This is a genomic window from Streptomyces sp. NPDC100445 (genome assembly GCF_044759735.1).
Lineage (GTDB): Bacteria > Actinomycetota > Actinomycetes > Streptomycetales > Streptomycetaceae > Streptomyces.
Genome location: NZ_JBIVZV010000005.1, coordinates 54562 through 110187, shown reverse-complemented (window position 1 = coordinate 110187; position 55626 = coordinate 54562). Strand labels below are relative to the sequence as shown.

At 70.1% G+C, this 55626-nt stretch carries 59 protein-coding genes (2 of these 59 cut by a window edge); 30 read left to right on the top strand and 29 right to left on the bottom strand.

The genetic code is table 11. From position 1 onward, the window contains the following. Together ispD and ACIQVT_RS14605 are read right to left on the bottom strand one after the other, a co-directional pair. Positions 1-613, bottom strand: partial view of a 2-C-methyl-D-erythritol 4-phosphate cytidylyltransferase gene (gene ispD / locus ACIQVT_RS14610; RefSeq protein ID WP_403752050.1) — the 5' portion only. Its footprint begins 140 nt before the window's first position; only the first 613 of its 753 coding nucleotides appear in the window; the start codon lies at positions 611-613; its stop codon lies off the left edge, out of view. Positions 614-909: 296 nt separating this feature from the next. Further along, a complete protein-coding gene (locus ACIQVT_RS14605; RefSeq protein WP_003953493.1) occupies positions 910-1392 on the bottom strand; it encodes a CarD family transcriptional regulator in 483 nt (160 codons plus the stop codon). A gap of 660 nt (positions 1393-2052) precedes the next feature. Here ACIQVT_RS14605 and ACIQVT_RS14600 point away from each other — a divergent pair. Beyond that, positions 2053-2751 (top strand): DUF461 domain-containing protein, encoded by a 699-nt coding sequence (locus ACIQVT_RS14600; protein ID WP_403752047.1) that lies wholly within the window; start codon positions 2053-2055, stop codon positions 2749-2751. A gap of 74 nt (positions 2752-2825) precedes the next feature. On the opposite strand, the gene ACIQVT_RS14595 is transcribed toward ACIQVT_RS14600, so the two are convergent. Both ACIQVT_RS14595 and ACIQVT_RS14590 read right to left on the bottom strand, forming a co-directional pair. Beyond that, on the bottom strand, positions 2826-3506 hold the full coding sequence (locus tag ACIQVT_RS14595) for a response regulator transcription factor (protein ID WP_037653407.1): 681 nt from the start codon (positions 3504-3506) through the stop codon (positions 2826-2828). Then, a complete protein-coding gene (locus tag ACIQVT_RS14590; RefSeq protein WP_403752044.1) occupies positions 3503-4750 on the bottom strand; it encodes a sensor histidine kinase in 1248 nt (415 codons plus the stop codon). The genes ACIQVT_RS14595 and ACIQVT_RS14590 overlap by 4 nt, the downstream gene beginning before the upstream one ends. 236 nt (positions 4751-4986) lie before the next feature. Here ACIQVT_RS14590 and phoU point away from each other — a divergent pair, with 236 nt between their 5' ends. Further along, complete coding sequence (phoU, locus tag ACIQVT_RS14585) at positions 4987-5676, top strand: phosphate signaling complex protein PhoU (protein WP_403752041.1); 690 nt, start codon at positions 4987-4989, stop codon at positions 5674-5676. 223 nt (positions 5677-5899) lie between these two features. Next, positions 5900-6055: a hypothetical protein gene (locus ACIQVT_RS14580; protein ID WP_403752038.1), complete on the top strand. Its 156-nt coding sequence runs from the start codon at positions 5900-5902 to the stop codon at positions 6053-6055. A 61-nt stretch (positions 6056-6116) separates the two neighbouring features. Here ACIQVT_RS14580 and ACIQVT_RS14575 read toward each other — a convergent pair whose 3' ends face one another. From ACIQVT_RS14575 to ACIQVT_RS14555, 5 genes are all read right to left on the bottom strand, one after another. Then, on the bottom strand, positions 6117-6455 hold the full coding sequence (locus tag ACIQVT_RS14575) for a type II toxin-antitoxin system PemK/MazF family toxin (RefSeq protein ID WP_403752035.1): 339 nt from the start codon (positions 6453-6455) through the stop codon (positions 6117-6119). Continuing rightward, positions 6449-6814 carry a hypothetical protein gene (locus ACIQVT_RS14570; protein WP_403752032.1) on the bottom strand — a complete coding sequence of 122 codons (366 nt, stop codon included), beginning with the start codon at positions 6812-6814 and terminating at the stop codon, positions 6449-6451. Before ACIQVT_RS14570 ends, ACIQVT_RS14575 begins: the two co-directional genes overlap by 7 nt. An 89-nt stretch (positions 6815-6903) precedes the next feature. Next, the gene (locus tag ACIQVT_RS14565) at positions 6904-7782 is read right to left on the bottom strand and encodes a hypothetical protein (RefSeq protein ID WP_403752029.1); all 879 of its coding nucleotides are present in this window, start codon (positions 7780-7782) and stop codon (positions 6904-6906) included. A 281-nt stretch (positions 7783-8063) separates the two neighbouring features. Then, positions 8064-8195, bottom strand: a complete 132-nt coding sequence (locus ACIQVT_RS14560) for a DUF397 domain-containing protein (RefSeq protein WP_403752026.1) — start codon at positions 8193-8195, stop codon at positions 8064-8066. Beyond that, positions 8158-9072 (bottom strand): helix-turn-helix domain-containing protein, encoded by a 915-nt coding sequence (locus ACIQVT_RS14555; RefSeq protein ID WP_403752971.1) that lies wholly within the window; start codon positions 9070-9072, stop codon positions 8158-8160. The genes ACIQVT_RS14560 and ACIQVT_RS14555 overlap by 38 nt, the downstream gene beginning before the upstream one ends. A 176-nt stretch (positions 9073-9248) precedes the next feature. Here ACIQVT_RS14555 and ACIQVT_RS14550 point away from each other — a divergent pair, with 176 nt between their 5' ends. Further along, complete coding sequence (locus ACIQVT_RS14550) at positions 9249-9728, top strand: ATP-binding protein (protein ID WP_403752024.1); 480 nt, start codon at positions 9249-9251, stop codon at positions 9726-9728. A 20-nt stretch (positions 9729-9748) separates the two neighbouring features. Here the strand turns inward: ACIQVT_RS14550 and ACIQVT_RS14545 are convergent, their stop codons facing one another. Next, positions 9749-10588: a hypothetical protein gene (locus tag ACIQVT_RS14545; RefSeq protein WP_403752021.1), complete on the bottom strand. Its 840-nt coding sequence runs from the start codon at positions 10586-10588 to the stop codon at positions 9749-9751. A 45-nt stretch (positions 10589-10633) separates the two neighbouring features. Next, complete coding sequence (locus ACIQVT_RS14540; protein ID WP_403752018.1) at positions 10634-11155, bottom strand: GNAT family N-acetyltransferase; 522 nt, start codon at positions 11153-11155, stop codon at positions 10634-10636. Positions 11156-11227: 72 nt separating this feature from the next. Between ACIQVT_RS14540 and ACIQVT_RS14535 the strand changes: the two genes are divergently transcribed. From ACIQVT_RS14535 to ACIQVT_RS14525, 3 genes are all read left to right on the top strand, one after another. Then, positions 11228-11494 carry a CopG family transcriptional regulator gene (locus tag ACIQVT_RS14535; protein WP_403752016.1) on the top strand — a complete coding sequence of 89 codons (267 nt, stop codon included), beginning with the start codon at positions 11228-11230 and terminating at the stop codon, positions 11492-11494. Further along, on the top strand, positions 11491-11934 hold the full coding sequence (locus ACIQVT_RS14530) for a PIN domain-containing protein (protein WP_403752013.1): 444 nt from the start codon (positions 11491-11493) through the stop codon (positions 11932-11934). Before ACIQVT_RS14535 ends, ACIQVT_RS14530 begins: the two co-directional genes overlap by 4 nt. Positions 11935-12860: 926 nt before the next feature. Then, a complete protein-coding gene (locus ACIQVT_RS14525) occupies positions 12861-13154 on the top strand; it encodes a hypothetical protein (RefSeq protein WP_403752010.1) in 294 nt (97 codons plus the stop codon). A 734-nt stretch (positions 13155-13888) separates the two neighbouring features. Here the strand turns inward: ACIQVT_RS14525 and ACIQVT_RS14520 are convergent. Beyond that, on the bottom strand, positions 13889-14635 hold the full coding sequence (locus ACIQVT_RS14520) for a DUF3761 domain-containing protein (protein WP_403752007.1): 747 nt from the start codon (positions 14633-14635) through the stop codon (positions 13889-13891). Between the two features lie 790 nt (positions 14636-15425). Between ACIQVT_RS14520 and ACIQVT_RS14515 the strand changes: the two genes are divergently transcribed. Further along, positions 15426-15944, top strand: coding sequence for an HAD domain-containing protein (locus tag ACIQVT_RS14515; protein ID WP_403752004.1), 519 nt, complete (start codon positions 15426-15428; stop codon positions 15942-15944). A gap of 142 nt (positions 15945-16086) precedes the next feature. Here ACIQVT_RS14515 and ACIQVT_RS14510 read toward each other — a convergent pair whose 3' ends face one another. The 3 genes from ACIQVT_RS14510 to ACIQVT_RS14500 form a co-directional block, all read right to left on the bottom strand. Then, positions 16087-16488: a GIY-YIG nuclease family protein gene (locus tag ACIQVT_RS14510; RefSeq protein ID WP_403752001.1), complete on the bottom strand. Its 402-nt coding sequence runs from the start codon at positions 16486-16488 to the stop codon at positions 16087-16089. 181 nt (positions 16489-16669) lie between these two features. After that, positions 16670-17122: a hypothetical protein gene (locus ACIQVT_RS14505; RefSeq protein ID WP_403751998.1), complete on the bottom strand. Its 453-nt coding sequence runs from the start codon at positions 17120-17122 to the stop codon at positions 16670-16672. Next, positions 17107-18129: a hypothetical protein gene (locus ACIQVT_RS14500; protein ID WP_403751995.1), complete on the bottom strand. Its 1023-nt coding sequence runs from the start codon at positions 18127-18129 to the stop codon at positions 17107-17109. Before ACIQVT_RS14500 ends, ACIQVT_RS14505 begins: the two co-directional genes overlap by 16 nt. A 1189-nt stretch (positions 18130-19318) precedes the next feature. Between ACIQVT_RS14500 and ACIQVT_RS14495 the strand changes: the two genes are divergently transcribed. Further along, positions 19319-21058: a hypothetical protein gene (locus tag ACIQVT_RS14495; protein WP_403751992.1), complete on the top strand. Its 1740-nt coding sequence runs from the start codon at positions 19319-19321 to the stop codon at positions 21056-21058. Positions 21059-21187: 129 nt separating this feature from the next. Here ACIQVT_RS14495 and ACIQVT_RS14490 read toward each other — a convergent pair whose 3' ends face one another. From ACIQVT_RS14490 to ACIQVT_RS14475, 4 genes are all read right to left on the bottom strand, one after another. Next, a complete protein-coding gene (locus ACIQVT_RS14490; RefSeq protein ID WP_403751989.1) occupies positions 21188-21985 on the bottom strand; it encodes a hypothetical protein in 798 nt (265 codons plus the stop codon). Between the two features lie 576 nt (positions 21986-22561). Continuing rightward, entirely contained in the window at positions 22562-22939 is a 378-nt protein-coding gene (locus tag ACIQVT_RS14485; protein WP_403751987.1) for a hypothetical protein, read from the bottom strand. Between the two features lie 337 nt (positions 22940-23276). Beyond that, on the bottom strand, positions 23277-23708 hold the full coding sequence (locus tag ACIQVT_RS14480) for an ATP-binding protein (RefSeq protein ID WP_403751985.1): 432 nt from the start codon (positions 23706-23708) through the stop codon (positions 23277-23279). Between the two features lie 46 nt (positions 23709-23754). Beyond that, positions 23755-24162, bottom strand: coding sequence for an NUDIX hydrolase (locus ACIQVT_RS14475; protein WP_403752968.1), 408 nt, complete (start codon positions 24160-24162; stop codon positions 23755-23757). A gap of 106 nt (positions 24163-24268) precedes the next feature. On the opposite strand from ACIQVT_RS14475, the gene ACIQVT_RS14470 reads away from it, so the two are divergent. The 11 genes from ACIQVT_RS14470 (at position 24269) to ACIQVT_RS14420 (ending at position 31515) form a co-directional block, all read left to right on the top strand. After that, positions 24269-25054: a GntR family transcriptional regulator gene (locus ACIQVT_RS14470; RefSeq protein ID WP_403751983.1), complete on the top strand. Its 786-nt coding sequence runs from the start codon at positions 24269-24271 to the stop codon at positions 25052-25054. Between the two features lie 156 nt (positions 25055-25210). Continuing rightward, a complete protein-coding gene (locus ACIQVT_RS14465) occupies positions 25211-25567 on the top strand; it encodes a hypothetical protein (RefSeq protein WP_403751981.1) in 357 nt (118 codons plus the stop codon). Beyond that, complete coding sequence (locus ACIQVT_RS14460) at positions 25567-26946, top strand: FtsK/SpoIIIE domain-containing protein (RefSeq protein ID WP_403751979.1); 1380 nt, start codon at positions 25567-25569, stop codon at positions 26944-26946. Before ACIQVT_RS14465 ends, ACIQVT_RS14460 begins: the two co-directional genes overlap by 1 nt. Positions 26947-27034: 88 nt before the next feature. After that, on the top strand, positions 27035-27709 hold the full coding sequence (locus ACIQVT_RS14455) for a DUF2637 domain-containing protein (protein WP_403751977.1): 675 nt from the start codon (positions 27035-27037) through the stop codon (positions 27707-27709). Positions 27710-27727: 18 nt separating this feature from the next. Next, on the top strand, positions 27728-27910 hold the full coding sequence (locus ACIQVT_RS14450) for a hypothetical protein (protein ID WP_403751975.1): 183 nt from the start codon (positions 27728-27730) through the stop codon (positions 27908-27910). Between the two features lie 2 nt (positions 27911-27912). Further along, positions 27913-28104 carry a mobile element transfer protein gene (locus tag ACIQVT_RS14445; protein WP_403751973.1) on the top strand — a complete coding sequence of 64 codons (192 nt, stop codon included), beginning with the start codon at positions 27913-27915 and terminating at the stop codon, positions 28102-28104. A 15-nt stretch (positions 28105-28119) separates the two neighbouring features. Continuing rightward, a complete protein-coding gene (locus ACIQVT_RS14440) occupies positions 28120-28314 on the top strand; it encodes a hypothetical protein (protein WP_403751971.1) in 195 nt (64 codons plus the stop codon). Between the two features lie 25 nt (positions 28315-28339). Continuing rightward, positions 28340-28585, top strand: coding sequence for a SpdD protein (locus tag ACIQVT_RS14435; RefSeq protein ID WP_403751969.1), 246 nt, complete (start codon positions 28340-28342; stop codon positions 28583-28585). Between the two features lie 155 nt (positions 28586-28740). Next, entirely contained in the window at positions 28741-30036 is a 1296-nt protein-coding gene (locus tag ACIQVT_RS14430; protein ID WP_403751967.1) for a replication initiator, read from the top strand. Beyond that, on the top strand, positions 30029-30268 hold the full coding sequence (locus ACIQVT_RS14425; protein ID WP_403751965.1) for a helix-turn-helix transcriptional regulator: 240 nt from the start codon (positions 30029-30031) through the stop codon (positions 30266-30268). Before ACIQVT_RS14430 ends, ACIQVT_RS14425 begins: the two co-directional genes overlap by 8 nt. Next, complete coding sequence (locus ACIQVT_RS14420) at positions 30268-31515, top strand: tyrosine-type recombinase/integrase (protein WP_403751963.1); 1248 nt, start codon at positions 30268-30270, stop codon at positions 31513-31515. The genes ACIQVT_RS14425 and ACIQVT_RS14420 overlap by 1 nt, the downstream gene beginning before the upstream one ends. A gap of 80 nt (positions 31516-31595) precedes the next feature. Here the strand turns inward: ACIQVT_RS14420 and ACIQVT_RS14415 are convergent, their stop codons facing one another. Beyond that, positions 31596-32357 carry a phosphoglyceromutase gene (locus tag ACIQVT_RS14415; protein ID WP_403751961.1) on the bottom strand — a complete coding sequence of 254 codons (762 nt, stop codon included), beginning with the start codon at positions 32355-32357 and terminating at the stop codon, positions 31596-31598. 192 nt (positions 32358-32549) lie between these two features. Between ACIQVT_RS14415 and ACIQVT_RS14410 the strand changes: the two genes are divergently transcribed. The 4 genes from ACIQVT_RS14410 (at position 32550) to ACIQVT_RS14395 (ending at position 38204) form a co-directional block, all read left to right on the top strand. Continuing rightward, positions 32550-34337: a stealth family protein gene (locus ACIQVT_RS14410; protein ID WP_403751960.1), complete on the top strand. Its 1788-nt coding sequence runs from the start codon at positions 32550-32552 to the stop codon at positions 34335-34337. A gap of 12 nt (positions 34338-34349) precedes the next feature. After that, complete coding sequence (locus ACIQVT_RS14405; protein WP_403751958.1) at positions 34350-36284, top strand: stealth conserved region 3 domain-containing protein; 1935 nt, start codon at positions 34350-34352, stop codon at positions 36282-36284. Between the two features lie 96 nt (positions 36285-36380). Beyond that, the gene (locus ACIQVT_RS14400; RefSeq protein WP_403751957.1) at positions 36381-37634 is read left to right on the top strand and encodes an MDR family MFS transporter; all 1254 of its coding nucleotides are present in this window, start codon (positions 36381-36383) and stop codon (positions 37632-37634) included. 96 nt (positions 37635-37730) lie between these two features. Further along, entirely contained in the window at positions 37731-38204 is a 474-nt protein-coding gene (locus ACIQVT_RS14395) for a carboxymuconolactone decarboxylase family protein (protein ID WP_403752965.1), read from the top strand. A 15-nt stretch (positions 38205-38219) separates the two neighbouring features. On the opposite strand, the gene ACIQVT_RS14390 is transcribed toward ACIQVT_RS14395, so the two are convergent. Continuing rightward, complete coding sequence (locus ACIQVT_RS14390; protein WP_403751955.1) at positions 38220-38645, bottom strand: DUF2000 family protein; 426 nt, start codon at positions 38643-38645, stop codon at positions 38220-38222. Between the two features lie 49 nt (positions 38646-38694). On the opposite strand from ACIQVT_RS14390, the gene ACIQVT_RS14385 reads away from it, so the two are divergent. Further along, a complete protein-coding gene (locus ACIQVT_RS14385; RefSeq protein ID WP_403751953.1) occupies positions 38695-39489 on the top strand; it encodes an AraC family transcriptional regulator in 795 nt (264 codons plus the stop codon). On the opposite strand, the gene ACIQVT_RS14380 is transcribed toward ACIQVT_RS14385, so the two are convergent. Beyond that, a complete protein-coding gene (locus tag ACIQVT_RS14380; RefSeq protein WP_403751951.1) occupies positions 39471-41117 on the bottom strand; it encodes a glycosyl hydrolase family 28-related protein in 1647 nt (548 codons plus the stop codon). The two genes, ACIQVT_RS14385 and ACIQVT_RS14380, sit on opposite strands and share 19 nt — an antisense overlap. Before the next feature lie 162 nt (positions 41118-41279). Here ACIQVT_RS14380 and ACIQVT_RS14375 point away from each other — a divergent pair, with 162 nt between their 5' ends. After that, a complete protein-coding gene (locus ACIQVT_RS14375; RefSeq protein ID WP_403751949.1) occupies positions 41280-41852 on the top strand; it encodes a hypothetical protein in 573 nt (190 codons plus the stop codon). Between the two features lie 18 nt (positions 41853-41870). Here the strand turns inward: ACIQVT_RS14375 and ACIQVT_RS14370 are convergent, their stop codons facing one another. Together ACIQVT_RS14370 and mshA are read right to left on the bottom strand one after the other, a co-directional pair. Then, on the bottom strand, positions 41871-42371 hold the full coding sequence (locus tag ACIQVT_RS14370; RefSeq protein WP_403751947.1) for a YbjN domain-containing protein: 501 nt from the start codon (positions 42369-42371) through the stop codon (positions 41871-41873). Continuing rightward, positions 42364-43701 (bottom strand): D-inositol-3-phosphate glycosyltransferase, encoded by a 1338-nt coding sequence (mshA, locus tag ACIQVT_RS14365; RefSeq protein WP_403751945.1) that lies wholly within the window; start codon positions 43699-43701, stop codon positions 42364-42366. The genes ACIQVT_RS14370 and mshA overlap by 8 nt, the downstream gene beginning before the upstream one ends. A gap of 221 nt (positions 43702-43922) precedes the next feature. Here mshA and ACIQVT_RS14360 point away from each other — a divergent pair, with 221 nt between their 5' ends. From ACIQVT_RS14360 to ACIQVT_RS14350, 3 genes are all read left to right on the top strand, one after another. Next, positions 43923-44765, top strand: coding sequence for a class I SAM-dependent methyltransferase (locus ACIQVT_RS14360; RefSeq protein WP_403751943.1), 843 nt, complete (start codon positions 43923-43925; stop codon positions 44763-44765). 210 nt (positions 44766-44975) lie between these two features. Beyond that, positions 44976-46112: an NlpC/P60 family protein gene (locus ACIQVT_RS14355; RefSeq protein WP_403751941.1), complete on the top strand. Its 1137-nt coding sequence runs from the start codon at positions 44976-44978 to the stop codon at positions 46110-46112. Between the two features lie 251 nt (positions 46113-46363). Further along, positions 46364-47665 carry a PP2C family protein-serine/threonine phosphatase gene (locus ACIQVT_RS14350; protein WP_403751939.1) on the top strand — a complete coding sequence of 434 codons (1302 nt, stop codon included), beginning with the start codon at positions 46364-46366 and terminating at the stop codon, positions 47663-47665. Between the two features lie 397 nt (positions 47666-48062). Here the strand turns inward: ACIQVT_RS14350 and ACIQVT_RS14345 are convergent, their stop codons facing one another. The 3 genes from ACIQVT_RS14345 to ACIQVT_RS14335 all read right to left on the bottom strand — a co-directional run bounded on the left by ACIQVT_RS14345 (position 48063) and on the right by ACIQVT_RS14335 (position 49732). Next, positions 48063-48410 (bottom strand): DUF2516 family protein, encoded by a 348-nt coding sequence (locus ACIQVT_RS14345; RefSeq protein ID WP_403751937.1) that lies wholly within the window; start codon positions 48408-48410, stop codon positions 48063-48065. 107 nt (positions 48411-48517) lie between these two features. Beyond that, entirely contained in the window at positions 48518-49177 is a 660-nt protein-coding gene (locus ACIQVT_RS14340) for a hypothetical protein (protein WP_403751935.1), read from the bottom strand. Between the two features lie 81 nt (positions 49178-49258). Next, positions 49259-49732: a helix-turn-helix domain-containing protein gene (locus ACIQVT_RS14335; RefSeq protein ID WP_403751934.1), complete on the bottom strand. Its 474-nt coding sequence runs from the start codon at positions 49730-49732 to the stop codon at positions 49259-49261. A gap of 159 nt (positions 49733-49891) precedes the next feature. Here ACIQVT_RS14335 and ACIQVT_RS14330 point away from each other — a divergent pair, with 159 nt between their 5' ends. Next, positions 49892-52282, top strand: a complete 2391-nt coding sequence (locus tag ACIQVT_RS14330; protein WP_403751932.1) for an ATP-binding cassette domain-containing protein — start codon at positions 49892-49894, stop codon at positions 52280-52282. 55 nt (positions 52283-52337) lie between these two features. Here ACIQVT_RS14330 and ACIQVT_RS14325 read toward each other — a convergent pair whose 3' ends face one another. Further along, positions 52338-54578, bottom strand: a complete 2241-nt coding sequence (locus tag ACIQVT_RS14325; RefSeq protein WP_403751930.1) for a phosphotransferase — start codon at positions 54576-54578, stop codon at positions 52338-52340. A 318-nt stretch (positions 54579-54896) separates the two neighbouring features. Further along, positions 54897-55626: the 3' portion of an HAD family hydrolase gene (locus ACIQVT_RS14320; protein WP_403751927.1), read on the bottom strand. It continues 14 nt past the right edge of the window; the window shows 730 of its 744 coding nt (coding positions 15-744); its start codon lies beyond the right edge, outside the window; it ends in the stop codon at positions 54897-54899.

Genomic DNA, 55626 nt, shown 5'->3' with positions numbered 1-55626 from the left:
CGTCGGTGACGTCGCCGGTGACCTCCTCGTGGGCGCGGACCAGGGTGGCCCGGTCGAAGCCCTGGGGTGTCTGGACGGCGCGCAGCCGGTCGCGCCGGGGCGTGGCCACGACCGGTTCCGGGTCGCCGGCGACGGCCGCGGGCTCGACCTCCTTGACGGTGTCGGCCAGCGGGAGCGCGGGGACCACGGCGGGGGCTCCGCCGCGCACGGCCTCGATGACCCCGTCGACCGTGTCGGCGGGGACGAGGGGACGGGCCGCGTCGTGGACGAGGACGACGCCGTACTCGGGCGGCAGGGCGTCCAGGCCGAGCCGGACCGACTCCTGCCGGGACCGGCCGCCGGTGACGACGAGGAAGTCGGTCCGCTCGGGCAGCGCGTGCGCGTCGAGCAGGGACTTGACCTCGGCGGTGCCGTCCGGCGGGGCCACGACGACGACGAGCGAGACGTGGCGGGACGCGGCGAGGGCGCGGACCGCGTGGATCAGCATCGGCGTGCCGTTCAGCGCGCGGAGTGCCTTGGGGGCGCCCGGGCCGAGGCGGACGCCCCGGCCGGCGGCGGGAATCACGGCGGCGACGGGGCTCTGCGCGGGCGTGGGGCGCGATTCGTCAGACATCGGTTCCTGTCAGGTTTGTGTGCTCGACCTACGTGGGTATGGCCTGGAGGAGTGCCGGGCGCGGCGCCTTGACCGGACCCTTTCCGTGACCCTGGTCGAGCCGCTGACCCGGGCCCGGCACGACGTGTACGGGGGTGTTCTTCCCGGGGTGGTGCCGACGTGTTCACCGGCGGTTCACCGTGCTGTTCCGGGGGACGAACATGCCGCAGCGCCCGGCGACAGGGTAAGTGTCATCGGGCACCGCGGCATTTACTGTGCTGTGCGTGCCGGAAGCGAGGGTTCGCTGCCGCTGCGCGTCAGGAGGCGAGCACCTCGTCGAGCAGGGCCTCCGCCTTGTCCTCGTTCGTGTTCTCCGCGAGGGCCAGCTCGCTCACCAGGATCTGGCGGGCCTTGGCGAGCATGCGCTTCTCACCGGCGGAGAGTCCGCGCTCGCGCTCGCGACGCCACAGGTCACGCACGACTTCCGCGACCTTGATGACATCGCCGGAGGCGAGCTTCTCCAGGTTTGCCTTGTAGCGGCGCGACCAGTTCGTGGGCTCCTCGGCATACGGGGCGCGCAGCACCTCGAAGACCCGGTCCAGTCCGTCCTGACCGACCACATCCCGCACGCCGACGAACTCCGCATTGTCCGCTGGCACACGTACCGTCAGGTCACCCTGCGCGACCTTCAGCACCAAGTAGGTCTTGTCCACGCCTTTGATCTGGCGAGTTTCGATAGCCTCGATCAGCGCGGCCCCGTGATGGGGATAGACCACGGTGTCGCCAACCTTGAACGTCATGTGACAGGTACCCCTTCCGTGGCTATCCAGGGTAACACGGATACGGCGTCTTCTGAATGGCGTTTTCGCAGGTCAGGGCATATCTCGGGGCTTGACAACAGCAACCGGAACGTGCTGCGGAGCGCCTGCGGAAGCGGGTATTCGCAGGTCGGAGGGGCTCTGCGGGCAGGCCGAAACGCGTACGTCACACACCCGGGCAGGTCCCCCCGAGTGGCCGAACGTCCTGATATGTCCGGTTCCAAGCGTACGACTTCCGCTACTCCGTTCGGTGACCACCGGCGGATGTGAGCCGAATCCGGAATTGATCAACGCCCGCCGGAGCGGCGCCCCGTGATCAATATCGTGGGCGCCGCGGAATCCTTCACGGAAATCTCGCAAGTGCCGCCGCGAGCGTGTTGCGCGCCTTGTCACGGCCCTCTCCGCGTTTGTCGCGAGCCGTCCACCGGCGCGTTATGTGAATGACGCACGAGCCGCTCCGCAATGCGCCGGGCGCGCTGCTCACCGACCCGCGGGGTACCCCCACCCGGAGGGAAGGGCGCCGCCCGGGGGAGGGTCGGGTGCACCGGTCCGGGAACGGCTCGGTAACCTGAGGCCGCTGACAGACCCTTAGGGCGGCTTTATCAGGGGAGCCGCCCGCGCGTTCAAGGAGTTGCCGCCGCCGTGAGCAGCAGCCTTCGACGCGGCGCCCTCGCCGCCTCCGCCATCGTCTTCTCGATCGCCTCGCTCGCCGCCTGCGGCGCCGGGAACAACGCCCAGACGCTGGAGATCAAGCCGGACAACGCGGCCATCCACGTCGGCGACATCAAGATCCAGAACGCCGTGGTCATCACCCAGCCCGACCTGAAGGCGACGGGCCCCGCGGTGATCTCCGCGACCCTGTTCAACGGCGGTCGCACCGACCAGACCCTCCAGTCCGTCACCGTGACGGGCAGCGGTACGTCCGCCCAGCTGAAGGCCGCCAAGGGGCAGAGCCTGACGGTCCCGGCCGGCGGTTCGCTGACCCTCGGCGGCAAGGGCAACGCCTCCGCGGTGCTGCCCAGCGGCCGGGAGGCCGTCCGGGACGGCGACGCCCAGCGGATCGCCTTCACCCTCAGCAAGACCGGGAGGGTGAGCCTGAACGCCCTCGTCGTCCCGGCGACCAGCTACTTCGACCAGTGGGGCCCCTCGCAGATCCCGTCCGCCTCCCCGGCGGGCGGCTCCACGGTGTCCGGCAGCTCGACCGCCTCCCCCAGCGCCGGCGCCAGCACCGGCACCGGCGGCAAGCCGGGCAAGGGCGACACCGCGGGTGCCTCCGCCAGCGCCTCCGGCGCGGCCGTCACCCCGAGCGACTCGGCCTCCGAGTCGACCGCCGGCCACTGAGCCGTACCCACGTACGCCGAAGGGCGGCACCCCCGCGGGGGTGCCGCCCTTCGGCACAGCGCGTCCGACGCGGCCTACGGCTCGAACTTGTAGCCCAGCCCGCGCACCGTCACCAGGTAGCGCGGCGCGCCCGGGTCCGGCTCGATCTTGGCGCGCAGCCGCTTGACGTGGACGTCGAGGGTCTTGGTGTCGCCCACGTAGTCGGCGCCCCAGACCCGGTCGATGAGCTGCATGCGGGTCAGCACCCGGCCGGCGTTGCGCAGCAGCATCTCCAGCAGGTCGAACTCCTTCAGCGGGAGGTCGACCTTGGCGCCGCCGACGGTGACCACGTGCCGGTCCACGTCCATGCGGACCGGACCCGCCTCCAGCGCGGCCGGGGTGACCTCCTCCGGCTCGCCGCGGCGGCGCAGCACCGCCCGGATCCGGGCCACCAGCTCGCGCGAGGAGAAGGGCTTGGTGACGTAGTCGTCGGCCCCTATCTCCAGACCGACGACCTTGTCGATCTCGCTGTCCTTCGCGGTCACCATGATCACGGGGACGTTGGAACGGCCGCGCAGCTGGCGGCAGACCTCCGTGCCGGGCAGCCCCGGCAGCATCAGGTCGAGCAGGACCAGGTCGGCGCCGTTGCGCTCGAACTCGTCCAGTCCGTCGGGACCGGTCGCCGCCACGGCGACCTCGAAGCCCTCCTTGCGCAGCATGTAGGACAGGGCGTCGGAGAAGGACTCCTCGTCCTCGACGACGAGCACTCGGGTCACGGAAGGACCTCCGGGGCGGGAAGCGGTGCGAACGGTGATGGGTCGGGGCCGGCCTCGTCGTAGAGGTCGGGGTGCTGCTGTGCGCGGTCGCGGGCCGCGCCCGCCTCCGGCAGCCTGATGGTGAAGGTGGAGCCCTGGCCTTCGGCGCTCCAGACCGTGACCTCCCCGTCGTGCGAGGCGACCACGTGCTTGACGATGGCGAGACCCAGGCCGGTGCCACCGGTGGCCCGCGAGCGGGCCGGGTCGACGCGGTAGAAGCGCTCGAAGATGCGCTCCCTGTCCTTGTCGGAGATGCCGATCCCCTGGTCGGTGACGGCGATCTCGATCATGTCACCGCCGGGCGCGGTGATCTGCCGGGCGGCGATGCCGACGCGGGTGCGGGCCGGGGAGTAGTTGACGGCGTTCTCCACCAGGTTGCCCAGGGCGGCGGCCAGCTGACCCCGGTTGCCCCAGACCCGCAGGTCGTCGGCGCCTCCGGCGGCCATGGTGATCTGCTTCGTGCCCGCCTGGTGACGGCAGCGGTCGACGGCCTCGGCGACCAGCTCGTCCACCCGCACCGGCTCGGCGTCCTCCAGGGGGTCGTCGTTCTGCACCCGTGACAGGTCGATCAGCTCCTGCACCAGGTTGGTCAGCCGGGTCGCCTCGATCTGCATCCGGCCGGCGAAGCGCTGCACGGCCTCCGGGTCGTCGGAGGCGTCCATCACCGCCTCGGAGAGGAGGGACAGCGCGCCGACGGGCGTCTTCAGCTCATGGCTGACGTTCGCCACGAAGTCACGCCGTACCGCCTCGATCCTGCGGGCCTCCGTCAGGTCCTCGACCAGCAGCAGCACCAGGCGTGAGCCGAGCGGCGCCACCCGCGCCGAGACCGCGAGGGCCTCGCCGCGTCCGGTGCCGCGCCGGGGCAGGTCCAGCTCGACCTGCCGTATCTCGCCGTCCCGCCGGGTGTCCCGCGCCATCTGGAGCATCGGCTCCACGGCGAGCTTCCCACCGCGCACCAGCCCGAGGGCGTACGCGGCGGAGCTGGCCTTGACCACGGCGTCCGCCTCGTCGAGCACGACGGCGGAGGAGCGCAGCACCGACAGCACGGTGTCCACGCCGGGCGGCAGCACGGCATCGGTGTGCAGGGAAGTCCTGGTCGGCCGCTTCTGGTCGCGTTCACTCCAGCGGAACGCCAGCATGGCGATGACACCGGTGAGTACCCCGGCGATCGCTGCCGCTGCGGCGACCGCCGCGTTCACGTCCATGCCTTTAGGTTAGGCATGGCGTACGACATGCCCACAGCCACCGAGGTGCGACCTCGAACACTCGTCGCCCAGAGTTCACCTGGGGGCCGGTGCCGGTTCACTTGCGGTGGCGGAAACGGACGCGTACGGGACGGAACGTGGGAGCGTGGGGTTCCGCGCCGCCGGTCGCACCGCGGGGCGCGCGGTGTCACGGCCCCCGTAGACCCCCCGAAACACACGTACGAGAGGGAACTCTGATGCGGGACGCGTACCACGAGGAACTGGACTCCATCGGCGACTCGCTGGTGGAGATGGCCCGGCTGGTCGGGTCGGCGATCGGGCGCGCGACGACCGCCATCCTCGACGCCGATCTCAAGCTGGCCGAGAGCGTGATCGAGGCCGACCAGAAGATCGACGAGCTCCAGCACGACCTGGAGGCCCGGGCGATCGCCCTGCTGGCCCGGCAGCAGCCCGTCGCCACGGACCTGCGCATCGTCGTCACGTCGCTGCGCATGTCCGCCGACCTGGAGCGCTCCGGCGACCTCGCCCAGCACGTGGCGAAGCTGGCCCGGCTGCGCTTCCCGCAGCGGGCCGTGCCGCAGGACCTGCACGCCACGATCCTGGAGATGGGCCAGCTCGCGCAGCGGCTGATGGCCAAGGCCGCCGAAGTGATCATCACGAAGGACGTCGACCTCGCGCTCCAGCTGGAGCAGGACGACGACGAGATGGACCTGCTGCACCGCACGCTGTTCCAGCACCTGATCGACGACCGCTGGAAGCACGGCATCGAGACCGCCGTGGACGTCACCCTGCTGGGCCGCTACTACGAGCGGTACGCCGACCACGCCGTCGCCGTGGCCAAGCGGGTCGTCTACCTCGTCACGGGCGAACACGCGGACAACCTCCAGGGGGACATCCAGCCGGTCACGGGCGTAGAGGGCGCGTAGCCCTGCCGAGGGGCGGGGGGACGGCTGTCCGGCTGTCCGGCTCGGCGATTCCGGTGTGGCGCCGGGATCACCGGAACTCACGGCCGGCTCCCGGCCGGGGGCGGGGGGGCTCGACGTCCACCCGGCCGGGCGCGGCAGCGCCTCCGTGCGCCGTTGATGCGCCCGGCGGGACGGGCATGAATGGGGCGAGGGCATCCCTGCCCCCAGCGTCCAGGAGGGACCCATGGCCGAATCCCCCGGTACCACCCCCGATCCCACTCAGGAGCGCGAGACCGACCGGCCCGCCGAGACCAGGAACCTTCCGCTGTTCGGCGCGTGCGGCTGCGGCTCGGGGTGCGGCTGCGGCTGCCAGTCCGGCAGCCCCTGCCAGTGCGGCTGACACACCCCGGGGCCGGTGTGAGCACGCTTCACACCGGCCTTCGCCGGTCGGACGGCCTCCGTCACGCCAGCCCCAGGATCACGCGCACGCACTCCTCCACGCGCCGCAGCTCGCTCGGAGCGAGGAGGCCGAGACGCCTCCGGAGCCTCGGTTTGTCCACGGTGTGCAGGTCGGTGCAGTTGACGTAGGACTCGTCGTACCTGGTCACTCCGCAGTTCGGGCCGATCGGCACGTGGGTGGCGGTGGGGCCGGGCGTTCCGTTGATCACCGCGACGGTCAGCGCCGACAGCGGTTCGGCTACGCGGTTCACGGTGAGCACGACCACCGGATGCGGGCCGATGGGCCCGGGCAGGGCGCAGCCCCACACCTCGCCCCGCAGCGCGGAGCCGATGTTCACCATTCGGTCTCGTCCGCCGCCGCCAGCTCGTCCGCCGTGGCGGGCCGAACACCCTCGGGGGTCGGCGCCCGGCCGCCTTCGTAGAAGTCACGGATCTCCTGAGCGGCGGCGACCTCGGTCGCCTCCCGGGAGAGCAACCGGAGCCCCTCGCGCAGGGCATCTGAGAGTGAGTGCAGGTCGAGGGTCCGCATCACCTGCTGGAGTTCCGCCAGCTCATCCGGGCGCAGCCGCACCTGCGCCACGCTCGTCGCGTTGCCGCCGCCCTGCTTCGGGTCCGCCTCTGCGGGCCGCGCCGCGGTCGATGCGCGCCTCCTGGTGGTGGTACCCGAGGCGCGGCTCCCGCGTTCGGTTCCGGAGGCCATGCCTGCCTCCCTTCCCTCGCGTATGACAAATGTCGTACACGCAGTGTCGGCCTCCTGTCCAGGCTGGTCAAGCGCCCTGAGTCGTCGGTTCACGCGGCTGCGGGCAGGAGCGCGCCGGGCCGCCGGCAGTCGCGGCAATGTCCGGGTTCCGGTGCACGGAACGCCCGTTCGCAGCCGTCGCAGGTGTGGAAGGGCAGTACGGCCGTGCGCTCGATGATCGGCGGGGGCGGCGCGGGCAACGGCGTCTCCCGCAGGCGGAAGGCGAGGATGCGCGCCGGGCGGGTCAGGAAGCGGTCGGGGAGCCGGGTGGTCAGCAGCGCGGTGATCTGAGCGGGCGCGACACCGGCCGCGAGCCACTGGGCGACGGCCGGCGCCAGCCGTACCGCCTCCCGCTCGGACAGGACGAGACGTGGATCGACGCGGCGGAGGGAGGTCAGCACGGTGACGGCCCGTGGGTCGGCGTCGGAGAGGTTGGGCGGTTCCTCCGGGCGAGGCGGAGGGACGGGCGTCGGTTCGATGGCGGAGGTCGGTTCGGTGGCGGGATTCAGCGGGGGCGGCACGTTGCTCGCCGCGGGCGGCTTCGGCGGGCCGGGCGGAGGGGCCGGAGGGGGCGAGTGGCCACCGGGTACGTCGTAGAAGTACGTGCGGGTGCGGATCTGCCCGGTGGGCAGGCGTTCGCGGCGACGTTCCAGGTAACCGGCGGCTTCGAGTTCTCCGAGGGCCCGGGAGATCAGGATCTCGCCCTCGGTGAAGTGCTCGCACAGGGCGGCGATGCTCACGCGGGAGCCGTCGGGCAGGGAGGCGATGTACGCCGCGACGCCGATCGTGACCGCGCTGCCCCGCCGCTGGGCGAGGGCGTTGGAGATCACGGTGAAGTCGGCCGTCAGCCGGGTGCGTACGTGGATCACGCCGGAGGTCGGTGTTCCGGCGCCGGCGCGCAGGGGCGCGTTAGACTGCGGGTCAGCCATCGGGAAGGTGCTTTCTTCCTGATCGGTCAGGCCCTCGATCGGGATGCCAGTCCCGGCCGGGGGCCGTATCTGTTTGCGGTTGTCGCGGCGAACGTAACCGTCCGTATCCCTCCCCGGCAAGCTGGTCACTCGGACGGGTGATGCGGGGTTCCGGCCGGGGAGGGTGGGTGGGCGGGTAGTTCTCTCCCTCGGTTCTTTCAGGAGGTCAGTGGCCCACCGGACCCTCGCGGACAAGGGCCCGGCGCACCCGACCCGGGGACGGCACCCGGATCCCGGCCGCCTCAGGGACGGCGGTGCCCGGCCTTCAACTCGCCTATGAAGGCGCACCAGGAGGCGGCGCCGAAGCACAACACCGGTCCCTGCGGGGCCTTGCTGTCACGAACCGGGACGACGACCGGGAATCCGTCGGCCACCTCCACGCAGTCGCCGCCCGCTTGATTGCTGTAGCTGCTCCTGTGCCAGGCGGCGCCGTTCAGATCGGGACGGGAGATTCGCGCCACGGTAGTTGCCCTCCGACGTGGACCGGATCATGTCGAGCGACATGATCGGGGGCAGGGCTGCCACCCGGAGCCGATCGTAAATCACCTTGTAGCGGCTGACGTCGGCTGGTTCCTCGATGAGTTGGCCGTAGTCAGCGCCCTCCGTGTAAGCCACTTCGGAGCCGTCCGGCAGGGTCAGCGTCGTCAGTGAGCCACCCATCGCCTCGTGCCCGCCCTGGTCGAACGGCAGCACCTGCAAGGTGATGTGCCGCTCCGAAGCCGCGTCCAGCAATCGCATCAACTGCTTCCGCGTCACGGCGTGGCCGCCGATCGGGCGCCTGAGCACCGCCTCATCCAGGATCACGCACAACTCGGGCCGGTCGGACGAACTCAACCGTTCCTGGCGTCCCATACGGGCTGTGACGCGCTCTTCCAACTGCTCTTCACCGTCCAACAGAGCGTCCAGGCTGAGCACTGCCCGCGCGTAGTCCTCCGTCTGCAACAGACCGGGAACCACATGTGCCGCGTACTGCCTGATGGCCACCGCGCGCTCCGAGTACTCCATGAACTTGCGGGACCAGTCGGGGAAGGCCTCTCGGTAGACGTACGGCCACAGCTCGACGAGCAGGTCGTCCGCGCCGAGGACGGTGTCCAGCGCACGGGCCAGTTCGAGGGTCGGCTTGGCCCCGGAGGCGCGCTCGATCTGCGTGATCCGCGTGCTGACGACGTGGGTTCTCTCGCCGAGCTCGGCCTGGGTCAGTCCGGCCGCCGTACGGAGCCTGCGCACCCGTGCGCCGAACAGAGCCGCCATCGACGCACTGGGGTCAATCGCGTTGGCCAAAGCATCACTTCCTTCTCTTACGGCTCGGAAAGTAAGCCTGATCCCCCTGTCGAGCGTAGGGCGATGGGACGACGCTTGGGCACGGAACGTGACGACTCGCGTACCGGCGGATAGCCTCGCGCGCGACAGACAAGGACGGACAAGCCGTGCTCACAGGAACGACCACCCCGGACAACGAGCCGAGCCGGTCCACCACGGAACGCGAACTCCTCGACCGGGCGGCGCAGTTCGTCTCCACACCACGGGGCGCGCAGCTTGCCAGGCGTTTCGCCGTCCGGCACCTGGAGGAGTGGGGTTACCCGACGACCTCGGAGGCGTCGTACACGGTCGCCCTCGTGGTCGGCGAGCTGGCGGCGAACGCCGTGCGGCACGGCCGGGTCCACGGACACGACTTCGGCCTCCGGCTCACTCTCGACATGGCGACGAGCCTGGTCCGCGTGGAGGTGGCGGACGCGGCGTCGGCCAAGCGGACACCGACGGTGCCGCCTACGTCGTACCCGGAGGGCGAGTCCGGCCGGGGACTGCTCCTGGTGCACGTCCTGGCCGCGCGGTGGGGATCGGCACCGCGTCACCCGGTCGGCAAGACGGTGTGGGCGGAAGTGCTTGCCGAGGCACCGGAAGGCTGAGCCCCCTGCCCTCCTCGAACTCAGCGAAGGAACGGCAGGCGGCGACGGTCGGCACGGGTGGCGCGGTTGCGCAGGTCCGCGTAACGGGTCACGGAGGCCTTGCTCGCGGTTCGCACCCAGACGGGGGCTCCCACAAGGATGCGCTGTGCTCCACTCATGCTGCCCGTGAAGTTCCAGCGATCCTCGGTCAGTACGACGTCGGTATAGATCTGGGCGAACCATTCGCTGTCGTCGGCGTGCCCGAGCGTGTAGCCGCGCGTCCAGGGCTGACCGTCGTGCTCCCCGTGATCACCGGAACTACCCTGATACAGAGCGACCTTCAGGGCCTCGACGGACAGCGACTCCGGATCGTCCCACTGGGATGTGTTCTCGGTCCCTCGGCTCTCCAGCAACTGCGCGATCGCGTACCAGGCCGACGAGAACCACCCCGTCTCGGGCGCGTCCTCGGGACGCATCACTCGTCCGGGGAAGTTGTCCATGCTGCCGAAGAGCACGAGGTCGACCTGCTGGCCTCTGACACTGGCCGTCCTGATGTGGAAGAGCGCTCCCCTGTCACGCTCGGGTCCCGCCGTGAACCTGGCCATGTGGACCTGTCCGACGCCCTTCGCGAACCGGGCCCGTGGTGGCGAGCCGAAGGCGACGACGGCTTGATCACCGAGGGCCTTCTCGATCTTGCCCGCCATTTCGAGACGGGGGAGATCTGCGCGCTCCTTGTTGCTGACCTCGGCCCCGACACCCTGCGGGGCGGCCTTGAGCGCCCAGTTGTAACGACCCTTGAAGTTGACGCCGTTGTCGGATGCGATCGCAGCCACCCGGCGGTCCGACCAGTACAGGTAGCTGCCCACATGGTCCTTGCCCACCACTGCTCCCCCCACGCCGTTGCCCAGGAGCACTATTCCAGCGGCTCAGAGGCTCTTGCGCAGGAGAATGCACATCGTCTCGTGGCGACGGATCGACCCGTCGGGTCCCTCCACGTCCCAGGCGTCTGGTTCGCGGCCGTAGGCGACGTAGCCCAGTCGCTCGTACAGGACCCGCGCCCGGGGGTTGCTCTCCTCCACGGCGAGTTCGGCCCTGCGCAGCCCACGGTGCCGTATCCGCTGCTCGGCAGCGCGGACGAGCAGCGTCCCCAAGCCGCGGGATTGCAGCGCCGGCAGCACGGCGAGCTGCCACAGGGTTCCGGCTCCCTCGGAGACGCGATAGTCGACGCCACCGATCGCCACCGGCAGGTCCACAGGGGTGCACACGGCCAGGTAGTCCACCTCACCGGCCGCAGCGCGCACCAGCTCGCGCTCGACGTGACGCAGGTGGGCGGCCGAGCCGGACCAGGTGCACGCCGGCAGATCCTGCGGCACCAGATCGCGCACGGTGACAGGCACGGTGAGGGTGGCGTGGGGCAAGTCGTCTCGATCGGTCACGCCCTGAAGCATGCGACCTCGGGAACGGCACGACAACGCCATTCTGAAATACCCCCCACTTGGTACATGGACTACCCTTGGTACATGCCCATGAAGCGCACCAACGTCTACGCCGACCCGGAAGACCTGGCCATCATCAAGGAGGCCGCCAAGCGCCGGGGCATAAGCGAGGCCGAGATCATTCGCCAGGGCATCCACCTCGCAGCCATGGCGAACCGGGTCTGGGACGAGCCGCTCTTCTCACGCACCTTCGAGGGGTCGGGTAGCACGCTGTCCAAGTCGGAGGTTCGCGACACGGTCGCGGAAGCTGTCCGGCGTGAGACCGGCTCGGGTTCTGGATCCGCCGCGTGATCATCGTCATCGCCGACACGTCCGGCCTCCTGGCGGCGCTGGACTCCACCCATCCGGAACACCGGGCGGCCAACGAGGCGATCATGGCAGCGGGCCTGCTGGTGATGTCCCCGCTTCTGCTGGCCGAACTGGATCACGTGGCGACGCGTGAACTCGGCAGGGAAGCCGCCCTCAGCGCGGTCGACGACCTTCGGCGCTGGATGGGTCGGGGTCGTGTCGTCATGCCGGAGATCACGGAGGACCACCTGAGCGCCGCCCAGTCCGTCCGTCTCCGCTACCGCGCACTGGACCTCGACCTCGCCGACGCGGTGAACGTGGCGCTCGCCGCCGACTACGACACGGACGCGATTCTCACCCTCGACCGGCGAGACTTCCGAGCCGTACGCCCCTTGGGCCACCACAAAGCATTCCGGGTACTCCCCGACGACCTCCCCCTCTGACGAACCCCCGGCGACCAGGTGCGCGCTCCCCACAGGGCTGGCGAAGCACGTGCGAGACGGGCGTCCACCATCGCCCAGAGCGGGCTGACGGCTCGCCTCCACTCATCTCTCCAAATGGAGCGACCTGGGCACATGACCCAGGCCAAACCCCTTCCCAGCGGGGAAACCCACAGCCAGGCGACTCGTTCGCGGGCGGTTACTTCTTCTTGCCGGGGGTCTTCGCCGGTGCCGCTGGCTTCACCGTGATTCCCCGCTGTTCCCCGCCCGATCTGGTGCGCTCGTGGTGCGGGCCTCACAGTGTCAGATGCCGTGCTGTCGCCAGGCGTTGTCAGTGCTCATGGCTAGGGTCTCTGACGCGCGGCCGGCTTCCGAGGTGTACAGCTCTGTAGAGCAGCTGCATCCCCGGCTCTGTGGGGGGCGGCCCGGGTACGACCTGGGACCTAACCAACGGTCGGGCTTCGTCGATGGCCAAGGAGAGACCTGCCAGCGCCGGCCGCGCACTGAGTACGGCACTGCCGCCGGAGCAGGAACGCTCTATGACACCAGGAGAGTCGCGGGGCACGCCCGGCGGATTTGCTGCGGTGCGAGCCGGATAATCTCCGGCGACCGAGGACCTGAGGGCGGACTCGACACTGAGACCGGTGAAGGTCGCGACCTGGACGACGTGGGTCTCCATGTCTCCAGCCGGCTATGCCTTGGCTCCGGAAACGCGCCGTGCGGGCCATCAGATCCGGGCCTCGTAGCCGGTGGACGGCCAGGTGAAGCAGCGCGCTGCGAACGGCGCTGAATGTGCCGCTGACGAGCGAGAACGAGGACCGCTGAGGTCCTTGATTCCCACCACCGCCGGAAGCACTTCCCAGGACTTCCAGTTGTAGATGGGCGCCGAAGGAGGATGCTGGGATTGAGGGCTTGGAGAGGTGGTTCTGATGGTGAAGTTCACCCCTGACGCGTCCCGATCTTCTCATGATGTTGAGGTATCCAACGTCGAATTCACCGAGGAAGACTGGACCCAGTTCCGCGCATCCCCGGTCAAGTTCCTAAGAGGAATCTGCGAGGCTGAAGGTTACAAGGTGAATCGCCTCCTCATCGATGCCCGCGTGTTCGAAAACGACGATAACGAACCTCCAGGCATTTGCCACGGCATCATGGGTCACGGCCACGTGAACTCAGGGCCCAACGAGTCACATCATTTGTGGTGGTGTAGCGGAAACTGGGAGTAGTTCAACTTCGATCTTGCGTGAGGGTTCGTCAGGCTGCTGACGGACTCTCAAATGAGCTCCCCGGTGCCCGAGTCCTGAGGCTCTGTTACTGGGCCTCCGGTCAACGGAACCAGAAGGTGCCTACGCCCAGGTTGCAGCGATACCGGACTTGCCACACATTGGAAACGAGGGTTCCATCACTCAGATCATAGAGACGTGAGCCGACGCAGAGGATCGCAACATGACCCAACCCACCCCTCGAATCAGAGGCGTTCATGCTGTCAACGATATCCCCGGCGAAATCCCCCACCGTCACCCTGTCACTTCACTCATAGTTGATGGTGAGGACTTCACGCCGACCGGAAAGGCTCATTTTGTGTTCAGGGCGGAGGGAAGGACCTTGGCGCAGGGGACGGCGGACGTAAAACCGAACGGATCGGTCAGTTTTACTGCAACAGTAAGGCCCACACTTGAATGTGAGAGTTCGGTGTCCGCAGTGGGAGAGGATCTCAGTTCCGGTAAAAGGACCGATCGCGTGTCCGGCGAAGTAGTTTGCCCCCAGGGCCCGTTGTAAGATTGACGATTGTCACACGGCGCTGCTTGGTCGCAACGGTCTGCTTCAGAAGAATCTGCGCGTCTTGGGGTCGACCTTGCCCAAGGTGCACAGAGCGAACATGACGTCGATGCATGCACACATGGCCCACAGCATCATCTTGAGGAGCCCGAATGCCAGGCCGAGCATGTCTGCGTCCTTTCTACGAAGGCACGCTGGCGAGCCAGATGGCCACGCCATCGTGGTGCGAGCAGGTACCCCGGCGGTGCGCGGAATAGCTGTACGTACCGTCGTTGCATTGGGCGGTGACCCCAGCGGGCGCCTGCTGTGAATCGTCCGAGGACGAAGAAGAACCCGAGTCGCTCCCCGACAACTCCGGGTCACCGGCCGATGAGCTGGAGGAGTCGTCGCTGTAGTCGTCCTCGGCGCCGGCGACGGTGGACGAACCGTCGTCGCTGTAGTCGTCCTCGACACCTGAGACAGTGGAGGAATCGTCTTCGCTGTAGTCATCGATGCTGCCGGACCCCGTGGGGTCGTCACAGCTCTCGCCCTCACTGGACTTGACCGTGTCGAACGTGAGCGTGTCATCGGTACTCATCATTTCGCCGGCCGCAGGTGTCTGGGCGCAGACTGTCCAGTTGCGGTCCCAGAGCTGCATGCGGCCCTGGCCGGTGGCATCCGTTGAGGTGAGGTCAACGATGCCGTCACCTTGGGCGGCGTCTTGGGCTGCCTGGAGCCCCATGCCGACGAAGTCCTCGACCTTGACCGTCTCCGCCTTGCCGCGATACACGGAGGATGAAGATGACGAGGTGGACGTCGAGTCGGTGTCGTCGTTGGTCAGAGCACTACATCCGCCGACCGCGAGAAGTACGGCCAGCATGACGCCGCAGCCAACTCGGAAGTTCTTCTCGTCCTCCGCCGTCGGCTGAGGTCTCTTCTTCTGGGCCACGTGCTCGTACCCCCTTGCCACTACCTGCTGTGCGCTCCCCAGCGCGCATGGTTCTGCTCTTGGCCATGAACCAGTGCCCGCCTACAGCGGGAAGCAGGTGCCGTCAGGGCGATGACTCTAACCTCGTACCGGCGAGTAGGTGAGCGTTCAATGAAAAAACGGGACGCAGAGTGGTTGGGGTGGAACCGTGAGATACGAGTCGTGCCCCGGTGTCAGCCGCTGCCCCGGCAATGCGAGGCCTTCGAGTAGACGCGTCAGCAGGATCGGCCCGAGTCACAACCTGGACTGATTGCCGGCCTGTTGACCACTGGTCGCCCTGACCGGACTTACCAACCCACGCCACTGACCAACGCAGCGCCGCGCCACTTCTACGCCAGGGTGCTTGAGGTGACATGACGGCTGTGGGCTTCTGCGCTTCAGCTGAGAGACGGACGGGGCCATGGCAGACGAGTACTTGTTGTTGGCGTGCGACGACGTGCCTCATGACGTGGTGCTCACCGACCCTGGTGTCCACTGAGCAGTCGGAGAGGGACGCTCCGAGGCAGCGAAAACCCCCCACCAGCGGAGTCCCGCAGGCAGGGGGCTTGATAGGTGGGCGTTACTTCTTCTTGCCCTGGGTGTTGCCGGGGATCTTGGTGAGCTGGGTTTTTGCTGGTCAGGGGCAGTGGCCTCGTGCGCCTGGCGGTCGTCGTTGGTCGTCATTGGCCACTGGTGAGCGGCCTCGGACGGCCCAGGGACGGCCCAGCGATGAGGGAGCCACTCCCCTGCTACACCGGGATATCGTGCCGTCGTGGCAAGCGTGACGGAGCGTCCCCTCCTTTTCCTAGACGTCGATGGCCCACTGATCCCGTTCGGGCCGTCGTCCGGGCGCTCACAGGACACTGCCGCCGACGCCTCGACGTGTGGCGATCAAGGAAACCCACTGCTGACGCGACTCGATCCTGAGCTCGGATCGCGCCTCACCGCCCTGGGATGTCATCTCGTATGGGCTACGACCTGGATAGAGGAGGCGAACGAGGTCATCTCCCCACGCATCGGACTGCCGAGGCTGCCTGTGGTGGAGTGGCCGGCCTCCTACGCCGACGAGGGCCCGCGCGGCTTGCACTGGAAGACCCACCACCTCGTCGAGTGGGCCAACGGCCGACCGTTCATCTGGGTCGACGACGAGATCAGCGCTATGGACCGCCTGTGGGTCGATGCCAGTCATTCTGGGCCGTCATTGCTCCATCGCGTCGATCCGGCCAAGGGCCTCATGGACACCGACTTCGCCGCGCTCGCCGACTGGCTCCGTCTCGTCATACCGAGATGAGCACCGCTTTAGGAGTTCGATCGCAGCGCGGTGCGGCGTGCCGGTTTAGGGCATACGGGTTGCTCGCCGGTCCGGCTGCGAACGCCTCGGTGTCCCTCCGTTCGCCGCCGTTGATGTCAGCTGGTGATGTCAGCGCGAAAGGCTATGCGGTGACAGGCAGCTCCCTTGCCCGCCGTCGGGCTTGGGACCTCAACTCCTTGAGACGGCTATGAAACGGGTTGTGGCTGTTCTGATCGAGGTTCAGCGGCAGGTCGAGTCGAGAGATGAACTCCGACTCCATGGTCCACGGCTCGTCGTGCTCGATCCAGCAGACCCGGGCGTTCTCCGCCATCCGCTGGCTGAGTTCGGCCTCGCCGGCCTTGCAGAAGGTCATACGCTTCCCGCTGCCCACGCGACGCAGTTCGAGGCCGAGCAGGCATCCGAGGGAGAAGCGAAGCGTCGATCCCTCCGCGTTGCCCCGGTAGTGGTACTGCACGCGCTTGCGCAGGTTCTGCGTGCTGGTCCGGTTCGCCATGTGCCGCGGAGCTATACCAACGATGGGCACCCAGCCAAATATAGACCCAGACCACCTCTCGTATGAGGCACAGGAGGGATCTCGGTCGTTGGCCCAGTCGCCGCAATCTCGCGCGGCGGCGTAAGTATTGGTGACCGGATCGATTCAGAGCGCAGTACCGCGACCTCCCTGGCTCGGATCGCGCGGCTGGCCCCAGTCTTACTTCCCGCCTTTACGCACACCCTTCGGGTGGTCTAATCGACGAACGTGTATCGCGCGGCAGATATGAGGCTAGATGGGCGTCAATGAGTTCAAGGTCAGCCAGGTCTTTCGGCCGTCCACTGAACCCTTTCCATTGCCGAACCCACTCCAATGGCATGACAGGTAGCTCGCGCACTGTCTGAGCTTGTGCGATCAGTTCTGATACGTTCCCTTTATGGCCGTACCAGGAGTTGAGGATCTCGATGTGGCCAATGCGGATGCACAGCGCACCGACCGAGTTGTACTCGAAGGAGTACCGGTGAATGAGCTCCTCCCAAAGAGAGTCGCTGACGATCACATCGACGTCATTCACTGCCCGTAGTCCGGCCAATCCCATGGGAAAGCTTCCGGCCAGGACATACTCGCCCGCTGGCAGCTTCAAGGCCCGTACCTCTTCCAGAAGAAGATCTAGTTCGATGGCCATCGCATATTCCCCAGGCTGTCGATCACGGCTTGGACATGCGCGGTCGCCAGCGTCCGGCAGCGGTTACACGCGGTCAGGTGGTTGCGATACTCATAGAGTATGACATTCGCAATGTCGTCAGAGTCACCGGCCGCGTGGCCGCTGACTACATAATGAAAACAATTATTTATTATGACTGGAACTGTCGATGCCGTAGTGCCGCCGACTATCACACTGAGTGGTGCGACATTGTTCAGTACTAGTTTCACGCTGATTCGGCCAGCTATCGACCTAACTTTACGATCACCCACCTCCTTGGGGGTGGCTGGCCCCCGCAAGTTTTGCCGGACAGCGAAAGCGTTACAGCAGTTTAGCTGCTTCATTAGCGTGACCACGTCAGGGCTAGGTGGCGAGTTGCTAGCAGACGGCTCGAACCCGAACGCATGCACCAAGTGAATCAAGGACTCAAGATCTGCCTCGAAATCGGCGTGCAATCGAGAGGGCCCGGCATGGTCTTGTCGGTTGCCAGCCGTGATCTCTTGATGCTGATGCGCCAAGGTATGGAAGGTGTATCGCGCTATCCATACACTTAGACAGGACTTCATATTCTCGGTGGTGTGTTCCACTCCCTCAGGCACGTGAGATCCGAGCATGACCGCGTTGAGGAAGTCGACCGTAGGCGTGATTTCCAGGCGGGTATAATTCCTAAGCCTCCGAGCATCAAACCGATTGGGGTGGAATACATAGTCGTTTCGTTCCTTGACGGTAAGCCCAGCAAACGGGATCTCTAGGCCGATAGAGACGCTGCGGCCGAGGCCCCGCTCCTTAAGGGCCCGCTTGAGGTCTTCGTCCGGCAGGCTACGTACCTCCCTCGGCATGCTGTTCAAAGAGGCAGCCACGCGTTGCAAGCCGTTCCAGACCGAGGCGATCACATCTTCGGGCCGCAAGGTCACTCCCAAATTGGCTGGGGCTTTCGGTGCCTGCGCTACCCAGGGGGCAAAGGTCTTCTGGATCGAAGTCTTAGCCATCGCAGACCACTACCTTCATGCAGGGGTGCTGCAGCCTGCAGAAGTCATGTCGCCGCCGGTTTCCGGGGGCCACCACGGCCGTCTTCGTTGCGCGGGTCTGGCGACTTCTCCTGTCCGGCCCCTGCGGATCTTCCTAGGGTCATTTGCCTTATCTGGCGCCACGGAGTCTCCGGAGTTGGCTGCTACATCGATCGCCTATCGGTGTGCGAGCTCAACGTTCGTGGATTGTTCCGAGGCATACAGCGAAAGGTCCCATATGTGCAACTCGGAAGTCTGAGATAGCGTCGAGTTGGCCACCGATGAATACCCGAGCACCTGATTTTGCTGCCGGGGGCATCGCACATCAGAGGACTGCAGCAGGTAAGCGACAGACGGCTACTCGGTGCTGCCTCTAGCAAGCCATTTTACAGGGCTTGGGCAGTCCTGCAGAGCAGTGCCCCCGTAGCTGTTCCAGTCCGATGCTGTCCAGGGGTGTTGATGTCATCCGCTGATGTCACTTCGCGGAGCATCGGCGCGTTGCCAGTCGTCGCAGCCTCGGCGGCGCTGTCTCGCTGCTGAGCTCTCACGATGGCGGCTGTCTGCGGATCACTGATCAGGTCGTAGTCGTGCATCAGGAGCGCGTCATCGTCCTCAGCAAGCTGGCACAGCAATGTGTCGATGTGACGCTCAGGGCTGGTGAGTAGCCGCTTCGACTCCAGCCAAGCGGCTAGGCCCCCATCTTCTTCCAATACGGGACCACCGTAGCCAGCCGGCCCGGCGTCGTCATGCCAGTTCTCCGGGCTTGGGCATGGTGATACCAGTGTCGCAGATCCACTTGGGTGACCTGCGGCTGTGGCTGGCTACGACTGTCGCTAGTAGTCATTGCCGGTCGGCACTGAGCGGCCTCGGACGGCCCGAAGACGGCCCAGGAGCGAGCACTCGCCGGCCGCCGCTTCTCGTCGAAGCGGACCCTGACCTGGTGGTCGTTGGTTTGCAAGATAGTTGCCGCCCAGCTCTCCTCACCCAACTCCGCGCCCGGCACTGCAGGGCTCGTGGACCACACACGTACTCATGCATCGAGACAGCATGACGCCCTGGAGCTGACGCCTGACAAAAATCCGCACGGAAGGGGTGATGTTGGTCGTACCCTCAGACTCGCTGTTCCTGGGTGTGCCTCGTCACGCCGCGAACGTGGGAGCGAGGGGGAAACGTGAACCCGGACGGGTCGATAAGTATTAAGTGGTGGCTTCCCGACGGCCTAAGCAAAGAAATCCTGAAGGCTGTCAAGCCCACCCTGCGCAAGTTCCAGGGGATCGACCTAACCTGCGCCGCATGCGAAACACAGATCGAGATCCACCACGATGTTCTTCTTGCAGTCCAGCTGGTGCGGCAGGACAACGGCCTCGGTATTTTCCTCACCCACCCCCAATGCGCAGTGCCACGTTTGAGGTTCGACCCAATAGACATTCCGTTTGTACAGGGCCCGAATACCAGCCAAATTCATTACGTGGCTGCAATGAGACCTACTGGCGAACCGCTGCTACTAATAGATATCTCTTCTTTTGTGCACGCCGTACCCAAAAGGCATCGGTCTGTCGTACCGGCTACAAGGTTGTACGCCGAGGCTCACGGTTTCAATCTGACAGAGAACGCAACGCCGACTCATCTCACCACACCTAGATGCGACGACGCCAAGGTCACAATCGTCGGCGATCGAGCCTTCGTCTCCAGGATAGGTGTCGGCATTCTTGATGAATTGGACCTGTCATCTGCCGGCACTCACTGGAAAACCGTGGTCAATCAAGTTGGGTATGTGGAGTTCGTCGCAGGCGTCGGCTTGCTAAGAGTTGGACCGTCAGGTCTGGCCAACCAATTTCCTGCCCTTGCTAACGGCAAAGTACCTGCCACAATTTCTGGCATCTCTGATTTCATCACACCCGCCGAGAACGCGGACAGTACTATTTACAAGGTGCTCAATATCGCCCCCGGGGCGCAACCTACCGTATTCATGCTGGACTCTGACGTAGTCGTGTGCATCGACCGGTGGTTTTACGGGTCTGGCGCGCCATTCTCTCCGGCCCTGAGGAGGCAGCTGGAGGGTTTGCTGACCCTTCGAACCCTCACCGGGGCGATGCGTATCGACTACACCCTTGGCGTTGCCGAGAATTGCTGGGGTCGCTTCTCTGACCCAGTCAACAGACATAGAGCTAGGAAGATTCTTCGAGCAGTTAACACTACGCTCAGCCTTGATTCCGAAGCGCTCATGACTCTCATCAACCAAGAGAAGTCCCCAGCACAGGCAGTCCGAGCTGTAGACTCCTTCTCCGGCGGCATGCCCGAGAAGGAGTCGCAACTACAGACGATGTCATATGCACTTACCTTGAAGCTTCAGAGCCTTTATCGCAAGTCTCGCGGGGCTAATTTGGAGCGCAAGTTGCGGCTTCTTGAGAATTACACAGAGGAGTTGGATAGAGACCTGGGATTCGTAGGCATGTACGAATTCCAAATCGCCTGCGATTTCTTGTTTTCGGGGCGGGATTCCAGTGGATACGCCGAGCTGCTATTGAAGCCAAGCAAGGAGCGGCGAATTCTGGAGAGCAGTTGGGGCGCCGCATGGGATCTCACCCACATGAGGCGGGCTGATCTCGCATTGAGAGGCATCCACTGGGACATGCCGGAATTCGCCGCCCTAGTCTCCGGTGATAAGGCTCTGCGGTTGCTCAGAGACAGGCTCACGGTACACAAGCCCGTCGAAGTGCAGGGAGTATCCGCCCTGCAAATGAATTTGACGTCTCCGCAATTTAAGAACGATCGAGACGTCGCTCGTTTCGCTAAGATTATGGACTTCGTCCATGACATCATCGAGCGCAACCTGCACATAACACGCGAACAAAACGTGGAAAAGGCACAGGCCCTGATTCCGCGACTGGAATCAGAACTCACCCAATAGATCCGAGCGGGCGGATAGACGTCGGCACGTACGGGCCGGTCCGGTTGGTACTCGCTTTTGATCACTGGGCCTCCTGGTGACGGACTGCATACCGTTCACCGCGAAGGTCGGCGAAGCCCGTGGAGCGCTTCAGGGGAGAGGCGAAGGCTGACCCTCATCGGGTGGTATGAGGCGCCGCTCGTAGAGAGACAACAGGTTCAGCGCCGCCGCACAGGCGCTGATGTAGTCGATCGCAGCCGAGCTTTGCACGCTGCCACCGTGCGTCACTTCGTTTCGTAGTCGGGAAAGCCCCGTGATCACGTCAGCGACATCAGCAGGCAGTCCAGACGCCACCAGAAACATCAGTTGGCTTCGAGGCATCCGGGGGCGTTCGACAGTCTCTCCCCTTGCGCGGGCTGCGCGAATGACCTTCCGCACCAACGACTCCATTCGCATGTCAACCTCGCGGTAGGCGGCCATGATGGCTGCCTCCGGGTGCTCACGCGCCATGGACCGCAGCGCATCCATGGGTGCGGCAGGAGAGGGCAATACGGATTGAAGTAGCTGTTCCAGCTCTGCTTGCATGGCGTTGACTAGGGTGATCCCTTGTTGCGCCATCTGTTCGGCGCGCAAGCCTCTCTGGTCGGCGGAAGGGTCCAAGTAGCTGGGTTCACCTTGGTCGCTAGGTGGAGCACCGTTTTCGGCTAGTGTCCCCGGTTCCGAAGCCGCATCCGCGGCTGCACGGGCTGCCTGCTGGCTTGCTTCGAACGCGGCCCGGACTTCCTGAACCCGTTCACTGGTGTCACGGACCTCAGCTTCGACTGCCGCACGAGCCTCCTCTGCAACGGCCTGTACTTCCTCCGAGAACTCGACAGCGGCTCCACCACCCTTTGCGGATTTGAGCCGCCTGAGGAGCTTCCGGAACTCGTCTCGGAAGAAGATCATCACGACGAGCACTATGGCGGGCCAAGCCAACGCCTTCACGTAGTCAAGGACCAATCGCGCAACATTCACGGGTACATGATCTCTGCCAGTAGCTCAACTCGTCCCGTGATTGCGGTAACCGACAGGCGCTCATCTCTCCTCAACCCACCACTCTCCCCAACTCCCATCCCGTCCGCCGTCGACCCACACACCGTGGAGCAGGCGTGGTTCATGGCGTCCAGGTGGAGCGCGCCACTGTACGAACGACCTGGACGCCATGGGCCACGTCTGCTCGGCTCTGCCTGGGTCGACGGCGGACGGGATGGGAGCCCCCAGCATCCGCCACGACGGACCGCAGTCGGCGACGGCGCCCCCTCCATCCCGGTGCCGGCCGATCCCCCGCCGGAGGCACTGTTCTGACCGCGGCCACGCTATGCAGTGATCGAGTCATGGCACCGGCCCTACCCACTAGTGGGCGCGCGTCGGCGCAGCGCGGGCGGAGCGGGCCGGAGGCAGGAGCGGCGCCCGCAGCGGAGCCGGTAAGCGCGCCCGGCGGAGCGGAGCGACGCCGGGGCTTGAACCAGTAGAGAAAGTTGTAACTCAGTCTGCGCTGTGGGGCTTGAAGCTGTGTGCGCATGCTGGGAGTTCAGTGCCCTGCCGATGTGCGAGGGGCAGGAAGATCACCGGTCGGATCGTCCAGGTGATGCGGATGCCGGCATGCGTGATGGTCACCGTGCAATGCTCGGAGCGCATCAGGGCCCTGCGGGTCTCGGCACGGTCCTCGTGCAGCCACGTCCACGCTTCGTCCGACGCGTCGGAGTCGAGTGCCGGTGAGATGGTGCGCAGAGCGATGGCGACCCATCGGTCTGCCTGGGGCGCCGAGTATGCGTCGAACGATGCCAGGAGCGCCGGCTCTTCTGCGCTGGCGGCATCCTGAGTCCAGCACTCGCACCAGTAGCCGCGGGCGGGCCCGTTCATGAGGTCGCTCCTGCCGGGGAGACGAGCAACACGTAGCGGGTGCTCTCGTCGTGAAGAGTGAGTTGGTAGCCCGTGCCACTGGTCATGCAGGCGAGAGCTCGTTCGTGCTCAGCTTCGTCCGTCAACCAGTGCACGCCTGGCTGTGCGTATGCAGCGTCGAGCTGGTCGGTGATGTGCCGCGTGCGCTCCCGTAACCAGCGCAGTGCCAGGCGTGGACTCGTGGCGTCGTGTGATCCCAAAGGGATGGAACGAACCTCGTTCACCGGGCAGGCAACGGCTCGGCACCGGTGGGGGAGACTTCGGCTGCCTGCGCTCAGCACTACGGAAGGAGCGGGCATCAGCACGGGTACCCTCCCGCAGACCTGGCCTGAGTGAAGAGTTCCGCGGTGACTGTGTACCCGTCGGAGCTGTTGTGGACGACGACTCGGTGGGCGATCGCGCTGACCATGCCCAGGCCCCGACCGTGCTCAGCCTGGACGTCCTGGTGCTCGACCTTCGGGGCTGTGCCGGTACCTCCCTCGTCCGTGACCGACAGGGCGACCACCTGCGGGGAGATCGCGAGTGCCAGATGGAAACTGCCCGCCTGCTGGCCGCTGGCGGTGTGGAGGATCGCGTTCGCGCTCAGCTCGCTCACGATCAGCTCTGCGGCCTCGGCCAGAGGGGAGCCGCGCAGGATGTCCCGCGTCCAGCGGCGGGCCCGGCTGACCTCTTCCGGGAAACCTGGGCAAGACAGTCCCCACACCCGGGTTGTACTCGTATACTCGTGCATACAAGTTCCTTCATGCTGGTAGGCCGCCATGTGCAGCGGGTTCGGGCTAGACGAGTTTCACGCCGTCGTGGGCGCGGATGGCCGGCGGGGACACTGCGTCGAGCGCGTCAAGGACGCGGATCGCGTACGCCTCGTCGGCAAGCTCGGATACTTCTTCGCGGGTGGCCCAGCGCAGGGCTCGGGTCTCGTCCCCGGTGGTGGGTGCGCCGTCGGCGGCCTCACAGCGGAAGACCAGCGAGACGATCAAGCCCGTCATGTTCTTGTAGACGCCGGTCAGAGTCGCCGGAAGGGCAATCTTGATGCCGGTCTCTTCGAGGACTTCGCGTTGAAGGGCCTCGGAGATGGTCTCCTCGCGCTCGAGGATTCCGCCCGGTGGTTCCCAGTGGCCGTTGTCCCGGCGCTGGATCAGGAGGGCCCGGCCCTCGTCGTCGATGACGACTCCGGCCACGCTCACGGAGTGCGGGCGTTCAGTGCTCACGTTCCTCGGCCCTCTCGGCTGACTAGGCTCTCACCGTAGCAACAACACTCGCCCACTCGTCTAGATACCTAAAGGAGTACGCGTGACGTCTCTACCTAGCCTTCTCGGCGGCCTCGACCCCACCAGTGATCGGGCGGTCTTCCGGCAGATCGCCGACCAGCTGCGCGAGGCCATCGACCGTGGGCGATTCAAGGAGGGCGAGAAGCTGCCCTCGGAGGCCGAGCTGGTCGAGCACTACGGCGTCTCCCGGATGACAGTGCGGAACTCCTTCTCCATCCTTCAGGGCGAGGGACTGGTGCACGCAGAGCACGGCAAGGGCGTCTTCGTCCGGCCCCGGCCGCCAGTGCGCCGCCTCGCTTCCGACCGGTTCGCCCGGCGCCACCGCGAACAGGGGAAGTCCGCGTTCATCGTGGAGGCCGACGCCGCCGGCAGTCACCCGAAGGTGGACAGTCTGGAGGTGAAAGAGGAGAAGGCCAGTCAGGACGTCTCCACGCGACTCGGTTCCGTGCGGCGTGTGCTCGCCCGGCGTCGCCGGTACCTGCTCGACGGGCGGCCGGTCGAGTTCGCCACGTCGTACCTCCCGCTCGACATCGCCCGCGGTACGCAGATCGCCGAACCCAACCCGGGCCCCGGCGGCATCTACGCCCGTCTTGAGGAGCTGGGTCACCAGCTTGACCATTTCGAAGAGGAGATCCGGGCCCGGATGCCCTCCCCGACTGAGGTCAAGACGCTGCAACTGGCCTCCGGCGTGCCGGTGATCCACCTGATCCGTACCGCCTTCGACACTGCGGGGCGGGCCGTGGAGGTCTGCGACACGGTCATGGCCGCAGACGCCTACGTCCTCTCCTACCAGCTTCCGGCGACCTGATCGACGGTGCGCGAGGCCACTTCTCCGGACTCGTACACCCCGACACGCATACTCGTATAGACGAGTGGGCAAGTTGCATGGCAAGATAATCCTCGTTCCCGGCGAAGTCGGGTTCGAAGAATGCATCTTGTCTAGACGAGTAGATGGGGAGAACCCTTGCGCACCATCCGTGTGGAGACCTCGGCCGCGACGATCCTGCTGACCGAGGCGCCCGAGCCCAAGGTCCGTGACCGGCAGTCGGGTGAGATCGCGAAGGACGCCGTCAGCGGGGAGGCGCTGATGACCATCGGCGTCGTGTACATCGAGGAGGGGGAGTCGTCCCTGATCAAGGTGACCGTGCCGGAGAGCGGGGTGTCGGAAGGGCTCGCCCTTGGTGCCCCGGTCTCCCTGCCGGGCCTGGTCGCCCGGCCGTGGGAGAGCGTGTTCAACGGTCAGCAGCGGCACGGCATCGCCTTCCGGGCCGCCGCTGTCACTCCGGCCGCCTTCCCTGCCGTTGTGGGGGCCACGGCCTGATGACCGACCTGGCAACGCTCTTGGAGGTGGGTGGGCCCGTCGCCGTACTCGGCGGTGGGGCCGCCTACGCCCGGGCGCGACACCCCGGCGTCTACTGGTCTGCGGTCGGCTTACCGGTGTCCACGGCCCGACTGCTCGGCTCCTACGGCTCCGTCATGGAGGCGTGCGGGTTGACCGTGGCCCCCTCCCGACTGCGGGTGCTGGCGGTCAAGGCCACCACTCGCCGTGAGGTCCGGCCCGTACCGCCGCGTCGGGGGATCATCCGGCCGACCACGACGGGGCTGCGGGTTCGTCTGCGGCTCGCCCCGGGGCAGGAACCCGCCGACGTGGCCGCCTCCGCCGAACGGCTCCGGCATGCCTGGGGAGTCCACGCCGTCTACGTGACCACGGTCAAGCCGGGCGTGGTCGAACTGCGGCTCGTCGGCTTCGACGTGCTGCGACGGGTGCGCATGCCGCGCAAGCTCCGCCCGGACCTTCTCCGGGTGCCGGTCGCGCTGCGGGAGGACGCCACGCCGTTCCTACGCGACTACCGCGCCGTGCCGCACCAACTCACCCTTGGTGCCACGCTGTCCGGCAAGTCCATGTACCTGCGTCACCTCGTTGCCGGCCTCGCCCGTCAGCCCGTCGCCCTGGTCGGCGTCGACTGCAAGCGGGGCGTGGAACTGGCGCCCTTCGCCCCGCGGCTGTCGGCGCTCGCCACCGATGCGGAGCAGGCGGCCGAGCTGCTGCCCGTGCTCATCAAGGAGATGGAGGACCGGTACGACCTGATTAAGTCCCGACAGGGCATCGCGCCGAACACTCCCGACGAGGAGATCACCTCCGACATCTGGGGCCTGCCCGAGCATGAACGCCCGGTGCCCGTCGTGCTGTTCGTCGACGAGGTGGCGGAACTCTTCCTCGTCGCCACGAAAAAGGACGAGGAACGCCGGGACGAGATGGTGACCCAGCTCATCCGGCTCGCCCAGCTCGGTCGGGCCGCCGGCATCTACCTGGAGGTCTGCGGGCAGCGCTTCGGCGCCGAGCTGGGCAAGGGCGCGACCATGCTGCGGGCCCAGTTGACCGGCCGCGTCTGCCACCGCGTCAACGACGAAGCCTCCGCCAAGATGGCACTCGGCGACATCGCTCCCGAGGCGGTCTCCGCCGCCTGCGCCATCGCCCCCGAACGACCTGGTCTCGCCGTGGCCGGCGACACCTCCGGCGGCTGGTCCCGCATCCGCACGCCGTACCTCTCCCTCGGTGACGCCGCCGAGATCTGTCGCGAGTCGGCCCACCTGGTCCGCGACCTGCCCGCGCTCAAGCCCTTCCGGCCCGACGTGCCCGTACGGCCGCCCGCCGAGACACTGAGCCCGGTCGTGCGGCCCCGACCGGTGACCGACTGACCCGCGCCCGCACGCATACACGGTCGGCGTGACCGCCTCACGCCATGTCCCTACCCCTCCCATGCCCGAATCCGGAAGGAGCCGCAGCATGCGCGCCCACCTGGCCCGTGTCGACGCGGTGCTCGTCCAAGCGGTCATCGCCGCCGCGTTGTCCTTCGCTCACCTGCACGACGTCGCCTCGGCGGCCGGACAGGACGGGTGGAAGGCGTGGGCCTATCCCGTCTCGGTCGACCTGCTGCTCGTCGCCGCCTGGCGCCGACTGCGGTCCGGCGACGCGAAAGCGGCCGGGTGGTGCTGGTTCGTGATCGCGCTCGCCGCATCCCTGGGCGCGAACGTCGCCACCGCCGGGCTGCTCGACCTGGGCCAGGTGCCGGCCTGGCTCCGCATCCTCGTCGCGGGCTGGCCCGCGGTCGCCTTCCTCGGCGGAACCCTCCTCGTGCACTCGGCGCCGACCGCGCCCGACGGAACCGGGGACTCTGCGGGCCAGGAGGAGGAGCCCGAGGGCATCGAGGACCAGGAGGACGCGCCCGATCCCGCACCGGGGCCCCCGGCACCTCCAGTGACACCGACAGTCGAGTCGGCACCGGCTCCAGCTCCGCCCTCGCCTCCGGTCGCCGTCCCGGCCGCCCTGGTCGAGCACGCCCGCAAAGTCGCCGCCGAGCACCAGGCCCGTACCGGAACGGCCATCGACACCCCGACCCTGCGCGCCCGCCTCGGCGTCCCGCCGCCCATGGCCGACGCCATCGCCGCCCAGCTCACCTGACCGACAAAAAGGGGAATCATGCCTCTCTGCTTCAACACGGCCGCCGATTACCTCGAAGCGGCTCGCGAAATGGCCGCGAGCGGCCGGCCGACGCTCGGCCGGCTCCTCGCCGAAGAAGCCGCCGACCGCACGTCGGACGCAGGGGAAGCCGCCCGGATCCTGCGCGAATTCTCCGACCCCAGCGAGCGACAGGAGGACTGACCATGCCCGCACCGAAGCGCTTCCGCAACGTCAGCCGCATCGGCCCCGTCCAGGTCGGCACGTCCTACGACGGTCGCGGTCGCGAGAAGCACACCGCCGCCTGCACGGCCCCGCGCTGCGGCTTCTCCACCGACTACGACAGCCGCGCCGCCGCTGAACTCGCCGCCCGTACCCACCGCTGCCCCGTCCGCTGAAAGGATCCCGCACCCGTGACCGTCAGCCTCCCGCTCGTCTTCGTCCTCGGCTTCTTCGCCTGGGGAGCGGTCAAGTTCCTTGGCGTCCGCACGTGGATCGTCGTCCTGGTCGCCCTCTTCGGCTTCTGGCTCTCGCACACGTTCTTGGCCCCGGCCATCGAGTCCGGCACGCGCTCCGGCGTGGACATCGTCAACGGCTCACATAACTAGACGAGTAGGCAAGGAGAGCTTCGCCGTGTTCCTGCCCAAGTACCCCGACAGCCCGACACCACCGCCCGCCGCGACCCACATCGTGAGCGAGAAAGCGCCTGCGCGGCGGCCGGCGCCTCAGATCTCCGTCAGCGCCGGAGCGGTCGCGGCCGTCCTCGTCGGCGGCGTCGTGCTGACCGCGCTCCTGGCCGCCGTCGCCGTCACGGCCGTCTCCGTGGCCGCCACCGTCGTGGTCCTGCGCTCGATGCTGCGCGACCAGCACCGCCGCTGACACACCAGACCCCCGGGTCGGCCTCGATACCGCCAAGCATCCGCCGCCCCGGGGGCCCTCTCCCTCCAGACGAAGCCAGAAGGAGTAAGCCCATCATCACGCGCGTCACCCCGCCCCCGCTGACCGAACTCGGCGAGCTGGCCGCGCTCGGCACCATGCCCGCACTCCTGCGCCAGCTCGCTGGCCTCGGCGGCTGCACGCACCCGATCCGCCTCGCCGGCCACCGCACCGAGTACGACGTGAACACCCGCACCGGCGAGATCGGCAACGTCCTCCGCCACCTCGACTCCTCCAGCCTCCCGGCCGGTCACCTCCTGGTCCGCTGCAACAACCGCCGCACGACCCGGTGCGCGGCCTGCGCCGAGGTGTACCGCCGCGACACCTTCCACCTGATCACCTCCGGCCTACGTGGCGGCAAGGGCGTCCCCGAACGCGTCGCCGCCCACCCACGCGTCTTCGCCACCTTCACCGCGCCGAGCTTCGGCCCGGTCCACAACCGGCCCACCGCCCCGGCCGGTGCGGTCCGCCGCTGCCGCTGCGGCGCCCTTCACGACCAGGACGACCCGGCCCTCGGCACTCCGCTCGACCCGGACACGTACGACTACGAAGCGGCCGTGCTCTGGAACGCGCACGCCGGCCCGCTGTGGCGGCGCTTCTCGACATATCTGCGTCGGGAGGTCGCCAAGCGCGCCGGCCTCACGCAGCGAGCCTTCCGTGAGTACGCCCGGGTGTCCTTCGCCAAGGTCGCCGAGTACCAGAAGCGTGGGGCCGTCCACTTTCACGCCGTCATCCGCATCGACGGCCCCGGGGGCGGCGACACCCCGCCTCCCGCCTGGGCCACCGTCGAGCTGCTGACCGACGCCATCCGGGCCGCCGCCATCGCCGCCCGCGTGGACGGCCCGGTCATCGACGGCCGTGCCCATGTCTTCACCTTCGGCCGTCAGCTCGACGTCCGCACCATCCGCTCGGCCGACTTCGACGGCGGCCAGGAGCTGACCGAGCGGGCCGTAGCGGCGTACATCGCCAAGTACGCCACCAAGGGTGCCGAGACGGCCACGGGAGCTCTCGACCGGCCGCTGAGGTTCCTCGCGGAACTCGCCCAGCTCGACATCAGCGACCACGCCCGCCGGCTCGTCCGCACCGCCTGGACCCTCGGTGCGCGTAAGGACCTCGAACACCTCCGCCTGCGGGCCTGGGCCCACATGCTCGGCTTCCGCGGCCACTTCTCCACCAAGTCCCGCCGCTACTCCACCACCCTCGGCGCCCTCCGCGACGCCCGCGCCGAATGGCGCCGCGCACAAGCCCTGGCAGCGGCCGAGACCGACCCGGACACGACCCTCGTCCTCGCGCACTGGGTCTACGCCGGAACCGGCCTCACCGACGCCGAAGCCTGGCTCGCCGAAACCCTCGAACCCGCTCCCGGAACGGAAGGAGAGCCCACCCATGGGTAGCCGTCGCCTCGCTGTCGCGGAAGCAGCCTCCGAGCCGCGTGGTCTGCCGTCGCGTTACCTGACTCCTGACGACCTGGTGGCGATGTTCGACCTGCCCAGCGTCGAGACGGTCTACCAGTGGCGCCGCAAGCGCACTGGTCCCCGTGGCTTCCGGGTCGGCCGGCACCTGCGCTACGACCCTGCGGACGTCCAAGCCTGGGTCGAGTCCCTGCAGGAAGGAGCTGCCGCCTGATGGCCGGGCACATCCAGGACCGCTGGTACCGGACCGAGACCGGCCCGGACGGGAAGGTGCGCAAGGTCAAGACCGAGCGCTACGGGTCCGGCCTGCGCTATCGCGCTCGCTACGTCGGCCCGGATGGCACGGAGAAGTCCAAGAGCTTCCCCGACCGTCAGAAGCGGCTCGCTGATCAGTGGCTGGCGCACATCGAAGCGGACATGGCGCGCGGGCAGTACATCGACCCGCGCGCCGCACGGATCACCTTCCAGCAGTACGCCGAACGCTGGGTCGCTACACAGGGCGCCGACCCGAACACCCAAGCCTCGATGGAGTCGCAACTACGGCTGCACGCCTTCCCCTACCTCGGCTCACGTCCGCTCGGCTCCTTCCAGCCGGCGCACATCCGCGACTGGGTAAGGCAGTTGCAGGAGAACGGCGTCCGCGGGTCGTACGCCCGGACGATCTACTCCAACGTGCGCGCTGCGCTCAGCGCTGCCGTGGACGACGGTCACCTTCCCCGCAACCCGTGTGCCGCTCGGTCCGTCCGTCCGCCGACCGTCGATAGCAAACGCGTCGTGCCCTGGACGCCCGAGCGGGTCTTCGCCGTCCGGGCCGCCATGCCCGAGCGCTACCAAGCCATGGTCGACCTGGGCGGCGGCTGCGGGCTCCGTCAGGGCGAGATCCTGGGCGTGGCCGTCGACGCGATCGACTTCGAGTCGGACACGCTCCACGTGGTCCAGCAACTGAAGCTGAGTCGCAGCAAGGCGGTGTTCGCGCCTCCGAAGGGCGGCAAGCTGCGGGACGTACCGCTTCCCGGCCCCGTCGCCGACGCACTGCGGGCGCACATGAAGCGGTTCCCGCCGGTCGAGATCACCTTGCCGTGGAAGGTGGCGGACGGGCCTCCGGTGACCAAGCGGCTGATCTTCACCGGGCCGCGGGGTGGTCACGTCTGGCGTACGTCGCTCAACGAGGAAGTGTGGAAGCGGGCCCTCGCCTCGGCTGGCGTGATCCCCGAGCGGAAGCCGGGCGGATCGTACGCCGAGTCCCGCGAGAACGGCATGCACGCCCTCCGCCACTTCTACGCCTCGGTCCTCCTGGACGCGGGCGAGAACATCAAGGCCCTCGCCGAGTACCTCGGCCACTCGGACCCGGGCCTGACGCTCCGCGTGTACGCACACCTCATGCCGTCCAGCCAAGAGCGCACCCGCAAGGCGGTCGCCGCCGTCTTCGACACGGCCCGGTCGACCTCCTCCAGCACCTGACGGCCCAGAGACGGCCCAGAGGCAGCGAGAAGCCCCCTCCCAGCGAAGAAACCGCAGGTAGGGGGCTTACGCGTGGGCGCTTACTTCTTCTTGCCCTGGTTCTTGACCGCCTCGATGGCCGCCGCCGCCGCGTCGGGGTCGAGGTAGGTGCCGCCCGGGTTGGTCGGGCGGAAGTCGGCGTCGAGCTCGTAGGAGAGCGGGATGCCCGTGGGGATGTTGAGGCCGGCGATGTCGGCGTCCGAGATGCCGTCCAGGTGCTTGACCAGGGCGCGCAGCGAGTTGCCGTGGGCGGCGATGAGGACGGTGCGGCCGGTCAGGAGGTCGGGGACGATCGCGTCGTACCAGTACGGGAGCATCCGGATGACGACGTCCTTGAGGCACTCGGTGCGCGGGCGCAGCTCCGGGGGGATCGTCGCGTAGCGCGCGTCGTGGGCCTGGGAGAACTCGGAGTCGTCCGACAGCGGGGGCGGCGGGGTGTCGTACGAGCGGCGCCAGAGCATGAACTGCTCCTCGCCGAACTCGGCCAGCGTGGCCGCCTTGTCCTTGCCCTGGAGGGCGCCGTAGTGGCGCTCGTTCAGGCGCCAGGAGCGGTGGACGGGGATCCAGTGGCGGTCCGCGGCCTCCAGCGCGAGCTGGGCGGTGCGGATGGCGCGCTTCTGGAGTGACGTGTGGAGCACGTCGGGCAGCAGGCCGGCGTCCTTGAGCAGCTCACCGCCGCGGACCGCCTCCTTCTCGCCCTTCTCGTTGAGGTTGACGTCCACCCAGCCGGTGAACAGGTTCTTCGCGTTCCACTCGCTCTCGCCGTGGCGGAGGAGGATCAGCTTGTACGGTGCGTCGGCCATGGCCTTCAGCCTACCCAAGGGGCCTGGCAACCGCGCCGTCCGCCGGGGGCGGAGGCGGGTCCGGGGGCCGGTAGGCCGCAGATGTCGCGGGGCTTCCTGCACGTTCCGGTTAATTCTTCTACAACCTTTGGTCACATCGGGCTGTCTTGTTTTCGCCAGGAAGGTCGAGGCTGACGAAGAGGAGCACTGAACGTGACCGTGCGTTCCTTTGCGCGGCGGATGCGTCCGCGGGTCGAGCGGAAGGCCGCCGAGCGGGTGTGGCAGCTGCGGACCATGCGGCGGCGCCGCAAGGCGGCGGTCACCGATCCGGTGCTGCGTCCGGTGGCCGTGCGCGGCCAGCAGCTGTACGGCAGGGTCGTGGACCGGTTCAGCGCCGCCGAGGCGGCCGCGTCCAACCTCGATCTGGTGGTCGCGGCGCTGGAGCGGGAGGGCATCGCCCACTTCCTGGTGCCCTCGTCGTCCCGGACCCGGCACACGGTCGCCGTGAACGTCGCGGACCGGGAGCGGTTCCTCACCGCGCTGGAGACGCTGAACGCCGGCACCGCCGTGTTCATCGGCCGTCCCCTGCCGGGCGGCCAGCTCAAGCACCCCGCGCTGTTCCTCGACGGCGTGCTGCCGGCCCCGCTGCGCACGGCCCCCGTGCTGCGGGTCGGGGAGAACCACCTCGGGCCCGCCGGTCAGCTGCTGGCCGGCCCGGAGCTGGCCTGCGACGTGGAGTTCTGGGAGGACGGCGGCGAGCTGTTCGCGTCCGCCGACGGACCGCGGCGGCTGGCGAAGGTGCAGCCGCAGGCGTCGGCCGACGTGTTCGCCGAGTCGCTGGTCGCGCCGCGCAACAACGGGATCACGGACGTGCTGCCGGCCGCGGAGCGGACGCCGGTCACCGTACGGGTCGGGGACCGGGAGCTGCCGAGTTTCGCGCCGCTCGCCCTGCCGACGGTGAACCAGGTGACGTTCCCCGTCGACGTGGTCTACACGTGGGTGGACGGCGAGGAGCCGGCGATGCGGGCGAAGCGGGCCCGCCACCAGGAGAACGGCATCGCCGAGATCCTGGACAAGGAGACCAACGCATCCCGCTACACCAGCCACGACGAGCTGAAGTACTCGCTGCGCTCGCTCGCGATGTACGCCGACTTCGTGCGGCACGTCTACATCGTCACCGACGGCCAGAAGCCGCACTGGCTGGACGACAGCGTCCCCGGGATCACGGTCGTCGACCACCGCGACATCTTCCCCGCCGACGTGCTGCCCGTCTTCAACTCGCACGCGATCGAGACCCGGCTGCACCACATACCGGGCCTGTCCGAGCACTACCTGTACTTCAACGACGACGTGTTCGTGGGCCGCCGGATCAGCCCCGAGCACTTCTTCTTCGGCAGCGGCCTGATGAAGATCCCGGTCTCCCCGCTGAAGATCGGCGTCGGCGAGCCGCACCCCGAGGAGACGGCGACCAACTCGGCCAGCAAGAACGTACGGCGGCTGCTGCTGGACGAGTTCGGGCGGATGACGACGAACAACTTCATGCACACCCCGCTGCCGCAGCAGCGTGCGACGCTCCAGGCGCTGGAGGAGTTGTTCCCCGAGGACATCCGCCGCACCACCGCCTCCCGGTTCCGTTCGCCGCAGGACATCGCGATGACGGCTCCACTGCTCTACCAGTACGCGCTGATGACGGGCCGGGGCGTGCCCGGCAAGTTCAGCTTCCGGTACGTGAACATCAGCCGCCCGGACGCCGAGCGGCGCCTGGCCGACCTGCGGCGCAACCGGCGGTTCGACTTCTTCTGCCTCAACGACGTCGACGTGCCGCTGGAGGAGCGGGAGCAGGTCAGTGTGCGGATGCACGACTTCCTGGAGAACTACTTCCCCTTCCCCGGCCCGTTCGAGAAGCGACAGCCGGCCGCCGCGATGCCGCGGCCGGTCTCCGCACCGGTCTCCTTCGAGGCGCCGCGGTCCGCTCCGGCCTCCTTCGAGACACAGAGCTGACGGGCCGCGGCCATGGGCATCCGACAGCGTTTCGCGGTGCGGCCGACGGGGCTGCGGGCCGTCCGTGACCTCCTGCTGCGACTGCGGCTGTGGCTGGCCGCCCGATTCCGGGCGCTGCGCGCGGCCCCGGCCCGCCGGCGGCTGCGGGCCGGTGTCCCGGGGCTGCGCCGGATCACGTGCGGGCCGGCGCGGCTGTACGGGCGGACGGTCGCCGCGTACACCGCCGCCGACGCCGCCGCCGCCGACCTGGGGCAGGTGCGCGCCGTGCTGGAGGCGGCCGGTGTGCCGTACTTCCTGGTCCCCGCCGAGCGGGGGCCGGGCGCGCCGGGGCCGGTGGTCGGGGTGGAGGAGTCGCACCGGGAGGCGGTCCTGGCACAGGCGGCGCGGCACCTGGCCGGTACGGCCGGGTACGTCGGCGCGGTCGGCCCGGACGGCACCGTGTCGGCCGCGGTGCTGTGGGCCGACGGCCGGCTGCCGCGCGCCGTGCGCCGGGCGGCGGTGCTGCGGACCGGTGTGGTGCGCCTCGGGCCCGGCGGGCAGGTGCTCACCGGTCTGGAGACGGGCTGTGACGTGGAGTTCTGGCGGTACGGCCGGGACCTGGGGAAGGACCCCGGGCACCTGACCGTGCCCGGTGCCCGGCTGGCCGAGGACTTCGGTCCGGCGCTGGTCGCGCCGCGCCGCAACGCGGTGTCGGAGGTGCTGCCGGAGACGGCGCTGCGGCCCGCGTCCGAGGTCGCGGCCGGGTCCCGGCGCGGCGCGCCGACGTTCGCCGCGTTCGCGGAGCCCGGCATCGACGAGGTGTGCTTCCCCGTCGACGTCGTGTACACGTGGGTCGACGGCGACGACCCGGCGATGGCCGTGAAGCGGCGCGCCCACCAGGTCCTCTCCGACGGTGCCATCGCCGCCCGGGAGACCGGCGCGTCCCGCTACACCAGCCACGACGAGCTGAGGTACGCGCTGCGCTCGCTGGAGATGTACGCCGGTTTCGTCCGGCACGTCTACCTGGTGACCGACGCGCAGACACCGGACTGGCTGGACGCGGAGGCGGCGGGCCTGACCGTGGTCGACCACCGGGACATCCTCCCGGCCGACGCGCTGCCCGTGTTCAACTCGCACGCGATCGAGAGCCGGCTGCACCGCATACCCGGCCTGTCCGAGCACTACCTGTACTTCAACGACGACGTGTTCATCAACCGCCCGGTGGACGCGGGACACTTCTTCCACGGCAACGGCATCGCCCGCATCCCGCTGTCGCCGCTGAAGCTGGGGGCCGGTGCCCCGCATCCGCTGGAGCCGGCGCCGAACTCGGCCGGGAAGAACGCCCGCGAGGTGATCCGGCGCTTCCACGGCCGGTACGTCACCCACAAGTCGCTGCACACCCCGCATCCGCAACTGCTCTCGGTGATGCGGGAGATGGAGGACCTCGGCATCGAGGAGCTGGAGCGGACGGCGTACTCCAGGTTCCGGGCCACCACCGATGTCGCTCCCGCGTCGACGCTGCACCACCACTGGGCGATCGCGACCGGCCGGGCGGTCCCGGCGGACTACCGGTTCCGGTACGTGCAGCTGGGCACGCCGGACATGCGGCGGCGCCTGGCCCGGCTGGCGGCCGGCGAGGACGTCGACTTCTTCTGCCTGAACGACGTGGACACCGACCCGGCGGACCGGGCGGCGGCCCGCGCGGCCATCGGGGAGTTCCTGGACCGCAAGTACCCCTTCCCGAGCCGTTTCGAGCGGACGGCACGCGGCGGGGCGTACCCGTTCGTGCCACCCCGGGAGGCCGCGCGGAGCGGGCTCGGCGGGCGGGCGCGGCGTACGGGGCTGGGGCGCGGGACGCGGGGGGCCCGGGGTGCCCACGGTGCGCGCGGCGAGGCGCCGACGCGCGGTCCGGCGGGAGCGGCGGCGGCGACGGTGTCGCCGGTGCGTCCGGCCCGTCCCGCGAGCTGACACGAGCACGGCCGTTAAAACGGCTGGTGTCGCCGCGCGCCGTTTCGGTAATGTGCGCGTGCCAGTGGGGCCACTTACCTGTGCGGGGGATCGCGAATGTCACCAACCGGTCTGAGACGTGCTGCCCGGGAGTCCGTCTCCGGGCTCCCGCGCTCCTTCTGGTGGCTGTGGACCAGCACCCTCGTGAACCGGCTGGGCGGCTTCGTCGCCACGTTCATGGCCCTCTACCTCACCCTGGACCGGGGCTACTCCGCCTCGTACGCCGGTCTCGTCGCCTCCCTGCACGGGCTCGGCGGGGTCGTCTCCTCGCTGGCCGGCGGGGTCATGGCGGACCGGCTCGGCAGGCGGCCCACCCTGCTCATCGCGCAGACCGCGACGGCCGCCAGTGTCGCGCTGCTCGGCTTCATGACCGACCCGGTCGCCATCGCCGGTGTCGCCTTCCTGGTCGGCATGGCCTCCAACGCCTCCCGGCCCGCAGTGCAGGCGATGATGGCCGACATCGTCCGCCCCGAGGACCGGGTGCGCGCGTTCTCCCTCAACTACTGGGCGATCAACCTGGGCTTCGCCGTCTCCTCGATGGCCGCCGGGTTCATCGCCGAGGTCAGCTACCTCGCCGGGTTCCTGATCGAGGCCGGCATGACCCTGGCCTGCGCGGTCGTCGTCTTCGCGAGGGTGCCCGAGTCCCGGCCCGCCGCCCCGGCCCGTCAGGCGGGACCGCGGACCGGACTCGGCACGGTGCTGCGGGACGGGCGGTACATGGCCGTCGTCGGGTTGTCCTTCCTCGTCGCCCTGGTCTTCCAGCAGGGCTCGGTCGGACTGCCGGTGGCGATGGGCCGGGCCGGGTTCTCCCCCGCCGACTACGGCAGTGCGCTGGCCGTCAACGGCGTGCTGATCGTGGTGCTCCAGATCCCCGTCACCCGGTTCATCGAACACCGCGACCCGCGCACCCTCCTGGTCGCCTCCTCCCTGCTCGCCGGGTACGGCTTCGGGCTGACCGTCCTCGCCGGCTCGGTCGGCGCCTTCATGCTCACCGTGTGCGTGTGGACGCTGGCCGAGATCGTCAACGCCCCGACCCAGACCGGTCTCGTCGTCCGCCTCTCCCCCGTCGACGGCCGCGGCCGCTACCAGGGCGTGTACACGCTCTCCTGGTCCGTCGCCGCGCTGGTCGCGCCCCTGATGTCGGGCGCGGTCATCGACCACCTCGGCGCACGGTGGCTGTGGGGCATGTGCGCCGCGGTCGGCACGGTCGCCGGGGTGGGGTACGGGGTGCTCATGCGCCGGCTGCCGACGGAACACAAGGCGCCGCGACCCACTCGGACGGGCACGGAAGCGGAGGTCCGCACCGCCTGAGGTCAGTGACCGGGGTCACAGGCGGGCGTGTCACGTCCCGGGCGGGGCGGTCCGTCAAGGGGGTGAAAGTCGATCCCCACCACACAGGAGCAGATGATGGACGCTCGTCTCGACCTCCTCGGCAACCCGCTGGCCGGGAAGCTGTTCAAGCACTTCAACGCGGTGGGCAAGGTGCTCACCGAGTCCGCGCTGCCCGCCGCCACGCAGGAACTGGTGAAGATCCGGGCCAGCCAGATCAACGGCTGCGCGTTCTGCACGGACATGCACACCAAGGAAGCCGACGCGGCCGGGGAGAGCGCGACCCGGCTGCACCTGGTCGCGGTCTGGCGGGAGGCCACGGTGTTCACCGAGGCGGAGCGGGCCGCGCTGGAGCTGGCCGAGCAGGGCACCCGCATCGCCGACGCGGCCGGCGGGGTCACGGACGAGGCCTGGGCGAAAGCGGCCGAGCACTACGACGAGGACCAGCTCGCCGCCCTCGTCGTGCTCATCGCCGTCATCAACGCCTACAACCGCGTCAACGTCCTCGTGCGGCAGCCGGCCGGCGACTACGTGGCCGGCATGCTCGGCTGAGGAGCGCCGCGGGGTTCACGGGTGCATCCGCGCGCCCTTCAGCACCTTGTCGACGCCGTTGCGCGGGCCGTACACCGCCAGTCCGACCAGGTCCAGGGCGGCGGTGGACACGGCCCGCACCGCCGCCCGGTTGTCGTGGTCGTCGCCGGTGGCGAACAGGTCGGCCGTGAACACCGCCCGGGGCAGGGCGCGGCTCAGCGCCCTGCGGTGGGCGGCCCGCAAGGTGTCCTCGTCGCCCTCGAAGACCAGGACCGGCTGCCCCAGCATGGGCAGGTAGGCGATCCCGTCGGCGTCCTCGTAGGGCTCGCCGATCACCTCGGGGGCGGCCGTACCGAGGCCGCTGACCAGGAAGGCGGTGACGTTCAGCCGCTGCCAGGGCGCCAGGTCGGCGCGGAGCAGTACGGCGATCTTCGTGTCGTGTCGGCGGTGTCCGGTGCTCATGGGACGAGACTGCCGACCGCCGCCCACCGCCGTCTTGTACGTTCTTCGCATGGCAGCCGGGAGCGAGGTGACCGCGTGGCGTCCCCGGGTCCCGGGCGTCACCGAGGTCTTCCACGCCCGCTTCACCGAGTACGCCTATCCGATGCACGTCCACGACGCCTGGACGCTGCTCGTCGTGGACGACGGGGCCGTACGGTACGACCTCGACCGGCACGAGCACGGCACCCCGCGCGACACGGTGACGCTGCTGCCGCCGCACGTGCCGCACAACGGCTCGCCCGCCACACCGGGCGGGTTCCGCAAGCGGGTCCTCTACCTCGACGGCAGCCGGCTCGGGGACGAGCTCATCGGTGCGGCCGTCGACGGGCCGGAGCTGCGCGACCCCGTACTGCGCCGCCGCGTCGGGCAGTTGCACACCGTGCTCGCCCGGCCCGGCGACGAACTGGAGGCGGAGAGCCGGCTCACCCTGGTCGGGGAGCGGCTGCGCGACCACCTGCGGCGCCGGACCGACGTACCGCCCCGGCACCGCGACCCCGTACTCGCCGCCCGGCTTCGGGAGTTGCTCGACGCGCGGGTCGTCGACGGGATCACGCTGGCGGAGGCGGCGCGGCTGTTGCACGCCCACCCGGCGCACCTGGTACGGGCGTTCAGCGGTGCGTACGGCATCCCGCCGCACCAGTACCTGCTGTCCCGGCGGATCGGTCGGGCCCGGCGGCTGCTGCTGGACGGGATGGCGCCGGCCCAGGTGGCGCCGGTGACCGGGTTCCACGACCAGGCGCACCTCACCCGGCACTTCAGGAAGCTGGTCGGGGTGACACCCGGGCGTTACCGCGCCGCGCGCTGAGCCTCGTACAGGTTGCGCGGGCGTACGGCGTCCGTCGTGCCGTACAGCTCCAGGCGGGAGTGCGGGTCGCCGGTGAAGTCGGGGACGTCGACCTGGTCGAACTCGCGGACCTCGTTCAGTCCGACCGTCGCCGACCAGGGGGCCAGGCCGTCGATCCGGACCAGGCCGGCGCGGCCGTTGGTGACCCGGATGTTCCAGTGGGCGAAGCGGGCGCCGAACAGCGGTCCGGCGCTGGCGTCGCCGCCGTGCCGGCCGTTGTTGTCCACGGTGATGTCGGTGCGGACGTTGGCGAAGGGCAGCCCGCGGTGGCTGTCGAAGGTGCCCATCCGCATGTCGCCGCGCGACCAGACGTTGTGGGAGGACAGTCCCTCCACGTTGATGCCGTGCAGCTGGGTGTCCGGGGGCGCGGGGACGGTCCGCTCCTCGACGGTGAAGTCCTCGACGAGGTTGTCGTGGGAGCCCTCGCGGCAGAAGTACGGGTGGTGGGCGCCCCGCCCGGCGACCCGGGTACGGCGCAGGGTGCAGGCGGAGGCGGCGACCAGGCCGAAGCCGTTGTCGACGTGCCGGACGGTGACGTCGTCCACCCAGCAGTCGTAGGCGCACTGGAGGACGACGCCGTTGTAGCCCTTGTCGAGCAGATGCGGTGACTGCGGGGTCTGCACGGCCTCCAGGGTCAGGCCCTCGACGCCGGAGCCGGTCAGTTCGGGGACGTGGGTGGTCAGCCGGGGGTCCCACTCGGGGCGCAGGTCGAGCGGGAGGGGGCGTTCGAGGGTGACGCGGCGGCCGTGGACGCGGGTGACGCGGACGGGCCATTCGTAGGGGACGTACGACGTCAGCTTGGTCTTGTCGTCCCACGCGTACGCCGCCGGGCCCGGGCCGCCGCCCGCCATGTGCTGGAGCAGGGTGTGGGCGGTGTCGTCGGCCAGGCGGAGCAGGACGAGGCGGCCGGGGTGGAGCGTGCGGGCGTCGGCGACCGTGACCGTCCAGGAGCCCCGGCGGGCCGGTGCCACGGTGGTGAGGGTCGTCCACTCGTCGCGCGCGTTGCCCGTCCAGCCCTCGAAGGGCCAGGCCCGGGCCCTGATGGCGGCGGTCAGGGACTGCCAACGGGCGTCGGGGGCCAGCCAGATGAGGCCGCCCGCCCAGGACCATGCGGACTTGTCGCCGCCGTAGCGGGAGCCGTAGGCGCCGATCAGCTCGGTGAGGTTCCTGGTCGCGTACAGGGTCGTCCGGCCGCTGCCGGCGCCGCGCAGCACGACACCGCAGTGGCCGATGCGGATGACGCCGTCGACGCGGTAGGTGCCGGGCGGGACGGTGACCGTACCGCCGCCGGCCCGTGCGGCGGCGGCGAGGGCGCGGTTGATGGCGGGGGCGCAGTCCGTGGTGCCGTCGGCCACGGCGCCGAAGGCGGTGACGTCGGCGACGACGCGGGGGCGCGGGAGGCGGGTGGCTCCGGCGCGGCAGCCGGCCCGGCCGACGTAGGGGATCTGCGGGTGGGTGAACGGGGTGCGCCGGAACTCGTGCCAGATCGACGGGATTTCGGCCGCGTGGGCGGTACCGGACGCGGCGCCGAGGGCCACGGCGGTGGCTCCGGCGAGGAGGGTCCTTCGGGTGAGGTGTGCGTCGCTCATGCCGGCCGCTCCTCTAGTGTTCATGATGATGAACAGAGTTCAGGAATACGTCGGGCGCGAGCATGCCACCGGCACACAGCCGAGGGAAGGGGTCGGACGGGGCACCGCGCGAAGTGGACGGAAGCCGCCCGTCCGCAGATCACGGCTGGTTAATGTCCGGCCATGGATGACACACAGGAAGCACCGGAGCCCCGCACTTCGCACGACTCGTCCCGCTCGCTGCCGCTCAGACGGTTGTCCATCGCCGCCGCGGGCGCCGCGGCCCTGGCCGCCCTCGGCGTCGGGGTGGCGCTCGCGGCACCCTCGGACCACGGTGCCCGCTCGGGACAGGGCGTCACCAGCACCGTTCCGCCGGACACGGACAGCGGAGGCACGTCCGGCGGGGACGCGTCCGGAAGCGGCACGTCCGGAGGTGGCGTGACCGGCGGGGAAACCTCGGGAGGGGACACCTCGGGAGGGGACGTCTCCGGTGGGGGCTCCGTGGACGGCGGTGGCAGCGTGGGAGTCGACGCGGGCGCCGACGGCGGTACCGCCCCGACTCCGAGCGGCCCCGCGTCGTCGGGCGAACCCACCGGCAGCGCCGGCCTCGACGAGCTGAACCGGCGCATCACGGAACTGGACAAGAAGGTCGACCGGTTGCCGACCAAGAAGGAACTGGCCGACGCCCTGCGGAGCTTCGCCGACGAACTCGACCGCAGCGCCGGGAACGGACACCCCCGGCCGGACCCGTCCTGAGCCTTCGGGCGGGCCCGGTCAGTCCGTCGGGTGCTCGATCAGGTTCTTGAACGCGTCCAGGTTGCGCGTGGACTCGCCCCGGGACACCCGCCAGGCGTACTCCTTGCGGATGGAGGAGGCGAAACCAAGTTCCAGGAGGGTGTTGAAGGCGCCGTCGGCGGCCTCCAGCGTCTGGCCGAGGAGCCGGTCGATCTCGTCGGGGGTGACGGAGGCGAGCGGCAGGCGCGCGGCGACGTAGATGTCGCCGAGGCGGTCCACCGCGTAACCCACGCCGTACAGGCGGAGGTTGCGCTCCAGCAGCCAGCGGTGGACGGCCGGTTCGTTCTCGTCGGGGTGCCGGATGACGAAGGCGTTCAGGGAGAGGGAGTGGCGGCCGACGAGGAAGGCGACCGTCGTGGACAGCTTGTGGCTGCCGGGGAGTGTGACGACGTAGTTCCCCGGTCCGGGGTTCTCCCATTCCAGTCCGGCGTCCGTGAAGACGGCTTCCAGAACCTTCCCGGCCTTCTCGACATCACCCATGGTGCGAGCGTACGCGACGGCGGTGGGACTGGGTCGCGGCCGTGTAGACGTCGGCGGTGGCGGCGGCCGCCGTGTCCCAGCCGAAGGACTGGGCGTGCCGGGCGGCGGCCCGGCCCAGCCGCGGGGACAGGTCCGGATCGTCGGCGAACCGGCGCAGCACGCGCGCGTAGTCGGCCGGATCGTGGCCCCGGACGAGGAAGCCGGTCTCGCCGTCGCGCACGGCCACCGGCAGGCCGCCCACCGAGGCCGCGATCACCGGCGTCCCGGCCGCCTGCGCCTCGATGGCGACCAGGCCGAAGGACTCGCTGTAGGACGGCATGACGAGGACGGACGCGGCCCGGAACCAGTCCGCGAGCTGCTCCTGGCCCACCGGCGGCCGGAACCGCACGACGTCCGCGATGCCCAGCCGGGCGGCCAGCTTGTGCAGCCCCTCCGGCCTGGCGAGCCCGCTGCCGCTCGGGCCGCCGACGATCGGGACGAGGATGCGCGAGCGCAGCTCGGGACGCTCCTCCAGCAGCACGGCCACGGCGCGCAGCAGGATGTCCGGCGCCTTCAGGGGCTGTATGCGGCCGGCGAAGAGCGGGATCAGCGCCTCCTGGGGCAGGCCGAGGCGGTCGCGGGCGGCGGCCCGGCCGTCGGCGGCGCGGAACCGCTCCAGATTGACGCCGGGATGGACCACGGCGACCTTGGCCGGTTCGGCCGCGTAGTGCCGCAGCAGCTCGCCGGCCTCCTCCGCGGTGTTGGCGATGAGCCGGTCGGCGGCGGCCACGATCTGGGTCTCGCCGATGACCCGGGCGGCCGGCTCGGGGGTGTCGCCGGCGGCCAGGCTGGCGTTCTTGACCTTGGCCATGGTGTGCATGGCGTGCACCAGCGGGACGCCCCAGCGCTGGGCGGCGAGCCAGCCGACGTGGCCGGAGAGCCAGTAGTGGGAGTGGACGAGGTCGTAGTGGCCGGGGCGGTGACCGGCCCACGCCTGCATCACCCCGTGGGTGAAGGCGCAGAGCTGGGCCGGCAGCTCCTCCTTGGCGAGGCCCTCGTAGGGTCCGGCGTCGACGTGCCGGACCAGGACACCGGGGGCCAGCTCCACGACGGGGGGCAGGCCGCCGGCCGTGGCCCGGGTGAAGATCTCGACCTCGATGTTGATCGCGGCGAGTCGCTGGGCCAGCTCCACGATGTAGACGTTCATGCCACCGGCGTCGCCGGTGCCGGGCTGGTGGAGCGGGGAGGTGTGCACCGAGAGCATGGCGACCCGGCGGGGACGCCGGTGCAGCCGGAGCCGTGCGGCGGCCGCCGGGGAGCGCCGCCCGAGCCTGCTGACGTACTGGCTCACGTGGCGTTCCTCCTCGCTGCGGGCATGCCTGCCGGAGGGGCGCCGTCTCCCTCCAGGGAGTGCAACAGCGTCCGGATGCCCGGCCATTTCCCGATCAAGCGACTTTGCCGAATCGTTACCCGGACCTGCCCGACCGCTGCCAGCCCCGGGGACACGGGCGGGAGACCGCGCGCCACCCCGCGCGCGGACCCGGCCGCCGCCCCCGACTTACCCTCATACACATGACAGCCCGCTCCACGCCCCTCCCCCGCTCCCGCCAGGGCGGGGGGAGACCCGTCGTGGGGACGGTGACGCGCGGGACGACCAACCCCAACCGGCTGCGCCGCATGGACCGCTGGATCGCGGCCGTGCACGGCGGTGAGCTGCGGCGTGCCGAGGACCCCGTGGCCGTCGACCTCGGCTACGGCGCGGCACCCTGGACCGCCGTCGAACTGCTCGGCCGGCTGCGCGCCGTCGCCCCCCGCGCCCGCGTGGTCGGCGTCGAGATCGAACCCGAGCGGGTGGCGGCGGCCCGGCCGTACGAGCGGGACGGGCTGGTCTTCCGGCACGGCGGCTTCGAGATCCCCGTACCCGGACGCCCGGTGCTGATCCGCGCCGCCAACGTGCTGCGCCAGTACGACGAGGGCGAGGTCGCCGCCGTGTGGGCGCGGCTGTGCGCCCGGCTCGCCCCGGCGGGCGGCGGCTCGCGCGGCGGGCTGCTGGTCGAGGGGACCTGCGACGAGATCGGCCGGCGGCACGTATGGGTGGCGCTCGGCCCCGAGGGCCCGCGCACCGTCACCTTCGCCACCCGGCTCGGCTCCCTGGACCGCCCCTCCGACCTCGCCGAACGCCTGCCGAAGGCACTCATCCACCGCAACGTCCCCGGTGAGCCGGTCCACGCCTTCCTGCGCGACTTCGACCGCGCCTGGGCCGCCGCCGCGCCCTACGCCTCCTACGGCGCCCGCCAGCGCTGGCTGCGCGCGGTGGGGGACCTGACGGCCGACTGGCCCGTCACCGACTCGCCGACTCGCTGGCGGCAGGGCGAAGTCACCGTGTCCTGGACGGCGTTGGCACCGGTCCGCTGACCACCGGACGGCAAGGGAACGATCTCCCGGCGCCGTACGTCACATCGCGGAGGGACCGCCGTACGGACGGTGGCGCGGGGCACGCCACGGGGCGCGCCGGGACCGGGGGCACCCGGTTTCGGACGACCTCTGTCGTTCTGCGCCCGGCCGTGGCAACATCCCTCGGGCGACCGTAAGTTACTGACGGTAAATCAGCTGGGGGGAAGAGGTATGCGTACGGGCGAGCGCGGCCTGCTCACTGCCGCACTGACCGTGATCTGCGCGGTGACCGTTCTGGCGGCACCCGGCACGGCGTTCGCGGCCCCCGCCCCGCCCCCGGCCCCCGCGCCGGCGGCGACCCCCGCGCCCGACAAGGACCTGGAAGCGGTCCGCGCGCGGCTCGACCGGCTGTACCACGACGCGGCCGTCGCCACCGACGCCTACAACGGGGCCGAGGAGAAGGCGCGCAAGCAGTCCGCCGAGATAACCGCCCTGACGAAGCGGATCACCCAGCAGCGGCAGCGGCTGGCGGAGCTGACCGACCGGGCCGGCGCGGCGGCCCGGGACCAGTACCGCACCGGCGGCCTGTCGCCCACGGCGCGGTTCCTGCTCGGCGACGACCCGGGCCGCTTCCTCGACGACGCCGGCCGGGTCCTCCAGGGCCAGCGGGCGGCGTCGGGACTGATCACCGACGTGTCCCGCGCCCAGCGGGACCTGAAGGACTACGCCGACGACGCCGCCGCCCGCTGGAAGGAGCTGGAGGCCGACCGCAAGGCCCGGGCCGCCGCCCGGCGCGAGATCCGCAGGCAGATCGACACGGCCGAGAAGCTCGAGTCGCGGCTGGAGAAGAAGGAGAAGGAGCGCCTCGCCCAGCTGGAGCGGGAGGCCGCCGCGAAGGCGCAGACGGCCTGGCTCGGCACCGGCGTCCTCGACGGCACCGACGGCACGACCTCCGTCCGGGGCGAGAAGGCCGTGCGGTACGCCACCGCCCAGCTCGGCAAGCCGTACGTGTGGGGCGCCGAGGGGCCGGACTCCTTCGACTGCTCGGGCCTGACCTCGCAGGCCTGGGCGGCGGCCGGGCACCCCGTCCCCCGCACCTCGCAGGAGCAGTGGAGACAGCTCCCGCACGTCGCCGTCGAGGACATGCGCCCCGGCGACCTCGTCATCTACTTCGACGACGCCAGCCACGTCGCGATGTACATCGGCAACGGCAAGATCATCCACGCCCCGCGCCCCGGGCGTGACGTGACGGTCGCGGGCGCCGGCTCGATGCCGATCCTCGGGGTCGTACGGCCGGACGCGACACACGTCCCGGCACCGCCCGCCGGACGCGCGACGGGACCCGGCGGCGGCTCATCTCCCCGGTGACGTACGTCATGTGACCCACCGCACCCCCAACAGCCGCCCAAACCGGCACAGGACGTGAGCTTCGTCATCCCCCGGACACCGGAACCGTGTCCAACTGCGGTACGGAACGCGGCATATGACAGCGGCGGGCCCCGGAGCGACGCGGCTCACACCATTCCGCCGGGGCGGTCGCAGCCGCTAGGGTCACCCGTCGGTGGGTCGAGACCCTCGACGCCGCCGTGCCCTCGGGGGGAGGGAAGGAACCCAGGACGATGCCCGTACCCGTACCGCGGCAGAGAGCGATCCCGGCCGTGGAGAGTGGTCAGGCGCCGGCCGCCAGCGCAGCCGGCGGCCCCCTCAAGGAAGAGGCCCACCGCGACGCCACGCCCGTGCACAGCACCGGCGCCACTCTCACCCTGCTGCTGATCGAGGACGATCCGGCCGGTCTGCCCGTCGTGCCCGACCTGCTGGACCCGGCGGGCAAGCCGATGCGCGTCCGCACCGCCCGCAACCTCACCGAGGCCGGACGGCTGCTCACCGACGACGTCCACTGCATCCTGCTGGACCTCGCGCTCCCGGCGCCGGGCGGCAGCGACACCGACGACGAGCTGGCCGTGCTCCGCCACGTGCTCCAGCTCGCCCCCCGGCACGCCGTCCTCGCGCTGACCGCCTCCGGCGACGCCGAGCGCGGCGCCGAGGCCGTGCGCGTCGGCGCCCAGGACTACCTGTTCCGCGACGAGCTGGACGGCCGGCTGCTCAGCCGCGCCATCCGCTACGCGGTCGAGCGCAAGCGGTCCGACACCGCCGAGCGGCGGCTCGCCGAGGGCAAACTGCGCGCCCAGGAGAACCGCCGCCTCGAACGCGGCCTGCTGCCGACCCCACTGCTCGACGGCTCCGCGCTGCGCTTCGCCGCCCGCTACCGCCCCGGCCGCTCCCGGGCCCTGCTCGGCGGCGACTTCTACGACGCCGTCCGCACCCCCGACGGCACCGTCCACGCCATGATCGGCGACGTCTGCGGGCACGGCCCCGACGAGGCGGCGCTCGGCGTGGAGCTGCGCATCGCCTGGCGGGCGCTGACCCTGGCCGGGCTGTGCGGGGACGAGCTGCTGAGCACGCTCCAGCAGGTCCTGGAGCACGAACGCGCCGACGAGGAGATCTTCGCGACGCTGTGCACGGTGGACATCGCCCCCGACGGGCGCCGCGCGGGCCTGTGCCTGGCCGGCCACCCGGCGCCGCTCATCGCCCGCCCCGGCCGGCCCGCCCGGCTGCTGCCGTACGAGAACAACGGCCCCGCCCTCGGCCTGCTCCCCGGCGCCCGCTGGCCGCGCATGCAGGTGGAACTGGGCGCCGAGTGGAGCCTGATGCTCTACACCGACGGGCTGATCGAGGGCCGGGTCGGCGTGGGCGGGGAGCGTCTCGGCCAGGACGGCATGGTGGAGATGATCCGCCGCCAGCTCTCCGAGGGGCTGCGGGGCGAGGAACTGCTGCGCGCCGCGGTCAGCGAGGTCCGCGACCTCAACGGCGGCGAGCTGACCGACGACGTCGCGGTGGTCCTCCTGGACCGCATCACCTGACCCCCGGCCCGCGACGCACAGCCACGGCACGCCGCACTCCGCGGCGCCGGCGCCTGCCGCGAGGCGCCCCGCCGGCGCCGGTACGTCACCGGGGCCGTACGGGAGGCCCCGGCGCCCCCGCACGGCCTGGGCGCGTCATGCTCCCGGCGCCTCCGCTGTGGGAGCGACCACTGCCGACGAAGGGCCGCACCGGCCGCGCCGCCGCGATCGCCACTCGAACCCCACCGGCGCCACCGGGGGGTGACCCCCGCGCCCTCCGCGGGCCGGGACGCGCGATGTGCTCCCGTCGCCTGCGGCCGTGCGGGCGCTCGTCGGTGCTGGACACCGATGCGAGGGGCCCCGCACCGGCGCCGCACGGGTGGGACCCGGCTGTTCGCTCGGGCCCGTGGGGATCGGGTCAGCGGCCGCCGTTGTACGGGCCGTACGGGCCGTCGCTGCTGCTGCCGCCGCCCCGGCGGCCCCAGCGGCGTCCGCCGCCGACCTGCTGGAGCGCGGGGCGCACGTCCACCAGGTACACGATCGCGGCGACGGCGCCGGCGATCGGCAGGATGGACAGGATCGAGAAGAGGTAGGCCACCACCAGGGCGATGCCCAGGATGATCAGCCAGAAGACCTTGTTCTGCTTGTCGGCCGCGCGGAAGGCGTCCTCGCGCCGGAACGCCGCGTCGAACAGCCCGAACGCGGCCAGGGCCATCAGAACGATCTTCAGGATGCCCATGAATCCCGCGAAGCCCAGCATCAGCATGCGTCCACCGCCCGTTGTCTTCCGATCCCGCTACGCCGCCACCGTACCCAGAGAACGGGCCGGACACCCCGAAGGTGCCCGGCCCGCACGTGCCACGCCGGTCCCGGTCACTGGGCCGGCGGGGTCGCCTTCTTCGTGGTGGTCTTGCGGGCGGCCGGGGTCTTCCGCGCCGCCGGCTTGTCCTCGCCGGACACGGCGGTCGTCCCGGCCGGTGCCGGGGCGGTCACCGGCTCGGCCGGCGGCGTGGCCACCGGCGCGGGCGTGACGACGGGCTGGGCGGCCGGCCGGGTCTCGTCGAGCCGGACCTCGCCCGGCTCGGCCTTGCCCTCGACGGCGATCGCCAGTTCCTCGATCTCCTCGGCGGCCCCGCCGCGCCAGGTACGTACGGCCTGCTCGCCGTGCTCGGCGACCTTCTCGTACGTCTCACGGGCCTTGACCGCGTACTCGGCCGCGACGCCGACCCCGCGCAGCGCGAGGTCCTGGGCGCTCTCGCCGATCTTCTTCACGTCGAGGGAGCCGATGAAGCCGGTGACCCGGGTCTGGAGGGTCTCCTGCGCCTCCTTGGCGCGGGCGGCGGCCTTCTCCTGCACGGCCTTCGGGTCGGTGTTGCGCACGGCGTCGATGCGGGCCGGGGCCTCCGAGCGGAGCTGCTCGACCAGGGCCGGCACCTTCTTGGCCTGCTGGAGCGCCAGGTCGGCGGTGCCGGCGGCGAAGTAGAGCGGAGTCGGGTCGCTGAGGGTCTTGCGCAGGTCGTCGGTGATGGCCATGGTGAGGGTTCCTCCCGGATCGGATTCGCGTTCGACTGGGTTGGTGTGGTCCGCGGCGGGCGTCCGGTGCCCTGGTCCGGCTTACCCGGCCGTCCGCCGTGGACCGGTGTCCGTTTCACTTCCGGCGGCATCGCCGGCGTCTGCCACGTAGGTGTCCGAGCCGGCCGCCTCGTCCTCGGCGGGACGGCTGCCCCCGAATCCGTTCTCCTTGCGGAAGGATTCGTAGATCTGGAGCAGCACCTGCTTCTGCCGCTCGTCGAGCGAGGGGTCGGCGAGGATCACGGCGCGGGTCGCACCTTCCCGCAGGCGTTCCTCCCCGTCCCGCTCGGCGTCGAGGATGCCGGCGCGGACGTAGAGCGTCTCGGCGGAGATGCGCAGGGCCTTGGCGACCTGCTGGAGCACCTCCGCGCTGGGCTTGCGCAGACCGCGCTCGATCTGGCTCAGGTACGGGTTGGACACGCCGGCGGCGTCGGCGAGCTGCCGCAGCGACAGCTGGGCGTTCCGCCGCTGTTCGCGCAGGTACTCACCGAGGTTGCCGACGTTCAGCGATGCCATGCCTCCACCTTGCCCCACCCCCGCTAACAATTGCAAGCACCTGCTTGCAAAAGTGTTCCCGGCGTGTCGCGGACACCGCTCCCATCGGTCAGGAATCGAGAAGCGGTGGACGGGCGGGCGCCGCTAGCGTGTCGGGGCGGCCCGACGGACGGAGAGACGATGAGCACGGACACGAGGACGGACGCGCGGGCGGGTGCCCCGCACGTCGCCGACAGCCATGAACTGATCCGCGTGCACGGTGCGCGCGAGAACAACCTCAAGGACGTCGACGTCGTCATCCCCAAGCGCCGGCTGACGGTGTTCACCGGCGTGTCCGGATCGGGCAAGAGCTCGCTGGTCTTCGACACCATCGCCGCGGAGTCGCGGCGGCTGATCAACGAGACGTACAGCGCCTTCGTGCAGGGCTTCATGCCGACCCCGGCGCGGCCGGACGTGGACCTCCTCGAGGGGCTGACCACCGCGATCATCGTCGACCAGCAGCGCATGGGGGCCGACCCGCGCTCCACCGTCGGCACCGCCACCGACGCGCACGCGATGCTGCGCATCCTGTTCAGCCGGCTCGGCACACCGCACATCGGCTCGCCCAAGGCGTTCTCCTTCAACGTCGCCTCCATCAGCGGGGCCGGCGCGGTCACCGTGGAGCGCGGCGGGCGGACGGTGAAGGAGCGGCGCGAGTTCAGCGTCACCGGCGGCATGTGCCCGCGCTGCGAGGGCCGCGGCTCGGTGACCGACATCGACCTGACCCAGCTGTACGACGCGGACAGGTCGCTCGGCGAGGGCGCGCTCACCGTGCCCGGTTACAAGTCCGGCGGCTGGAACCACCGTCTCTACGCCGAGTCCGGGCTCTACCCCGCCGACAAGCCGGTCCGCACGTTCACCGAACGGCAGCTGCACGACTTCCTGTACCGCGAGCCGACCCGGATGAAGATCGCGGGCATCAACATGACGTACGAGGGGCTCGTCCCGCGGATCCGGAAGTCGATGCTCGCCAAGGACCGGGAGGCGATGCAGCCGCACATCAGGGAGTTCGTGGACCGGGCGGTCACCTTCACCACGTGCCCGGACTGCGACGGCACCCGGCTCGGTGAGGCGGCCCGCTCCTCGAAGATCGACGGGATCAGCATCGCCGACGCCTGCGCCATGCAGATCAGCGACCTGGCCGAGTGGGTGCGGGGGCTGGCCGAGCCTTCGGTGGCGCCGCTGCTGCGCTCGCTGGGCGAGACCCTGGACTCGTTCGTGGAGATCGGACTCGGCTACCTGTCGCTGGACCGGCCCGCGGGCACCCTCTCGGGCGGCGAGGCGCAGCGCACCCGGATGATCCGCCACCTCGGTTCCTCGCTCACCGACGTCACGTACGTCTTCGACGAGCCGACGGCCGGTCTGCACCCGCACGACGTCCGGCGGATGAACGACCTGCTGCTGCGGCTGCGCGACAAGGGCAACACCGTGCTGGTGGTGGAGCACAAGCCGGAGGTCATCGCGATCGCCGACCACGTGGTGGACCTCGGCCCGGGCGCCGGTACGGCGGGCGGCACCGTCTGTTTCGAGGGCACCGTGGCGGGGCTGCGGGCGAGCGGCACGCTCACCGGCCGGCACCTGGACGACCGGGCGGCGCCGAAGGAGTCGGTGCGCGAGCCGTCCGGGGCGCTGGAGATCCGCGGGGCGACGCGGCACAACCTGCGGGGGGTGGACGTCGACATCCCGCTCGGGGTGCTGGTCGTCGTCACCGGGGTCGCCGGTTCGGGCAAGAGTTCGCTGGTCCACGGGTCGGTGCCGGCCGGGCACGGGGTGGTGTCGGTCGACCAGGCGCCGATCCGCGGTTCGCGCCGCAGCAACCCGGCGACGTACACCGGGCTGCTGGAACCGGTCCGCAAGGCCTTCGCCAAGGCCAACGGGGTGAAGCCGGCGCTGTTCAGCGCCAACTCGGAGGGCGCCTGCCCGGGGTGCGGCGGTGCCGGTGTCGTCTACACCGACCTGGCGATGATGGCCGGTGTCGCGGTCACCTGTGAGGAGTGCGAGGGCAGGCGGTTCGACGCCTCGGTGCTGGAGTACCGGCTCGGCGGCCGGGACATCAGCCAGGTGCTGGAGATGACGGTGGCGGAGGCGGAGGAGTTCTTCGGCGCGGGCCCGGCACGGACCCCGGCCGCCCACCGGGTGCTCGCCGACCTGGCCGACGTGGGCCTCGGCTACCTCACCCTGGGCCAACCGCTCACCACGCTCTCCGGGGGCGAGCGGCAGCGGCTGAAGCTGGCCACGCACATGGCGGAGAAGGGCGGGATCTACGTCCTGGACGAACCGACCACGGGGCTGCACCCCGCCGACGTGGAGCAGTTGCTGGGCCTGCTGGACCGGCTGGTGGACTCCGGCAGATCGGTCATCGTCGTCGAGCACCACCAGGCGGTCATGGCACACGCCGACTGGATCATCGACCTGGGTCCGGGCGCGGGGCACGACGGCGGCCGGATCGTCTTCGAGGGCACCCCCGCCGAGCTGGTGGCGGCCCGCTCGACCCGCACCGGGGAGCACCTGGCGGAGTACGTCGGCGCCTGATCGCCGGCCGCCGTTCATAACGGCAGGGGGCGGGTGTGCACCACGTCGGGGGAGCCTACGCGGGGGAGCCGGGCCCGGTCGGCCAGGCCGGGTGCGGGGTGCCGCGCCACCGGGACGACAGGCCCAGGGAGGCGGTGGCCGCGGCCAGCGTCATGGGGTACGCGTCCACCGCGCGCCGCACGTTGGGGGCGTCCAGGCCGGTGCCGGTGACCATCCGGTCCAGGTCGACGTAGGCCGAACGGACGATCTCGATCCACCGGTACACCCGCCAGTCCCGCTGCCAGCCCTCGGTGAACCGCGCGGGCAGCCGGGCGTCCCAGCGGCGGAACATGCGGTCCCGGATCTCCGGCCGGGTCGGGGTCAGGTGCATGTGCCGCACCAGCTCGTACAGCGGGTCCCCGACCAGGGCCATCTCCCAGTCGATGAGGGTCAGCGGCCGGCCGTCCTCGCGGCGCACCAGGTTCCAGGGGTTGAGGTCGCCGTGCAGCAGGGCGCAGGCCCGGTCGGTGACCCGGTGCCGGGCGAGGATCTCGCGCAGCCGGGGCGCGTCCGGCAGGCCCAGGAAGCGGGCCGCCCGCTGCGACTCGCCGGGCAGGCCCGCGACCAGCGCCACCAGCTGTTCGCTGAGCCAGCCGTAGAAACCGGGGCCGCCGGCCACCGGGTCGGTCGGGGCGTAGTCGACCCCGGTGAGCGCGGCGAGCTGGTCGACCAGGCAGTCCGCCTCGTGCGGCAACAGCCCGTGCACCGGGTGCTCGGGGCGGCGGCCCAGGTCGCGGGCGCCCTCGTAGGTGTGGACGGTGAAGGCGTCCCCGCCGTACCGGTGGGCGGGGTCCGTGGCGTGGCTGGTGCCCAGCGCGAGCACCCGCGGCGCGGCCACCGCCGCCCCGGACCGCTCGATCGCCCGGAGCACGACGTGCTCGCTGAGGAAACCGGTCTCGCGCCGCAGGACGACGGTCGCCTCGCGGCGGACGACGACGGGGAACGCGGTCCCGGGCACCCGGAGCACCGTGGTGAGGTGCGCGGCCCCCTTGAAGACCCGGTCGGCCGGGGCCGCGCCCTCCAGGAACAGCGCGTCGGCGACCGCCGGGTAGGGGAAGTCGGGGTGTTCGGGGACGCGCCGGTCGGGGGTCCAGCCGAGGGCGCGGACCGGTGCGGGGCGCCGGGGCACGGCTCCGGACGCCGCCCGCCGGAACAGGATCCGCTCGATCTCCCGCCGCTCGGGCACCCGGCCCAGCCGCAGCGGGCCGGCGGCGGCGCGCAGCGCGTCCCGGACGGTCGCCGTCGCCGCGTCCAGGCGCCGCTGGTCGAAGGCGTCCTCCAGCGAGCGGGCGGCCCGGATCACGTCGGCGTACAGGGCCCGGGCGCAGCCGAAGTCGAGGTAGTGCCGCAGGTCACGGGAGAGGCCGGCCGTGGCGGCGGGCCGGACCCGGTGCACCGCCTCGGCCCAGGCGTCGACGGCGGCGGGCCGCCGGTGCTCCGGGTGGCCGGTGCGCAGCAGGTGGACGGCGAGGTCGTGCAGCGGGTCGCCGTAGCTGGCCTGTTCCCAGTCCACGCAAGTCAGCCGCCGGTCGCCGGTGGCCGGCCGGACCAGGTTGCCGGGGTGCAGGTCGCCGTGGACCAGCCCGTACGGCCGCCGGGTGAGCGCGGGGACGCGGTCGGCGAACCGCGACAGGGCGTCCTCGGGCACACCGAGGGCGGTGAACAGGCCGCCGTACCGGCGCCGGTGGGGCTGCCGGATCTGCTGGTCGGTCAGGTGGGCGAGGGTGCGCAGGAAGCCCTGGGAGTCGGTGTGGTTGCGCGGCCAGTGGGTCGGCAGGGGCGGCAGGACACCGCCGCGGACCTGGGCGATCGCGGCGAGGAGCTCCGCCAGCTCCCGCAGCAGGGGGGCCTCGACCTCTTCCCCGGGACGGTGGGTGTCGGCGAGCGCGGTGCCGTCCACATGGCTGTGGACGGCGTAGCCGGGCCCCGCGGCCAGGCACACGGGCACGTGCGGCAGCGCCCCGCGCACGGCGCGCAGGATCTCCGGCTCGCTCCGCCAGGTCCGGATCACCAGGGGCACCGCGTCCGGCCGCGTCACCCGCACGGTCACCGGAGTGCCGGGCGCCCGGCCGAGGAGCCCGGCGAGGGGTTCGGCGAGGGGCACGACGTGGTCCCGGCGGTGGTCGTAACGGTGGTGGCCGTGGTCGTCGCGGCCGGCCGCGACGGCGCGGGCCACGAACTCACGGACGAGGGCGTCGGTCCGGGCTCTGCCGGCGTGCTCCCCGGCGGCGGCACGGGGAACGGGCGGTGCGCCCACGGGCCACTCCGGGTAGGTCGTGCGGAAAAGGCGGTTCTGGTGGGACGGGTCGGAGGGGCCGGGGACCGGGACGGCGTCGCGGGACCCGTCGGCCGGAACACCGGGCCCGGCGGGGCCGCCACGCCCGCACGCCCGGGACGAGCGGTCCGACGGGTGGTCGGCCGCTCCACCCGCGCCGGGTGTGGCGTACGCGTTCCGGGCGGTGGCCCGCAGTGGCCGCATCGTAACGCACCGCGAGCCACCGCGGCGGCACGCCAGAGCCTCTCGTTCGGATCATGCCGGGCTCGCGGGGCCCGGCCCGATCCGAACGAAAGGCCCCTAGCCGCGGGCGCCACGCAGCAGCCGCAGCAGGGGTTCCAGTGAGCGCACGACGTGGTCCGCGCCCGCCGCGCGCAGGGCCTTCGCCTTCTGGGCGCGGCGCGCGTAGCCCAGGAAGGGGACGCCGGCCCGGCGGGCCGCGGTCAGGTCGGAGAGGGAGTCGCCGATCATCAGGGCCGTCGTGGGCGCCGCGCCCATCGCGTTGAGGGCGCGGTTCAGACAGTGCGGGTCCGGTTTGAGGTGGTGCAGGTGTTCGGTGCGGCCGTACAGGTGGGGGGCGAAACAGCCGGCGGTGCCGCGGGACTCCAGGTAGGTGCGGGCCGCCCGGGGTGAGTTGTTGGTGGTGACGGCCAGGCGGGCGCCGACGGCCGTCCAGGTGCGGATGAGCGGGTCGGCGTAGGCGGTGGGCAGCGCGGAGGCGGCGGCCCGCAGCTCCTCCTGGGTGAGCCGTTCCTCCAGACCGGTGACGAGGTCGCTGCCCGGGCGGCGGCGGCCCACGGCCCGCAGCACGACCTGCGGGTCCAGCGTCTCGCGCTCGGCGTCGGTGAGCAGGCCGCGCAGCCCCTGCCGCTCCAGCCAGTCCACCAGGTCCGCCGCCACCCGCTCGGCCCGGTGGGTGGCGAACAGCCGGCAGATCGGTCCGTCGAAGTCCCACAGCACGAAACGGGCAGGTGTGATCAGTCCCCGTAGCTTCTCGATCTCGCTCGCAACGAAAGTCGCGTCAGAAGTC

Bases quoted from the DNA above. Each gene is read 5' to 3' on its own strand.
- ACIQVT_RS14370 (WP_403751947.1), bottom strand. From the start codon at position 42,371: ATGGGTGATGTCGAGAAGGCCGGGAAGGTTCTGGAAGCCGTCTTCACG.
- ACIQVT_RS14375 (WP_403751949.1), top strand. From the start codon at position 41,280: ATGGATGACACACAGGAAGCACCGGAGCCCCGCACTTCGCACGACTCG.
- ACIQVT_RS14605 (WP_003953493.1), bottom strand. From the start codon at position 1,392: ATGACGTTCAAGGTTGGCGACACCGTGGTCTATCCCCATCACGGGGCC.
- ACIQVT_RS14335 (WP_403751934.1), bottom strand. From the start codon at position 49,732: ATGGCATCGCTGAACGTCGGCAACCTCGGTGAGTACCTGCGCGAACAG.
- ACIQVT_RS14565 (WP_403752029.1), bottom strand. From the start codon at position 7,782: ATGGCTGACCCGCAGTCTAACGCGCCCCTGCGCGCCGGCGCCGGAACA.
- ACIQVT_RS14505 (WP_403751998.1), bottom strand. From the start codon at position 17,122: ATGGCCATCGAACTAGATCTTCTTCTGGAAGAGGTACGGGCCTTGAAG.
- ACIQVT_RS14330 (WP_403751932.1), top strand. From the start codon at position 49,892: ATGAGCACGGACACGAGGACGGACGCGCGGGCGGGTGCCCCGCACGTC.
- ACIQVT_RS14525 (WP_403752010.1), top strand. From the start codon at position 12,861: ATGGTGAAGTTCACCCCTGACGCGTCCCGATCTTCTCATGATGTTGAG.
- ACIQVT_RS14380 (WP_403751951.1), bottom strand. From the start codon at position 41,117: ATGAGCGACGCACACCTCACCCGAAGGACCCTCCTCGCCGGAGCCACC.
- ACIQVT_RS14570 (WP_403752032.1), bottom strand. From the start codon at position 6,814: ATGGCCTCCGGAACCGAACGCGGGAGCCGCGCCTCGGGTACCACCACC.
- ACIQVT_RS14400 (WP_403751957.1), top strand. From the start codon at position 36,381: ATGTCACCAACCGGTCTGAGACGTGCTGCCCGGGAGTCCGTCTCCGGG.
- ACIQVT_RS14485 (WP_403751987.1), bottom strand. From the start codon at position 22,939: ATGAACGGGCCCGCCCGCGGCTACTGGTGCGAGTGCTGGACTCAGGAT.
- ACIQVT_RS14345 (WP_403751937.1), bottom strand. From the start codon at position 48,410: ATGCTGATGCTGGGCTTCGCGGGATTCATGGGCATCCTGAAGATCGTT.
- ACIQVT_RS14415 (WP_403751961.1), bottom strand. From the start codon at position 32,357: ATGGCCGACGCACCGTACAAGCTGATCCTCCTCCGCCACGGCGAGAGC.
- ACIQVT_RS14590 (WP_403752044.1), bottom strand. From the start codon at position 4,750: ATGGACGTGAACGCGGCGGTCGCCGCAGCGGCAGCGATCGCCGGGGTA.
- ACIQVT_RS14445 (WP_403751973.1), top strand. From the start codon at position 27,913: ATGCCCGCACCGAAGCGCTTCCGCAACGTCAGCCGCATCGGCCCCGTC.
- ACIQVT_RS14355 (WP_403751941.1), top strand. From the start codon at position 44,976: ATGCGTACGGGCGAGCGCGGCCTGCTCACTGCCGCACTGACCGTGATC.
- phoU (WP_403752041.1), top strand. From the start codon at position 4,987: ATGCGGGACGCGTACCACGAGGAACTGGACTCCATCGGCGACTCGCTG.
- ACIQVT_RS14555 (WP_403752971.1), bottom strand. From the start codon at position 9,072: ATGGCGGCTCTGTTCGGCGCACGGGTGCGCAGGCTCCGTACGGCGGCC.
- ACIQVT_RS14580 (WP_403752038.1), top strand. From the start codon at position 5,900: ATGGCCGAATCCCCCGGTACCACCCCCGATCCCACTCAGGAGCGCGAG.
- ACIQVT_RS14425 (WP_403751965.1), top strand. From the start codon at position 30,029: ATGGGTAGCCGTCGCCTCGCTGTCGCGGAAGCAGCCTCCGAGCCGCGT.
- ACIQVT_RS14480 (WP_403751985.1), bottom strand. From the start codon at position 23,708: ATGCACGAGTATACGAGTACAACCCGGGTGTGGGGACTGTCTTGCCCA.
- ACIQVT_RS14455 (WP_403751977.1), top strand. From the start codon at position 27,035: ATGCGCGCCCACCTGGCCCGTGTCGACGCGGTGCTCGTCCAAGCGGTC.
- ACIQVT_RS14430 (WP_403751967.1), top strand. From the start codon at position 28,741: ATGCCCGCACTCCTGCGCCAGCTCGCTGGCCTCGGCGGCTGCACGCAC.
- ACIQVT_RS14340 (WP_403751935.1), bottom strand. From the start codon at position 49,177: ATGGCCATCACCGACGACCTGCGCAAGACCCTCAGCGACCCGACTCCG.
- ACIQVT_RS14385 (WP_403751953.1), top strand. From the start codon at position 38,695: ATGGCAGCCGGGAGCGAGGTGACCGCGTGGCGTCCCCGGGTCCCGGGC.
- ACIQVT_RS14360 (WP_403751943.1), top strand. From the start codon at position 43,923: ATGACAGCCCGCTCCACGCCCCTCCCCCGCTCCCGCCAGGGCGGGGGG.
- ACIQVT_RS14540 (WP_403752018.1), bottom strand. From the start codon at position 11,155: ATGCTTCAGGGCGTGACCGATCGAGACGACTTGCCCCACGCCACCCTC.
- ACIQVT_RS14450 (WP_403751975.1), top strand. From the start codon at position 27,728: ATGCCTCTCTGCTTCAACACGGCCGCCGATTACCTCGAAGCGGCTCGC.
- ACIQVT_RS14460 (WP_403751979.1), top strand. From the start codon at position 25,567: ATGACCGACCTGGCAACGCTCTTGGAGGTGGGTGGGCCCGTCGCCGTA.
- ACIQVT_RS14575 (WP_403752035.1), bottom strand. From the start codon at position 6,455: ATGGTGAACATCGGCTCCGCGCTGCGGGGCGAGGTGTGGGGCTGCGCC.
- ACIQVT_RS14535 (WP_403752016.1), top strand. From the start codon at position 11,228: ATGCCCATGAAGCGCACCAACGTCTACGCCGACCCGGAAGACCTGGCC.
- ACIQVT_RS14350 (WP_403751939.1), top strand. From the start codon at position 46,364: ATGCCCGTACCCGTACCGCGGCAGAGAGCGATCCCGGCCGTGGAGAGT.
- ACIQVT_RS14405 (WP_403751958.1), top strand. From the start codon at position 34,350: ATGGGCATCCGACAGCGTTTCGCGGTGCGGCCGACGGGGCTGCGGGCC.
- ACIQVT_RS14390 (WP_403751955.1), bottom strand. From the start codon at position 38,645: ATGAGCACCGGACACCGCCGACACGACACGAAGATCGCCGTACTGCTC.
- ACIQVT_RS14395 (WP_403752965.1), top strand. From the start codon at position 37,731: ATGGACGCTCGTCTCGACCTCCTCGGCAACCCGCTGGCCGGGAAGCTG.
- ACIQVT_RS14500 (WP_403751995.1), bottom strand. From the start codon at position 18,129: ATGGCTAAGACTTCGATCCAGAAGACCTTTGCCCCCTGGGTAGCGCAG.
- ACIQVT_RS14420 (WP_403751963.1), top strand. From the start codon at position 30,268: ATGGCCGGGCACATCCAGGACCGCTGGTACCGGACCGAGACCGGCCCG.